Source organism: uncultured Butyricimonas sp. (genome assembly GCF_959596855.1).
In the GTDB taxonomy this organism is placed as follows: Bacteria; Bacteroidota; Bacteroidia; order Bacteroidales; family Marinifilaceae; genus Butyricimonas; species Butyricimonas muris.
On the sequence record NZ_CAUFYA010000010.1, the window covers coordinates 57,672 to 115,342 of the forward strand.

Consider the following 57,671-nt stretch of genomic DNA (forward strand, 5'->3'; position numbering starts at 1 on the left):
CAGAGCTTCATTCTCCCCTATACATATATAATGAGATTTTGCACCCGAATTCGGATTATCATCCGCAATAGTATTCAACATCCATTTATATGACAAATCAGAATTATCCCCATTATCCCGCGTTACTTTCGGTTGAATACTCAAACGACCATTTTGCACGACTTTAAATGTTTCCGGTATTCCTGTAGTATCTATCACGATATCCGGAATCGGATGATCGGCATTCGTGCTTTTATCATCAAAACACGCTGTAAAGAAACTCACATTCCAAAGAATCAACAGCATATATAATAAATATCTTTTCATATCCATCTATTTTTCAGATTAATATATAGGTACAATTTCCTCACCTTTATATGCACCATCATCATGGCGATACACGTCGTCATGCGTTCGATTATATTCCCGAACCCAATCTGCAAATTTTTTCCCATACACCCATCCTTCGTATTGATCTAACCGGTAACCCGTTTCCGGATCGGGATCATAATACCAGAATTCCGTCAAACCCGTAGACGCTATAATAGCCCGATAAACATTAGAAGAATATTTCGATGTAAAGAAATAACGCATCGCATTCCACGTTTCAGGTTGTACTAAATCCGTGGTCCAAGTCAATTGGATCGTGATATAATTCAACCAGCCCCCGGCTTTAAAATACTCGTTATCTTTCACAGCTAATTTCAACTTTAACGTCGACTCCTCTATATTTAAAAATTCCGGATTACACACTTCCAGAGCGAGAGTACCAATAGTATCATTTGCCGGCACGGTCGCCTTCACGATGCGATATTGGTCGGATGTTGCTGTCGTGTTGGAATCACTCACAACCTCCACGGCGAACTCCCGTTCCACATTCACGGGATTCCCCACGAGCAATACTTTAATAAACATCGTATCCTTCTCGGCTTCCATGTTCGTCATAAACGACAACCCCTGTCGAAGTTTCATAAAATGCAAGGCATTCCCTCCCTCGTAATGCATGATATCACTGTCGGAACATCCATATATCCCCACGCACATGATAACAAACAAGACAAAATATTGTTTTATCAAATATTTCATGATTATACGTTTTTAATGTTAAAACTGTACTCTATTTCCTGATATTACCTCTTCATCGGGATAAGGCAAAACATACTCGGGATCACCCATCGGATTGGCATACCCGACAACGTTCTCCACACCCCAGCGTTTATAGAAATAGAAAAGTTGCCCCAAACTCACGAACTCTTTCCGGTACTCTTTCAGTATTTCATCTTTCACCTCCAGATAACTCAAATTTTCATCCAGATCCCGCGTAATCCCCCGTGCCTGACGTACCTCATTTAAATAACCAATAGCTTTTTTCAAATTGCCTTGTTCCGCATATACCTCGGCACATATATAATACATTTCCGGAGTGCTAATCAGAGGTATTATTTCCCCATAATTCGTTTCCCCATCACATTGATCCAACTTCAACGTAGCGTAATTATTCAAACCGGATCCCTGGGGTTGTAATAAATAAGAATAACGATAATCATCCACGCCAACATCATTTCCTTGCCCCACTTCAAAAATAGTAAATGCTACACTCTCAGTCAAAAACACTCGTTCATATGTCGCATTCGGGTTCGATGCGTCCAACCATTGCCCCATAATATCGTTCAACTTTCTCACGGCAAGATGCCAGATATGTTCCTGTGAAAACGTTCTGTCCCGATAAAGCACATTTGAATTCGTCACCCGGGAACGGCTCACCCAGTCCCAACAATCCTGTCCCGAATCATCTTCCGTCAGGAACCATTCTTCGGCAATCTCCACGGCTTTGGCATACCCCTCGTCTGTTCCTTCCCACATGTAAACACGAGCCAAAAGTGCCTTTGCCACGTAATAATCCACCCGGGGAGAATCTTCATAGCTAAAATAATTAAAGAAACCATAGTCACCCCCATTCGGACCGTTATCAAAAAAAACATCATCCCCTGTAATCCGGTAACAATTTTTCCCGTCTTCCCCGTAAAGTAACTCAATAGCTTCCAGCAAATCATTTTTCAATAACTTAAACGTTTCAGCATAAGACAACTGAGGCGTAATATCTTTACTAAATGTAGTCACGTACGGGATGGCCATCTTGGAAGACACATCTCGATTCCTCAAATTGCCGTACCCGAACATCCGCATCAAATCGAAATGGAAAAAGGCTCTCAATGTCAAGGCTTCACCTTTTACCAACTGATAATTTACCGGGTCTAACTCCGATTTATGCTCTTCCAACTTAGCTAAAATATTATTACAATTCGCTATCAAATTGTACAAACCGTTCCACGTATTTTTAACATACGGGTACACACGGGCATTCTTGTATTGATGGCTATGCAGGTATATATCATTACTTCCCGAAATCATACAATAATAATGTGCCAAATAATCCAGCATATGCCAACTCAAATGCATACCGTACAAATCCTTCGAAGTCATCCCGATATACACGCCCGTCAATGCTGCATGGAAACCCTCGTCCGAAGAAAACATATCATCCTGTGATACTTCCGTTGAGGAATCTACTTTCAACCAGTCCTCGCAAGAAATAAAGACAAGGCTGAACACTGTCAATAAAATTAATAATCTCGTTTTCATAAAGGTTACCCGTTAAAAAGTTGCTGTTAAAGAAAAACTCAACGTCCGAGCAAACGGATAGGATGTCCCCCGTTCGATCTTAATCGATGACCATTTGTAAACATCATTCATATTGGCTTGTAATCTTACTCTCTCGAACCCGATATGCTTCATCCATGCACGCGGGAAATCGTAATACACGCTCAATGCAGACAAATTCAACTCGTTATCCTTCTGCACGAAACGAGTCGTAGCTCGCGTATAATCCGATTCCTGCATATTTCCCATGATATATGTATCACCTAAATTCTTAATCCTTCGGAATTGTGTTTGATCTCCCCGTTGTTTCCATCTCCCCGATAAAACCCGTTTATCCACATTATAAGTAATATTGACATTTTCAACTCTATCTACCAGCGTTTGATTATAAAGTTCTCCACCACCGAGAAAAGTGAACACAACACTCAAACCAATCCCCTTATACTCACCGTTCAAACCGAAATTACCGTTATATTTAGAATCTGCGACTCCGGCAGCAACCATGTCTTCAGCTTTCCATTGTTTTGTCATCTGTCCGTCCCGGTTCAAATAAATTTCGTAACCGTCTGACGGATCAATACCCAAAGAAGGTACAGCCCAGATCGTATTCATGTGCATCCCATCATAATACATCACCACCGGTGCAACCTGATCCTTCTTTGCAGCCAATGCCATCTGATTCTCGTTGAACGTCTTCATCGCATCCGACAACTTCTTCAATTTATTATTATTCGTGGTTATATTACCATTCACGTTCAAAAAGAAATTCCTGCGATTGATAACATTAACACCCAATGAAATCTCCACACCCCGGTTCTGCACCAACCCAAGGTTCTCGCTGACAGAAGTAAATCCGGTTGAGGCAGGGATCGTGATCTGTGATACTAGATTTTCCGTGTTGGAAGTATACCAATCAAAAGTCAGCGTAACACCCTTTATTCTCAAATCAAGCCCCACGTTATAATCTTTTTTCAACTCCCATTGAAGCGCCGGATTCTCCATATTACTCAAATAAGCCCCACTCCAATAGTAATTGTAATTTTCCTTCATATAATATTTATAAGTTGCCACCGCCTTATTGGACTGGAAATTCTGGTTACCCGTGTAACCGATAGAACCTCTTACTTTAAATTGCTCCAGAAAACCCCAATCCCGAACAAACTTCTCGTTATGCAGGTTCCAGCCTAACCCGACACTCCAGAAAGTAGCCCAAGGATTATCAGTCCCGAACACAGACGCCGCACTTCCACGCAAAGTGGCATCCAATAAAAATCGATCGTCATAAGTATAGGCAAAAACTCCCAACACCCCGACATTCCTGTTTTTAGAACTACTACCGGAAGGTTTACCGTCTTCTTTATACATCATCCCGAAGATATACTCGTCCATACTGTCTGTCTTGTATCCCTGCGCCTCGTTTATAATCTCCATATACTCACTCTCCGAAATATTCCATCCCGCGTTGGCAAACAAAGTATGCTTTCCCCATGTTCTCGAAAAATTCAAATAAATATCACTCGATACCGAGTTGCTTTTTCCCGTGTTCAGGGTATAAGCACCCCTCTTGTAATACACGTCCCGACTATAATTGTTTTGACTGGTATGATTGTAAGGATAATACTCGTCCGCATCACTTCGTTTTGTCGTAAAACTTACACGTCCCGTCGCTTTCAGCCATTCAACAATCGTCCACTCGATATAGAAATTATTCGTGAAACTCAAATAAGAAGTCCGATCTTTCGTATTCGTCTTAGCATTATACAAAGGTGACTTTTCCGAATAAGTACCCCGTGCATAATATTCCATCGGTTCACCCTTTTCATCATATGCCGGGGAATAAGGATTAGCCTTCGCGTACTCACTGAAAGTACCGTAAGGTGAATCCTGTGTTTTATTTCGGATAATGGTGGCTATATCCCGGAACAAAAAATTCGATTTACGATAAGATATTTGTGCCGTTCCCGAGAAAGTATTGCGATAGGATTCTTTCATGACACCTTCCACATTACTATACGCCACGTTGAAAAGCGTTTTCATCTCCTTATTCCCCATTTCAAACGTGAGCGCATGCTTCTGTCCAACCCCGACACGCAAAGGTTTAGACAACCAATACTCGTCCAAACCGTCCATAACGAGTTTCAATCGTTCGTAATACTTGCTCATCCCGTTATACGTATCACTGTATACACTCCCTTCAAGCCTCTCGGCTTCCAGTTTCTCTGCCGCATTACACAAATTATAACTGGTCAGATCGGGCATTTCCAAATCCAGATTCCCCGTGTAAGTTACCCGCACACCTTCCACTCCGAGCCCTACCGTTTCAATAACCACCACTCCATTAGCGGCTTTTGAACCGTAAATTGCTTTAGAAGCAGCATCTTTCAATATCGTAATACTCTCGACACGGTTCATATCCAAATCAAACACGGTTTCCACTGTTGTTTCAAAACCATCCAAAATAAACAAAGGCTGATTGGGCTGCGACTGATAATTCCCTTTCAGATTAATATCACTCCCTTCTGCCGGAAAAGATGAAGTTCCTCGCAACCTCATATCCGGCAAAGTATTCGGGTCGGAGCCCATTGTTCTATTGTCCAGAATTTTAAGAGAGGGGTCCAAGTTTTTCAAACTTTGAAATATATTGGTATTCCCTACCCGTTTCAACTCATCTTTTCGGAATGTTTTTGCCGCCCCGGTAAAACTTTCTGCTTTCCGGGTAAAGATTCCGGTCACCACTACCTCTTCCATACTTTTTACATCCTCGACCATCACGATCCGAATCTCCGACTTACCCGTATATTGATGTTCCTGTGTCTGCATCCCGACAAACGAAAAAACAAGTACCGGATGTTCCATCTTCGGGATCTCGAAGTTAAATTTTCCATCCTTATCAGAAACAACGCCCAAAGCAGTTCCTTTCAAAACAATTGTTACCCCCGGCAAAGGAACGCTATCCCGGTCAACCACCTTTCCTTTGACCACAAGTTTCTCTATCTCCGGGGCTTTCTCCTGTTTACGTTTAACGATCACTGTATTCTGTTGTATTTCATACTCCAGTCCCGTGCCTTTCAAACAAATATCAAGAGCCTCTCGCACCGTTTTGTCCTTGATTTCTACATCAATTTTACCCGCTTGATCCAAATCTCTCGTGTTATACACGAACACCAGCTTCGACTGTTTCTCGATTGCCCAAATGACATCCTTTACCGACACATCTTTCATCGAAAGATTAATCAACGGCTCATCCGTCATTGCTTGTGCAACTCGACCTCCTGATAGGAATAAGCAAACTGCTACTTGCACACCAAGCAACAAATTTTTCACTTTTGTCACCCATAAATGAGTACACCTACGTTTTTTTTTCATACTTTTGAAATTAATTTAAGTTTAAGTTATGCCTCCGGCAAGAGGCTTATCAACTAGCGAAGGATAGTCGCATATTCTTCGCTATTTTTATGTAATTCAACTTATTTACTTACTACAATTTTCCTACCTTTGATTCTAAAATGTACCGTCCCGGTACGCTCAAAGAATCCCAGCAAAAGTTCAATCGTTTCATGCCGATCAAAATTACACCCGAAAAGATAGTCTTTCACCTCTTCATCTTCATACACCACGTCAACATCATACCAACGGGCAATAAAATCCATGATCTCCTTCAAGGGACGATCCCGGAATCGAAGACATCCTTCCTTCCAGGCTATGGCATAAGAGACATCTACTTCTGCCACTGTCATCTTTCCGTTTTGCTTGTCAAGCACCGCTTGTTCACCCGGCTTCAACACAAAACTATTTTCATCTTTCAAATTAATTACTTTCACAGCTCCTTTAATCAAAGTCGCTTGGACCTCTGCATTTTCCGGATAACTAGATATATTAAATTCCGTACCCAACACGGCTACATCCATACCGGAAGCCCTTACAACAAAAGGCATTTTCTCGTTCCGGACTACCTGAAAATATCCCTCACCTTCCAATTCAACATGTCTTGTATCCCCATTAAATCTTACTGGGAACCTTAACTTGGAACCCGCATTCAAGCATACTAAAGTTCCATCCGAAAGAGTCAGCACGAACTCACCTCCGTGGGGTACGACAAGCTCATTGTACAAATCTGCCTTGCCAACCGTATCTATATTTTCAGCCATACCCGTATTTTTATAAACAATACTCTCCCCGTGTAAACCAATCAACGTACCGTCCAACTCTTTTAAGGTATCACGTGAACGAGTAGCTAAATCCACGATAGTACCGTCTGCCATATGCAACATGGCTTTAGGAGTACCCGGCTGGATTTCCACCCGCATAGCATTAATATCTAGGCACTCCCTTGTATGTTGCATAAAAAAGTAAATCACCGGAGATACTACAAGGATAAAAATACAAGCATATCTCAAGAAATCAATCCACAAATATCGCTTACGCTCTCGGGCTCGTTTCCGAGAAAGAGCCCTCCACCCGGCTTGCACATCTATCAATTTTAATTCCTGTCGTTTACGAACTACAAATTCGTCACTAGTTACCAAACGGAACCACTCTTGATTCTCTTCTGCAAGACTCAACCATTCATCCAAATATACCTGTTCGGTGACAGTCAAATCTCCCATTAGATATTTACTAACCAACTCGGCTATATCAAAGAAATCGTCATTCATATTGTATTCCAGTTATACGTTTTTCTGTAATTTTCAACTAGAACACAAAAAGCCTATTTTAGGGAGTGTTGGACTTTAAATATTTAATCTTTATTAACATTCACTCGAGAGAAATAAAATAACAGGCAATAGATAATAATACTCTTTTAAACTGACTCTCAACTTCTTGTAAGCTTCTTTTTTATAAGCATGCACGGTACCTTCGGTTATTTGCATCTTTTCAGCAATCTCCGCATTTTTCAACCCGTCCAAGGAATAATTAATAACCGTCCGCATTTGCATTGGTAGAGCATCTATTGCCCGATTAAAAACACGATGCACCTCTTCCTCCATCACCCGGTTTTGGAAGTCTTGTTCCGAATCCCGAATCAACTCATCCGAAAGACGAAAACGCAAATTTCTGTTCCGAAGTAAATTAAAACAAGCATGGCGTACCACCACGTACAGAAAAGACTTAATTCTTCGAAAATCATCGAAATCAGTATGCCGATACCAATACTTCAAGAATGCTTCTTGTACAACATCAGCCGCCTCCTCCCGATCTCCCAAGTAATGAGTTGCAAACAAACATAAGGAAGCATAAAACTCTTCAAATAATACTTGAAAAGCCTGCTCATCTCCCCGTTGTAGACGTTCTAACAATGAGCCATTATTATTGTTTGCCTTCTCCATAATACAAATGACCTATAAAGTAAAAACAAAAATATGTATTAAAAATCAGAAAACAAACAAAATTCACATATCATTCATCTTTTTTCAATACAAGATATTTTTCGGGTAATCCAAAAGGAATTCTAAAGTAATACAACCTCGTTCCAATTATAAACCACATATAATACACTTATACGATAAAGAAGCTGAAACAGGATTACTTTAGAATTACACCGAAATTACCCGAAAAACATCCTCTATTCCCTATTCATCCCCTCCAGTTCCATGGAGAAAAAGAACGGGAAATACTCGTGATTCGCCCCGACATGCCATGCATTCACGATTTTTCCACTTTTATCAATCAGGATATACCGGGGAATACCCGTGATACAATAATCCCCCGTGAAATTATCCTTTCCTTTATTAATAATCAGATGCGGCATAATCCCGGAATACTTTTTCTCTCGCAGAAAATTCTTCCAACGGGCTTTTGCTTCCACCCCGTCGTCGGAAATAGTCAGAAATACAATATCATCCCGATTCTTGTATTGCTTTTCGAGTTCTATAAACGCGGGCAATCCTGCCACGCATCCCCCGCACCAAGTCGCCCAGACATCAATAAACACAGCTTTTCCCTTGAAATCCGAAAGTTTTATCATTTTCCCGTTCTCGTCTTCCATTTCGAAATCCGGAGCCATAGCCCCCACGCGCACGGGATAATACCTCTCCTTCAATTCCAACGCCGTCTGACGGGTTGACTCGGTCTTGGAACAAATTTCTATATCCTCCATCAGACCTTTCACCTCATCCGTGTAGCCGTGTCGCTTCAACTCGGAAACCAAAGCGGACAACACGTATGGATTGCGTACCTCTTCACTCTTGATATTATACAAAACATAAGTAGCACGTGCCAATTCCGACAATTCCGGCATAAAAACACGGAAATACCCGTTCAACAAATTGGTTCTCTCCACGTCTGTCAACACCTCCAATACCGGAGAATCCAAATCCAGCCCTTTCACTCGTTCCGCGACTTCATTTTGTAATACCTTATCTTTCATCTCAACAGCTTGCGCGCCCAGACTCCACAATATCCCGTTATAACAAAGCAACTCCGCCTTCTGCTTGGCATCCTTACCTGAAAGAGAATCCATAGCCTGCCGCACCTCCCTTTCCGCATCATTCACCTTCCGGACAAGTTCATCTTTACCCAATCCACCGGGGATACGGTTATAAACGGCGTGTATCTTTTCAAACAAAACGTCGTCCTTCGATTTCTGCTGTTGGGCATAACTACCAAAAGCACTACACAAGATGATACAAACCAGTAAAATATTTCTTGTCTTCATAACCTACTATTTTTGCAACAATTCGACAATCTTCTCCCGTAAACTGTTCCGACGGATATTCTTTGCCACGATATTCCCGTCTTTATCCAACAACACGATAAAAGGAATGGCCTGTATCCCGAACAATTTCCGTATCTCTGACTTCGACCACCCGTTGTCATCCCTCACGCTAATCCACGGTATCTGCTCTTCTTCACAAGCTTTTTTCCATTTTTCCACGGAATCATCCAAAGAAATACTCATGATACGCACCCCTTGGTCTTTAAATTCAGCGTACTGCTCCCGCAGGTTTTTCATCTCCTGCCGACACGGTCCGCACCAAGATGCCCAAAAATCCAATATCAGAATATTTCCTTTCTGGGAGTCTAAAGATACCTTATTCCCGAACTCATCCGTTGCCGTGAAGTTAGGACAAGGAACCCCCAAAGCCGAAACCGCCAATTCATCCGTGTGTTTCTTCAACAAACGCCCGTAATAGGACGATTTATTCCTTTCCGAGAGCAAGTCGTACAACGCCTTTCCCTTCTCGTGGCTCTCCCCTTTTACATTATCCGCGATATAAGCGGAAAACATATTGTCCGGGTATTTCTCTACAAACTCTCTCGTCAAACGGTATTGAATTTCTTCCGCTTTCAACGCTTCCGTCATCTTCTCGTCCGCCAACTTTTGTTGCCCCGCGTCCAAAGCCTCCTTGTACTCGTTTATCAGTGCGTTTCTCACGGTATAGAATTGTTCTTGAGCAATCTTATCGTATTCCTCGTTTAAATCATTGGCAGGAGAACCTTTCACGCTACGATTTCCCAACTTTGAATAATCGCCTGTCACTTCCATATTCTTTCCATCCATGAAAAAATAGAACTGCCTGCGATTCACCTTCAATATATACGACCCCGGTTCGTCCAACTCACCCTTGATTTCAAACTTCCCGCCGTCAATCTCTGCCGTATACAGAATCTTTGCACTATCCCCGGGGGCTATCAAAAAAGCCTTCCCGTATTTCATCCCGTCCAGATCTCCTTTCAGGGTAAAAGCGTAACGTGATGATCGTGTACATCCGACACAACAAACCACTAAAAAAGCAATGAATAATCTCATATCTTGTTCATTTAATATATCTCCGTAATCATTCTTCTCCCAGTTCCAACATCATCTTCTTCCCCTCAAAATTATCTCTTGACTTTCCTATCAAATCCCAGAGTCCGGTACGCCCGTTTTTCTCGATGGCATGCTCCATAATTTCAAACATCTTCGAACATTGCTCAAAATTACATTCATCCAATATATAATTCAATATATCCCCTAAAACAACACCGTCCAACATCAGGTCAAGTTGCAAAGCCCCCTCCTTATCCTCGTTCGCGTATGCGGTAACAAATTGTTCAAAAGCATGAATCATACTATCAACCTTTTTCTCCCGCCAATTCTGCCACATCTCTATCAATCGGCGACGGGTTTCCGGCACCGGGATTTTCGACCCTTTCAAAGCTGCCAGCAACGAGGAACAATCCACGGTCGGCATTCCCTTGGCGTCCCCTTCTTGAAAAAAGGTCTGAAAAAATGTCGTCTTACACACGTCATTAATCTTCTTCACGACCTCTTCCACCTGATTCGCTGCCAGAGGAATATCTTTCCAATGTTCAATAATACCCGTGAAAGACTTCGCGTTCAAACTATTTATATCCTCTATAAAATAATGCAAGTTTTCCCCCGAATAACGTTCATTCAACGGGAGCACCATCAGATAACGATCGACAGCATCATTCAACTCGTCTATCCGCCCGTCAGCCTTCAAGGCATCAATATACCCCTTTAAAAACTTCGGGTCCTGATTTCCTTTCGCGTATTCACTCTTTTGTTGTTCCGTCACCTTACTCTGGGCATTTACCCGTTGCCCGGTTGCCAGCATACACAAAAGCACGCACCAAACAGTTATTTTCATACACTAATCTCTTACGTATTTTTCCAATGTCTTATCAATCAATGCTTCAAAAGCTTTTCCGGGTGTCGGGGCATAAACCGATACGATTTTCCCTTCCTTATCAATCAGAAAATAACGGGGAATACCTGTTATGTTATAATCTTTTTGGAAAGTACACTCACCCTTGGATGCCAATAAATTAGTCACTCCCATTAACTTCAAACGAGGCAAGGCATACTTCCAACTATTGAAAGCCCCTTTATCATCTATCGATATCGTGATAAATTCAATATCATCCCGTTCTTTATACTTCTGACTCATAGCCATATATGTCGGTAACTTGGCAATACATCCCCCGCACCACGTAGCCCACACGTCAATGACTAACACCTTCCCTTTATAATCCGATAAAGAATGTTCTTTCCCTTTAAAGTCCTTCAGCGTAAATGCCGGAGCAACGTTTCCCTCTTTCAGATGCTCGTACCCCTCGTACAATTTATTGATTTCATCCTTCAAATCCCCTTCCGGCATATTCTTCTCGAACAACGGACGGAGCTCGTCCAATCCCTTCGTGTACCCGTTATACCTGAAAACAGACCTCAAACAAGACAAATAAGCCAATGACAACTCCGGGTTATTCAATTCAAGTATCTGACGATACCTCCGGTAATCATAGTCATTTCCTATCGTTTCTACCGTGGTATTAAACCACATACTTCCCCAAGCCTCTTCTGCCGGGGCTCCTTCCATGACTGCCTTCAAGCCGTAATAATCCTCCACGACAAACTCTAAACCGGAACATTTCACGAATTCCTTGGATGACAAGTCAACGCCTTTCAATACTTTTTTAATCACGGAAGTCTTTAGCCGGGCATCTTTCCCCTCGTCATACAAATCAGCCACCCGACGAATAGCTTGAGCCCCGTTCTCCTGTACTGCCTCCATGGAAGCGCCATTTGCTTTTATATATCTTGCTATTTGTTCCCGTTCAGCCAGAATCGCTTTAGCAGCCTCTTTTTCCGGCACCTTGAAATCTTCCCATCTCTTCGTCACGTATTCTTTCAACGTTTCGGCCTGCTGTGCCATCCCGCTCAAAGACACGAACAACAAGAATACAATTCCTATTAATCTCATAATCTATCAATTAATTCTACTTCTTCAACAACTGGTTCTCGATAATCTCCACGTACTTTTCCGGAGTCGCCCCTACGTCTATAATCGGTTTTCCCCCGACAGGAATAAAGAACAATGTAGGCAACGCCACAACATTAAACATACCGCACAACTCCTTCTCTTTATCGGCATTCACCTTCAGAAATATCACTTGGTCTTTATACTTTTCCGCCATTTTTTCCAACTCCGGAATCAAGCGCATACACGGTCCGCACCAAGTTGCCCAGAAATCAATCACGACAGGTTTATCTCCCTTGAACACAAACTCCTTGCTCTTCCGGTAATCGTAAACATGCTCCAAAAAATACTCCCGTGTTATCGGGTTCAATTTACCGGCTTCCACCTTTACTTCATTGCTTCCCGTCACTTCATCTTTCACCTCTGCCAAATCAAACGGTTGGAAATACACTTTCTGTTTCCCGTAATCAATGGAAACCAACCCTTGCTTCAAGATACCGTTTCCAAGTACGGACCGAGGCAAAGACTCGTTCTCGACAACAGCCACATCCGTGAAATCGCTTTTCACGAAACGACACTTCCCGGCAATCTTACTCGAGGCTGCCACGTCAGTACCGGCATACCCGACGCTTTTCTTCATTCCATTCCCGTCCTTCCCGCTGAATCCGGCAAAATCAGCCGAGTTCAAAACAATCATTCCATCACTCCACGTATCCAGCAACAAAGAGTAAGATACCCCATCCAATTCCACGGGACAAACTATCCCAGAACCCGTGACCACTTCTATATTAGAACGATGGTCCAATTTCATATAAGCAGGACGATAAGGATTACTCATCGTGATTTTCTTTCTTCTCGAATCTATCGTCAACACGACATTCCGAAACAACGTTCCCCCGACAATACCAGCGACACCCAATTTTCGCAAATATGGTTCATCCTTCAACACAAATGCCGCAACCCCGTTAGCGAACACGCTATTCCCAAAGGAAATAGTTTCTATATTTACCGATTTCTCCACCGGCACCCGTTTGTATTGAAATGTATCGTAACGGAAATCTCCCTTCACGTTCGCATCGATATTCAATTTTTCCACGTATTCCGGCAATATTGCATTATGCCCCGCCAAATCCAGAACGAAATCAGCCATCACCCCGTTCACCACCATTTCCAAAATAATCTTTCCGTCCACCTCTCGGTAATCCTTTACCTCCACGGACGTATTCTTCGATTGGGCCCATATCGTTATACTCAACAAACTCAACCCCAATATCATCATTAATTTTCTCATAATCATAAATCGTAAATCCAAAATCATAAATAAAATCACTCCCTCCTAATCTCTATCTTTTCCTTCTTTCCGTCCCGCAACACAATAATATAAGCAGTATCCTCCACGATAGCATTCATCAAGCCATCAATCACCGGCTGACTCATCGGGAATCCCGTGATATCCGTACCGTTAATATCAATCACTTGCTCACCCAAAGCCACCACATCTTTCATGCTATCCCATATCGTGGTAATCTCGAAACGCTCGTTAGCGGGCAAAATACCCACGTTCCATGTTTTAGGCGCACCGCCCATATCCGAAGCTCCTGAATCGAAAGGGAAAAAATACAAGCGATTCCGCATATAATCAATCACCACTTTCCCGTATTTCAACAAATCAACCCCAACAAGGGTAGAGTTACGTTCTGAAATCACGCTCCCGACATTCGTGAATTTCTTCCCTAAAACAATCATTTCTTTCACGTTGACTTTCTCTATCTCCACCGGGTCGCACAATCCTTCCAATCCTATTCCATTAATTCCGCAACCTCGTGCCACTCTTTCCCCATTTCCATTCTCTTCTATCTCTTTAAAAACAGCAGCATTCAACAACAAAAAGCCGTCCGCACCCGTATCAAACAACACTTCTTTTTCTACTTCCCCTAGCTCCATTTTCACGATTGAATGATGAGTCGTCCCTCCATACATTTCCACCCCATCCGTGATTTTCAAACGCTCGGGACGATACGGGTAATTGATCACCATAATTTGCTCCCTCGCATCAAACGTCACCACCGACTGGGCAAACGCATCTCCTCCAAGGATTCCGGCTACCCCCAACGCCTGAAACAATCCGCCCACGGGGAAAACCATGGTTTTCATCTTTGACAACTTATAATTCGGGCTCAACTGCACGTCTTTCACTTCCGCCACCTGATACAATTGTTTCATCCCGTTCAAATCGGAAATAGGATTCGAGGCTCCCGTGGCAACACCTTCCATCTTCTGCACGTTCTCCCAATCCGTTCCGGTCTGCCCTCCCGTGTCCACGATATATTTCACTGCCACCCCGTTCACCGTCACCGGAATAATGATCTTATTCTGCACGAACTCGTAATGTATCGTGTCACACACACGTTTCGTCGATTGTGCCCATGTAGTCATCCCCAACAGACACATCCCGGCTATTATCGCCAATTTCCTCATAATCATAAATCCAAAATCATAAATCGTAAATCATAAATAGCAAATCCCCTCATTCTTTTTGATACACTATCACCTTCTCCCCATTTTTAGTGAGAATTGTCAATTTCGTCTTTTTCTTCGCTTTCAATTCCGGTATTCCCATGATAATACTCTCGCAAAAATCATATTTCCCCGTGGGTTTGCCATTTATCTTTAGCACTTTATCACCGGGTTCTACCACTCCTTTCATATCCGTCCATACCGTAGCAACCACTAAATCTCCATCCTTCACTTGCAAATTCACGTTATAATGCTTACTTGCCATGTCAAACTCTTGCTCGTAAGGCTCAAAATACCAGCGTTTACGAGAATAATCAATCGTTACCTTACCGTATTCCAACAACTTCACCCCCAACAACGTGTAAGGCGGCGTTGAAGTCTCCGCCGTCACATTCTTGAATTTAGTCGCTCCCACCGACAAAAGCGGCAACTCCACTCGATACGTAACCTTTGACTCTGTCATCCCCCCGACACCTATAGAGCCTCCCCCGACTCCTTCACTCTTCACCTCAAAAGCACTTTTAGCACTTAGCTCCTCGTAGTCCGTGTCCTTCAAGGACAAAAAACTAGGACACCCCGTGTCAAATAAGGCAACCAAACTATTTCCCGCCCCGGCTTGCAACGTGATAATCGGCATATATCCTTTCCCCGAAAACGGAAGCATTTTACGCAAAGAAACGGTCGATGCTTGCTCGGCAGAAGTTACCGTTATCGTTTTAGTTTTACCATCAATCTCGACAATCAGATTTTTAAGCAAATCACTCCCAATCAATCCGTCCGCGTGGAAGCATTCGAAAGGAGAAGGTGTTGATAACTTCATTGCCGGAACTCCGGAGAAATTAATTCGCTCATCCGGGGTCAACAGACTAGACACTAGCACCCGGGGAAGTCCCACCTCTTTTCCGTTTACATCCGTCACCTTCACCGAATCCACCACCGAAATATTCAACTCTTCACAAAGCTCCCCGGTCAAAGCCATCTGTCCCCCCGTGTCGAATATAAACGAACGCACCTTGCCATTCACACTCATATCCACAATCATCTTTCCCCCCACCATCCGGTACGGTATCACGCTTTTGACTTGTTGTGCCGAAAGCGGCACAACAATCAAACACAACAACAATCCGAGAATAATCTTAATTCCTATTCTCATAATTCATTATTTAGACACCTTATCAGCAGCCACTACTGCCTGATAAGCATTAATAATCCCACCGGAAAAGCACAAATCTCCAAACAAGAATAAATCTTGTGTCCGTTGACCATTCACGACAATAGCCTTTTCAACCTCCGCATCTTTTCTGGATGTCACGGACTCTAACAAGATATTTCGAATCTGCGTTCCGGTCAACTCCGGGTAATACGCTTTCATCAAAGCAGCGACCCCCACCGTGGTTGCGGCAGCAAACCCGATAGCGTTTCCAGTTTGATAAGTATCTCCCGTGTAGGTAGAATAAATATCTCTACCCGGGGCAAACAAATCCACCTCTTTGGCTCCATAATTCGAATCCATGGACGGATTCCCCGCTTTATCAGAAGAAGCAACTATCATCAAATTCGTTAATTCCTTTTTACCCGTCATCCAACGATTCGGGAAATAAGTTTCCTCTGCCAAATCCTGCGCCGCATCCCACACTTGAGAAACAACGAAAACACCTTTACTCTCCGCATATTCCAAAGCATCACTAACCCATTTTTTCTGTTCCTCCGGGTAAAGCGTATTCTGAACCGGCAACATGATAACATCAGCGTTGTGGTCCACGGCATAACGAATGGCCAACGCGATATCTTTCAAATAAGGTTCCCCCTCTGCCATAACCCGCAACGCCATAATCTCAGCCTCATCCATAATACCGTTTCCCCCCAAACCATTATCTCTCTTACCGGCAACAATACCGGCAACCATAGTACCGAGCGCAGCATCTGTCGTCAACAATACATTGTTCCCGTATTTATTATCATTTATATCCAGATAATTATCTCCTATGATTTCGGCACGCCCATCTGACCCGAAACGCTCTACTTTCTCCCTGTATTCTTTACCAGACAATTCAATTTGGGCACCACTTTTTATCCCTTTATAAACATCTTCCCATTTATCTGACTGATAAACACTAAAAGCATAAGCACACATCATAAACGCCACTTCAGACAAAGAATCGCGAGGTGCTTTCGGGTCATAACAAATCCCGAATTCTTCTTGGGTCAACTCTTTTCCCGGAAAACGCTCTTTCATCATCCGGTCAAACTTAGCAGCATAATCCCTTATCAAATAAGTCAATTGCCACCCGGCATAACTACCTGCCATCGGGGATTCCGGCAACACCTTATTACGGAAATAATTATATTCTTCTATATTTTCCGGGGCAGCCACCTTCGTCATCTTCTCATTAATAACCTTGTAATAATCCTTCCCATCGAATATATAATCGGCATACTTGTCTTTCAACCGTAAAAACTCCCGGTCACCTTCCCGCATCGTACTCTCCATCACTTGACCGTCTTTACCGCCCAAGAAATTCCAACCGTTGATATCCCCTACCAAACCGTTTTTATCGTTATCCTTTCCATTAGCCTTTTCTTTCGGGTTAAACCAAATCGCCTGCTTCAAATCTTCATGTTCCACGTCCATTCCCGTCCCAATCAAAGCAACCACCGGTCTTTTCTTGATTTTCTTCCCTTTCAAGAAATCGTACGCCTTGTTTATTTCCGCACCGTACACCCCGTCCTTTTCAAACGAACAATTATACCAATCCAGATCAGCCTGCTTCTTTTCACCCTGATCATTCTGTTTCACCAACTGTGCATCAGCAACACTGATACATGCACTTGCCATTAATAACAGAAAATACTTTTTCATCTCTTACAGTTTTACTTTTTTACAATACAATATCAATACGACTCGTTCTCACCAATCGTTAATCCAAAATCAAAACCTCAAATCTTAAATCTAAAATTTAAAATCGTAAATCATAAATCTAAAATCCCCTCCTTCTGGCTTTCAGAATCTCCTCTTTCACCCGCTCTCCCCTCAAATCCTTTGCCAGCAAACGTCCTTCCTTGTCAATCAAAACAATGAACGGGATACTATAAAAACCATACGCCCGTTGAATCGTGTTCGGCTTGTTACCGATAACAAAACCTTCTTCATCCCACAACGTCACCCAAGGCAATTTCTCCTCTTCCAATGCCTTTCTCCAATTCTTCTCTTTCGAGTCCAACGATATACTGATAAATTCCAAATCATCCCCCTTCAACTCGTTGTATATCGGTACCAATTTCTTCATCTCCCCACGACACGGTCCGCACCATGAAGCCCAAAAGTCCACAAGAACCAATTTTCCGCGAAAATCACTCAAACTCACTTTTTTCCCGTTAGCATCCTGAAATGTGAAATCGTACGCTGGGGCTCCTATCGAATAATGATACAAACTATCCGCCCGATGCTTCAACCACTTCCCGGAAGCCGTTTCCAACGCTCTCCCCGCCATACAGTCCAACAACAACTTATTCGGCTCATAAGTTGACATATCCGCGATATACGCCAAGGCACTATACATATTCCCCTCCAACTTCCCTTTCACACCCATATCTATCGTCTTATCTTGCGCGAACTGCTCCTTCGGCAACCACTTCAACAATTCATAATACTTGTCAATCCCCGTGAAATCCAACGAACTATTCCCCACATTCTGACAATCGTAAAATCCTTTTATCGTCACCTCAGTATTCGTCAAATAAATCGGCTGACTTGTTTCCCCGAAACAAATCAGGTAAACATCCGGCACTATTCTACAGGCAGGCAAAGAAAATGGAATATTATTTTCAACTGTCGTCTTTTGCAAAATCTCTCCTTCAATATTTTCCAATCTTACCTCCACGGATTTCAACACTCTAATCCTACCCGATATTTCCAATTTATCCTGAGCAGATAAAGTAAAAGTACTCACCAGTAACAATATCCCCAACAACACGACACTATTATATGCAATTCTCATATAATTTCAATTTACGAGAGAGCGGGAGTCCCCGCACTCTCTATTTTATTTTCAACGTTCAACATCATTTCCTATCGCCTGTATATCAAAATGATACTTAGACTTAAAAAATTCTGTCATAATAGTATACTTCTCACGAATCTTACCATTCACGTCTATCGATTCATTTAATACGCCTCCCTCTGCTTCCAATTCTTCAATTGAATTTCCGATGGCTAATTTTATATAGTCAAACCAATCTTCATTTGGACTGGTTCGGCTACTATGCTCCAAAAATCCGTTTTCATAAATTGCATCTTCTGCAATTCCATCCATATAAGTAGATATTAGGAAAAAATCTTGAGGCTTTTCCAATACATTCAAAATCGTTTCAAAATAAGCGGTACATACATCTATTTTAAATTGATTTCGCTCTTCCGCTGTCATTGTCAGAATTTTTGAGTTCCCACAACTTACAGCAAGATGATAATAACCGACATAAACATTAAATGGTGCACGTTCGTCAGGCGTAGGGTCATATCCCAAATGTGTTGGAAGGCGTTCAATAACACTACATAATAGTATTTTTTGAGGTAATAAATAAAAAAACGTATCTGACAAGTAATTTAAAAACTTCTCATTTAACAACTCCAATTGCTCTCCGACATATTGTTCATCTGCCGGTACAGCATTCCATTTTAAACCTTGTGTATACTCATCATAAACCGTATCTCTAGTGATATCCCAAGCAACATTACTTGTAGGCGACCAACCAAAATCTTTAGATGTGAATTTATACAATATTAATGAACTATATTGTCTATAAAACTTAACAATATCATCATCATAGTCATGATTCCCTTGCGGCAAAGTATATTTTCCATAAATTAATTCCGGTTCTTGTGTAGGAGCCAATTCCCCTTCATCCCAACAACTTGCCAACAAGCAACATCCTAAAAACAACCATAATATATTCTTCATAACTTCCATGTATTTTTATTCAACATTACTATATTATTGTGGATTTTGTATTAAAGCAGGATTTTTCTCCAATACTTTTTTAGGAATCGGTAAGGTATAACGATTACTACCCCGCGTTAATTTACTCGTTTGAACCTGCCCTTCAGTAATCGTGTATTCATGTACAAATTCCGGCATCCCGCAACGGCGCAAATCAAACCAACGATGATCCTCAAAAGCTAACTCCCTACGACGTTCTTCCAAACAAAATCCTAACAAATCTACAACCTCCGTAACATCCTCGTATGGCTGTATATAACGATGTTGACGCAAATAGTTCAAATCTTGTAAAGCACTCGCTTTTAATTGCACATCCCCATTCTCCAAAAACAATCGTATGTTAGCTTCTGCACGGTTCAAATAAGCCTCCGCTGTTCGCATTCCTCTTGACGAACATGAATGGTCATTCCACCAATCTGCTTTCTGTCCTCCTAAAATTCCTGTAACAGCAGTCATGGTTTCCCAGTTAAATTCTACCCAAACACGATAAAAGGCTATTTTCCTTAAATCATTTGCATCATAACTATCCAAAAAATCCTTGTCCACGTTAAAAACCGGTAAGGAACCCGGGTAAGTCCAAGTATCCGGAGCTGAAAAAAATGCTTCATCAATTTTATCATCTCCATATCCCCAAATTAATTCCGGACTATTATAAGCCAATACACCTCCATTTCCTTGATCAAATGACGCTGTCCCAAAAAACTCATTTATTTCTGCATAATCCGCCAACCTACGCAACTGCGGTTTTCTTCTTATCACAACCGAAGCATACTCAGCCGCTTTCTCCCAATTGCCCATATAAAGATATACTCGCGATAACAAATTATACACAAACAAAGGAGTTACTTTAAAAATAACATTATCTTGCCCATATTTATCCAACAAATCAACCGCTTCCAACAAATCTGTTTCAATCTGTCCATATACCTTGGCCAAAGGTTCTCGGGCAGGGAAATCATCTTTTACTTCAGCACTTAATATCAATGGAACCCCTAAAGCCTTATTCACGTCTATTCCCTCTTTTGTGTACGGTTCTGCAAAAGTGTTTACCAATAAAAAATAATAAAAACCTCGCAACGCTAAAGCCTGTCCCCGTTGATTCAACTTCACGCTTTCTTCGCCAAAAACTTTGTCATGCATACCAAGAATCACATTACATCCTTTTATTTTAGAATATAATAACTCCCAAGTATCAATACCAAAAGCACCCGCTTCTGTCATTTTCTCAAACATATCCGGATCCCAAGAATACACGGGTATACCCTGTTGTACAAGATTTTGCATTCGAACATCCGGTGTATAATTACTCTGAACATTATCTGTTAACAACTCCAAATAGGGAAACAAACAATCTTGTCTCAAATATCCTTCTCCTAACAATAATTGCTCCAAATCATCAGTTGTACTTGGTCGCACTTCATCCAAGCTAGATTCCTCCAAGAAATCTCCACAACCACTCATTCCTATAACAAGAATGCTTAATATCAAATAATTAAAAAACCTTTTCATACCATCCATTAATTATAAACTAATATTAATACCTAATGAAAACGTGCGAGATATAGGCTGCGAACCGGTTGCCACCTCTGGATCCATTCCCTTGAATTCCTTACTAACAATTATAAACGGATTACTTACAGACGCACTAAAAGATAAATTCTTCAAATACATTTTTTTCACTAATTTTCCCGGAAGTGTATAATTCAATGACAAACCGTTACAACGCAAAAATGAAGCATTCACCACGCGTGCGTCCGAATAATTATACATCTCTGCCGAATATCCCGAACTGCCATTCGGAAGCTTATAATACGCTACTTCACTTGAAGGCAAAGATGGTAAATTCGTGATTTTTTCATCTCCCGGCTTTCTCCATCTTTTAGTCATCTCTTGTGGAAGATTATAATAGGCACTTGGTGTAGTTTGTATAATGGCATCATCAAATACTTTATACAAGAATTTTTTACCCCCGATTTGCAAATTAAACGAAGTTGATAAAGATAAACTCTTATACCGGAAAGACATGGAAACACCTCCTGAAAAATCGGGTTCTAACGTACCCATATATTTCATAAAAGCCGTGGCGTCAAGTAACGCTTCCGGACACTCCTCCAATGTAGGAAGTTCAAACATTGCCGAACCTGTTTCCGGATTCAAACCTTTAAATTCGAATGCCCAAAACGAAGAAACCGCATAGCCTTCTTTATTTATACTTCCACCGGCTGCCATCTTCCAACTTTGATTTTCGGTCATTTCTGATTTCACCTTATTAAAATTCTTTGACGTATTCACGGACATACTCCATACAAAATCATTCGTACGTACAGGAGTAAAACTAGCTGAAATTTCCAAACCTCGATTGGTCATATTTCCCCCATTAATCGGCATTGTAGTCACTCCATAAGCATAAGGTACCGATTTCTCCACAATCATATCTTCAGTTTGCTTGTAATAATACTCTAATGTCCACGTTACCTTATTTTGAAATAACCCGAAATCTGTTCCTAAATTAATAGTCTTCGTTTTTTCCCAACGCAAATTTCCGTATGGCAAAGACTTAATAAACATCATATATTCACCCGTACGAAAAGCATCAATCGCATCACCACCACTACCCATGCGTGCAATCAAATCCGGTCCATAATTTTCAGCCACATTCCCTTGCCAACCATAACTAATTCTAAAATTCAAATCGCTGACCACTCGTTGATTCTGCATCCACGGTTCATTATTCACATTCCAACGCCCTCCAACAGACCACACTGGTAAAAAACGATTTCGTGTATCTTGCCCGAATCGGTTGGAAGCATCTGACCGCACACTTGCTGTTAAAATATATCTTTCTCCAAATCCATAAGTAAAACTACCATAAAATCCCAGAAAATTAGCCTCTCTATCCGTTACAAAGGTCCGATGCTTTTCAAGAATACTATTAGCTATATCTTTATCATTTGCACTTTTTATTATTGTAGGAGGCGACATTACAGTCTTACCACGCCCCGGCAAATACCCGTAAACAGTAGTAGAAATCCCATCATATTTATTACTACGAACCTCTTGCCCTACCATCAAACTAAAACGATGTTTCTCCGCAAGCACGTAATTGTAAGATAAAGAATTTCTCCACGTGTAATTGTAATTACGGTTTTCTGTTGTATTCAATTCTCCTCCATGAGGCAATGTGGAACGTTTATACAATGTAGAGGAAGGAAGTTGAGTTCCAAACTCATACCCTCTTATATGCGTAATATAATTACTTTTCTCGTCAGCAAAAGATTCTCCCATTGAATTAGAAGTATTAAATCCGAATGAACTCTCGAATTGCAATCCCTCTAAGATATCCCAACGAAATGTTGCAGCCACCCCCATATTACGAGTCGTATTTTCATTTCCAGTCATTGAAAGTTCATGTAGAATATTATACATCATCTTATTACCAACTTCCGGGTAAAAAAACAATTTATTCTCTTCCGTAAAACACGGAATCACTCGACTCGTCTTAGATGCATAATTATAAGGATCTACTTGATAATAACCTTTCGTATCAGCAGTAGAACCATTCAAGCGTAAACTCAAATTAACTCTTTTACCCAACTTAGTACTAACACTTAATGCCGCACTGTAATTCGTGCTCTCGTTTCCAATAGACGTACCTTTATTTGTTGTTGCATTAATCGAGCCATAATAACTAATCTTATCTGTCCCTCCCGAAATACTCAAACTATGGTTCATACTCACACTATTACGAAACAGTATATCAAACCAATCCGTATTCGTTGTTTCCAACCGCTTTACTTCATCATTAAACTCATCATAAGAAATCTCCTTAGACAAATAGCGTTTCAAAGCCCCCTCGTATCCCACTGGTTCTAAATCAAGGCGAGAAGTCAATCCTCTCTCATAAACTTCCCGTGACACATCAACTCTCTCCTTTGAATTCATCAAATTCATCTTTTTATAGGTCAAACGAGGCGTAATAGAAAAATTCCCACTATAATTGACAGACATTCTACCTGTTTCTCCTCGTTTCGTCTTAATCAAAATCACACCATTAGCAGCCTTTACACCATACATCACTGTTGCAGAAGCATCTTTTAACACGGTAATATCTTCAATATCATTCGGGTTTAACCAGGCAATCGCATTCCCCACAAAATCCCTAACCATATCGAAATTATCTTGCGATATATTACCTAAACCGTCTAATTCTGTCGTTTTAAAAGGAAGTGGATCTTCCTGAATAATTCCATCCACTACCCAAACCGGCTCTTGGTTCCCCAATAAAGTTGAAGTACCTCTCACGCGTACTTTCTGCCGTTTCCCGACCAAACCACTCGTGTTCATAACCAACATTCCCGGTAATTTCCCTTGTAACATTTGTTCTATAGAATTTGTTCCGTTATAAAACAAATCTTCTCTCTTCACTGTATTAGTAGAACCCACCATATCAGATTTACGGATCCGCTGATACCCGGTAACAACCACCTCATCCATCGCTTTCGTATCCTCCTCCATCAATACCATCATCATCTTCTGTCCGGTATACTTCACTTCCCGCGTCTTCATCCCTAAAAAGGAAAAAATCAGCACAGGAGAATCCATCTCCGGGATAGTTATGGTAAACTCTCCCGCCATATTCGTGATCACACCGGTAGTAGTACCTTTCAGTATGACAGTCGCCCCGGCAACACCTGTACTGTCTGCCATAAACGCACGCCCCTTAATCGTGATCATCTTCTTTTCATCTTTAGCCTGCGCTACCGTGATTACAACCACCTTGTCATCAATCTTGAAAGACAACCCGAGCGGACTCAATAAATCCTCCAGTAATTGACTGAAATCTTTATTCGTGGCTTCCACGTTCACTTTTCCACACTTGCCTACCAAATCCAACTTGTACAGGAACGTGTAATCCGTCATCTTCTCCAAGTTGGAAAAGACCTCCTGCACCGTAGCGTCTTTCATATTTAAAGACACCCTTGTCTGCGAAAAGCTGTTTGCCGAGAGGTGCAAAGACCCGATCAGCAATAAAATCATCAAGATTCTCATACACAAAAAGAATTTAGTTTTCCTGTATTGCCATATTATTGGCAACAAGTCCCAATTTTTTTTCATAGATTTGTATCACATTTAAATTAAACATTTATTCTACTCGTTGCCCAACGAGTGAGTAATCGCAAACGGGATTGCCCAATCCCGTTTGTTATTTGTCATAAACCATTAAAACTCTTCCTTTTAAGTCAAACCGAACCTCTCCCGAGATTTCGAACTTCCTCAACACGTCTTCGATAGAAGAATACATCGGCAATTTACCACTGTACACCACGCTTCTCGCTCCCTGATTCACGTAAAACACCTCCACGTCATACCACCTCGACACGATACGCAGGATTTCCTCTAAAGGCAGATCCTTAAACAAGAAGAAACCATCCTTCCAAGCAATAAATTCAGCCACATCTACCGGGTTAACACTCAATGTACCAACGCCCTTGTTATAGTAAGCCTGTTCGCCCGGAACAATCACTTTGTCCGGTTGCCCATCGCGAACAATAGCAACACTACCCTCAACCAACGTCGTGTATACACCCGGCTCGTCAACGTAAGATTTCACGTTAAAAGATGTGCCCAACACCTTTACCGCCATCTCGTTGACCTGCACTATAAAAGGTTTATTCTCATTTCTAGCCACTTCAAAATAAGCCTCACCTTTCAAAATTACCTGCCGTTTTTCTTTACTAAAACGAGAGGGGAACTCCAACTCCGTCCCCGAATTCAAATATACCTTCGTTCCATCTGCCAGAATTAATGAATAAGTACCACCATAAGGAACTAATATCTTATTCCTTCCAACCTCGAGAAGATTATCACCCACGGTATCGACCTGCTCTTCAACCCGAAGAGTACCGTCACTGTTTTCAAAAGCCACGTTAGCCCTATCATTACGAATCGTCGAGGTCAATGTATCCAACACAAATCTAGCCCCGGAAGCCATTTCAAAAGTAACCTTCGCTTTCCCGGGTTCCACTCTTGCCACAACAGGTACGCTCGCTGCCTTCTCCGGAACACGATTCAACAAAAACAAAGCTGTCATTCCGGCAACAACCACGACAGAAGCCGCTGCCACCCACGGTATAAATAAACGCCGTCCTTTTCCACGCTTCCGGTTTATTTCTTTCAACGCTTTTTCCGTGTCAAAAGTCCGGATTACCCTCAACTCCTCCTTGATACGCTCCTTGTCCCCCAGCTCCCGCACTAATTCATTCAATCCCTCTGTTTCCTCTAGCACATTCTCCACCTCTTCCCTCTCTCGTCCTGAAAGTTCTCCCCGGCTATACCGTAATAATTCCTTTGCAAACTTAAATGGATTCTTCATCTCTTTCTTCAAATTTGCCCTAATACAAATAACTCGAAAAAAAGGATTACGTGAAACCCGTTTTTTTTCTTGAAAAAGTAATCTTTTTTTATAAACAACTATTTTTCAAGAAAAAAAACTCAAGAAAAAAAAAAAATCTATATATTCAAGAAAAGCAACAATACCGGATACAACCCTTTCAATTTCTCCCGCAATTGAATCTTTGCCTTATTCTTCTGGGATTTTACCGTGTTCACGCTGATAGACAATTGCTCGGCAACCTCCTCGTTACTAAAACCCTCCACATATGCCAACTTAAAAACACGTCCACACTCGTTCGGTAATTCACTAATGGCAGCCATAATCTCACCATAGACCTCAGCCCGAACCACACTACAAAAAAAATCATTTTCGTCGGGAAGGGTATTTTTTTGTATATTATTCAGGATTTCAGACCGAATGCCCGAGAGTTTTATTTGATTCAGACATGCATTCCGAACCGCTTTATAAAGGTAATGTTTCAAGTGCTCCTCGTCATCAAAACTCTCTGTCGCGTCAAGCAATTTAACAAAAACTTCTTGTACAACATCTTCCGCCTCTTCCTGCCCCTTTAAATAATTATACGCAAAATAACAAAGTGTTTGATAATAAACACGAAAGCATTTATCAAACACCTCTTTTTGACGTATATTTATTTTCTTATCACCCAACATTATATATAAATAAACGATCGTTTAAAAACACCCATAAAATTAGTGTATTATGAATGCATTACCATATTTCAAAAAATGTAATTACTTAGATATAAGAATTATACACATTCCTCCCATCTTAGGGGCAACACAATTAATAAACGATCCTTTATTCATATCTTGCAACACAAAGATATTATATTTTTCCGAATACCTATTACTCTCGTGATTATCAATTTCTACACATTTGACCTTACGACCTTGTGGACTTTCAGACTTTATAGACGAGAGGGTGTGTTGAAACACACCCTCAAAAATCCTCTTTCCTGTTCGTTATTCCTTTTCCAGTAACTTCTCTATCTTCTTGATTAACTCATTAAAAGACTTCTCCGAGTAACCGATCTCGATAGCTACAATCTTTCCCTTCTTGTCAACAAGAAAATTGCGCGGGATTGATGCCGTGGCAAACTTCTCGAAAATCTTACGTTCCGGATCTAATCCCATGGGAAAAGTATACCCGTTCTTCTCCCGGAATTTAGCTACCTGTTCCTTCGTTTCCTCCCGTGAAATCGCTAAAAACACGAAATCCTTCCCTTTAAACTTGTCTATAATTTCTTTCTGAACCCGTTTCAACTCTTCCTGACAAGGCGGACACCAAGTCGCCCAAAAATTAATCAACACGATCTTCCCTTTCAAATCCTTGATATCGATTTTCTTCCCGTCAAACATCTCAACCACGAACTCCGGAACATCATCCCCTACTTTCACCAACGTCTCTTTTGCTTGTGCTTTCAATCCCGTCAAACTCCCCAACGTCAGCAAGTAAACTGCTAATAATAGAATTTTTTTCATAAGCATCCCTTTTTGATTTCATACAAAGATAACATTTTTTTCTGAAATAGCAGGCGGGGGGTGTTTTGACACCCCCCGCCTACTATTCGATTCAATTTATACCTAGTTAATCAACTGATTCAATTTCTTTGCTTTCTCCAACAACATCTGGTTAGATGACTGCTCTGCAACAGAAGTCGCAATCTGGGCATATTTCTTGGCCACGTCACCGAATCCGCATTTGTTAGAAATCAGCACATAATTATAAAGCGCATCAAAATCTTTTTTGGATTCTACGGTCTTGCCTGCCCACAATTGGATAACCTTCAAACGGGAAACATCATTCATGATCTCCAACGCACCATCGGTGATCTCCTTGATCATTTTCCGGTTTTCCGGGAAATAACGGAACAACTTACGAGCCTTGTAGAAATAGTCCTCAGACTTCCGTTCCGCGCGCAACTGCTTGATGTAAAAATAATCCGAAACCACATCGTAATGCTCGTACCCTGTATTTCTCAGGAAATCCAAGTACTTGTTATACTCCGTCCGGTTCGAGTTATAATACCGCTCCAAGTGTCCCACGAACACGTTATCCAATTTCTGGAACACATCGTCTTTAGAAAAACGCTGTATGAACTTGGATTGATTGTTAAACACGTATTTAATTTGTGGCGCATTCACGTCATCCACAAAATCACGGATAATCGACCAGTTGTAATCCTTCAGATAATCAGCTTCCTGCTGCGTCTGAAAATACTTGTTCACGACATCACCACTAGGTTTGCCTTGACTCTTCAACTCCTTCAACAACTTGATGGTGGTCTGTGGGTCCGCAGGATTCGCTTCGAACCTCTTCACTAAATTATCCAATGAATCCATCTCCTTCTCGTGAGCTTCCACTCCAACAAGATTGAATAATAATACTCCTACGATTAATACAATTTTCAACATACTGCTTGATACATTAATTTCAACTTACACCCTTATAACACCTAAAAGGGCAAAAAGGGTGACTCAAAACTCGATTTTAACTTAATATTTAACATGAATTAATTATTTTACTTACAAAACGAAACTAAACACCCTTCTTAAATAAAAATCTATAACTTTCAGACCAATTTTCATTCATTTAGAGAAAATAGTAACGTAAACATTGTTAAATACGAGGAAAGTACCTATGAAGTTGCAGCTTTTTACATGAATTTTATTTAATAAAACTCGAATAATATGCCTAAAATCCAAGAGGGCGTGTCGCAACACGCCCTCTTGTCCATAAGGTCTAAAAGTCCATAATATCGTAAAGTCAAATGTACCGGTTGTTAGTATAAATCAATTATTCTATTTCCTTTGCCTGCGCAAAAGCAAAATCATCCCTAACAACAACAAAACAGAAGGAAGAATCCATTTCACGAACACTTTCACCCATGTTCCCGAAGATATTCCCAAAAAGATTTTATTGTCAATCGGGTTCGGGTGTCGTATATCTACCGGCAATTCCTCATCGGACAACCAACAAAATGCCCCTTGAATCAACGAAAAATTCGAAGCCCGTATACCTCTCCGGACTGCAGAAAGCTCGCCCATACTAATGCAATCGGCATCCCCCAGCACCAACACCCGTTGATTTCGCCCGTTACATTCCCTTTCAAGAGCCATCGCCGTTACCATCCGGGCTTCCCTCTCTCCTGCCGAGGGATTCAACTTCACGGTTCCATTCACGAAATCCGTCGTTTCCACCTCATTCCAACAACCGGAATCCCGAGATACCAACAAAGGAATCATCCTGAATCCCTTGTCTGCCACCGAATCAATTCCCATAGCCCCCGGCATGGTAAAAATCGAACGCCGCCAACCGGCACTCACCCTGCTTAATCTCGCTCCCGCCAACGTCGAACGAACCACCAGCAAATCGGCAGGAAACTCTTCCATCGGTTGCACCAATGTCCCCGGAACATACCGAATCCCGAACTTTTCCAACACAGGAGCTAAATACTCATCGTTCTTCGGTTCTCCGGCTATAATCAAATTATTTCCCCGGTCAATATAATCCGACAACTGCCCTAGTTCCCAATCCTCAAACGCTTCCAACGGATCTGCTATCACCAGAATATCAATATCCTGCAAATTATCCTTTTCCGGTTCCAATTCGGACTCCACCACATCAAACCCTTGATTTAACAACGAATGCCTGAAATATCTGCCATAAGCGAACAAAGAATAATCCCGATTCTTATTTCTCGTGATAGAACGTTCCCCATGCCCTTTCAAAAAACCGACCTTAGGCAACTTCATAACCATACGTTTCAACGTTGCAGAAACCTCCGTTTCCGAAGGATGCTTCTGCATATCGGTAAATATCCTCAAGCGGGCGGTCTGACCGTTATCCCTTTCCAATATACGAACAAAATGATTCCCTTCCTCAGAGAGATCCACACGCTCACGGATCTGCTCCGGGGACAAATAATCATCCAAATTCAAATTGGCAGCCTTCACCACCTTTTTCGCTTTCTCCTCGGCACTCAAACCGGGATACATCTGCTCCAATTTCGGATTATCCACCTCATCATAATAAAAAACATACTTCATCTTAATATCCGGCTTAAAGCGCACGTATTTCTCGAAGAAAGCCATATCACTCAAAACACCCTTTCGGGAAAAAGAATAAACATTATCCAAGAGATTCACGTAAGTCGTGATCGTCATTCCCCCGTCCAGTCGTTTCACGATATCCTGACTAGCCTCGGAAATTGTATTCGCCTTCGTGTAAGTCCCGTCATAATACACTTTCAACACCGGACGAGAAGTCACGTAACCGGCAAGCATCGCCACCGCGAACACTCCCCCGTAACGCATCATCTTGGACAAACCGGAATAACGGGCACGCCCCAGCTGGATCTTCAAAAAACAGAATGAAAGAAACATCGCGATCACGATAACAAAATACAACACGTCCTCGCTACAAACCATGCCCTGCAAAAACGTGTTCACTCTCCCGCCCAAAGAAAGCCAGTACGTGATATCCCGCACGAATTCAATATCTTGCCCGACCCTTCCGACCAGATTCAACAACGCGAACACGACAAAAGTCCCCAAAGCGGCAACAATCTGGTACGAAGTCAACGAAGACATGAAAAGCCCGATAGCCGCGTAAGCTCCCAGCAAAAAATACAACCCCAACATCCCGATCAGCACCGGTCGCCAGTCAAAATTTTCAATCGTCACCCAACCGATGGCAACATACACCCCGATAACGAGCATCAAACAGAACCCGTATATCATAATGCCGACATACTTTCCAAGCACAATCTGCCAACTGGTAATCGGGGCAGAGAAAAGTAATTTCACCGACCCCCGGCTAAACTCCTGACTCAACAACCCCATCGTCAACAAAGGAATATAAAGATACAAAGAACTTGACACCCCGCGCAACAAACCACCCATTCCCCCGTAATACACCCTCGCCGTCAAATTCATTAAATTCCGTCCCAACTCTTGGAACCGTCCTAACGACCCCATCATCTCCCCGAAATTAATACCCATCTGCAACATGAATATTATCAATATAAACCACGCGATCGGAGAATAAAAAAGGTTAGCTAACTCTAATTTCGCTATCTTATATATTGTTTTCATCATTCCACGTTTTATAATTCACGAATCTCTTTATTTGACAATTTTGCGAACACGGCATCCAAAGAACTCTTCTCGAAACGAATCTCTTCCAACTCCCAACCATTCTTCACACTGCACTTCACCACATCCTTTGACACATCCCGCCCACCGTCAAACCACAGGCGATAATTCTTCTCGTTCACTTTTTTCACCTTGGTGATTCCCTCCACGGCCAACAATTCATCTTCCAGCGGAGGGCGTTCAAAACATGCCAACAACGTGTTAGGTTTGATATAATTGTCAAAATCATCCACCGTACCGGAGAAAACAACACGCCCGCACTCGATCATCTTTATATCCCGACATGTAGCCTGCACTTCCGACAAAATATGAGTGGAAAGCAAAACCGTACGATCCGAGGCAATCTCTCGAATCAAATTACGAACCTCCACGATCTGATTCGGGTCCAAACCATTAGTCGGTTCATCCAATATCACGAACTTAGGGTCATGCACGATAGCTTGGGCTATTCCCACGCGTTGCTGGTATCCCCCGGATAAATTCCGTATCAAACGATCCTTGAAATGCGTGATACCGCAACGTGCCATTGCCCGGTTCACCGCCGACTGAATATCTTTTTTAGCGACAAACCTCAAGTCCGCACAAAACCGTAAATACTCCTCGACATTCAAATCCGGATAAATCGGCGGCTTTTGGGGTAAAAAACCGATATTCCTTTTTGCTTCCACGGGATGTTCTCTCAAATTAACCCCATCAATAAACACCTCCCCGCGAGTCTGATTCAACACCCCGCAAATAATATTCATGGTCGTTGACTTACCCGCACCGTTAGATCCCAACAATCCCACGATTCCTCCCGCTTCAATCTCAAAATTAATATCTTCTATCGCCCACTGCACCGTGTAACGATGAGATAAATGTTCCACTCTTACAATTGGATTTTTCATACAATTCATTTACATACAACATAATATATTCTAGGGGTAAGGCGGTGTGTACAAACACACCTCCTTACCATCATCAAAATGCACCACACAAAAACTTATTTCCTAAGCCCCATCTCCACGGCAATACTTTTTATAATATCATATTTCTCGAGACATCCTTTAAACCCTGCGTTCCTTTCCGCGAACCCCTCGTCATCACCCATCAACACCTCTATCAGATAACTGCACACATCATCCTTATACTCCGGTGTATACCTTTTACTCTGCCACCAGCGCAAGAAACCGGCCTCCCTCGGGTCTGTCGCCGCCCCATTCGATCCGGCATTATAATTCGGAATATTACTCTTGAACTTCGTGATAATATCCGAATACACGTCTTTTTTCTTGCACAGCACGAAACTCACTTGAAAAAACGCATCCACCTCCTTGGAATAATTCAACTGGATCCTATCATACACTTCCTCCGCGACAACTTCCCAAGCCAAACGCTCCCGCTCCTCCTCGGACATTTCGTCCACTTCTGCCACCCGACCGATAACCGTCGTATTCATCCCCTTACGAGCCCCCACGACATCCGTATAAAACTCCTTTTGACGCAACTGATCCACCAAAAGATAACACGCCGAGCGATATCCTTTCGGGAGCTTGGGATACACCTCATCCCGAAACAACTCCACCCCCTTCTTCAATTTTTCCCGGTCCGTCGACTTCGTGAATGTCCACAATTTAGACATACCCTCTATCATGTAATTCGGGTTCAATATCTGGTAAAGCGTGTACTCTCCCCCCCATTCATTCACCTCCGTACGACTCCGAATCGTGTCCTTGTAAAAAAGAGGAATCCCCGTAGATTTATAAACCTCGTAAATCAAATGGTCTAACTCGTCGTCGCTATCCTCCACCACATACCACTCCATATCTTTATAAGAAACATGAGTATCCTTATCATCCCGGTTACAAGCCATCAGCCCGCAACACAGCATCCATACAAATAAAATCTTTTTCATCTCTCTCTTTTTTAATATTCAACCAAAGGCGCACCATCCCTCTCGTTAGCGACCAACGTACCGTCATTAAAAGTAATCGCGTACTCCGGTATCGGCCATACCCAATTCCCGCTATTCTCGGAATAAGGAGCCAACCTGTAATAACCGATACGTGCCGATTGATTCACATACTCGTGTATAATCTCCTTCTCTTCCGGGAAAGTCGGGTGAATAGCGTAACGCCGCAAATCAAACCAACGGTGCCCCTCCCCACACAACTCCAAACGGCGTTCCAGCCGCACGAAATCCACCAAATCCTTCTGATTCGAGGGAATAACATCCATTGTCCCCTCCACCAAACGTTTTTCTCTCAACGCCCTCAACACCTCTACCGCCTCCTCCGTGCGTCCCAACATAATCAATGCCTCCGCCTTATTCAAATACACCTCCGGCAACCGAAGCAAAAACTCGCTCGAAACCATCGTCGAAACAACCGGCGTTAAAGGCGAATACTTCATCCAAATCCACCCGATATTCCTCACGTTATTAAACCAATGAGAATACCTCAAATCGACATCCGCATCATACCTCCCCAGCAAATCCTGTGTCAGCATATAAGTAGCTACTTGAGATTGTCCCATGAATATCGGGTTTCGGGCACTACACTTTCCCTGCGTGAATATCGTTTCCGGGGAATCCAAAAAAATAAAATCCTTCTTGGGCTCATGCTCGTTAATATCATACAAATCGTACCGTTTACTCTTCAAAACGGAATCGCACATCGCCACACAATTCTCCCAATTCTCCTCTCCCGCCATGTACAGGTACACCCGGCTCAACATAGCACGTGCCGCGTCCACGTTCGCCCTTCTCTTCGTTGTTTGCGTCGTTCCCTCCAGATAAACGGCAGCACTCTTCAAATCGGAAACAATCGAAGCGTACACCTCAGCCAGCGAAGCCCGCACGTAATGCTTATCCTCGACATACTCCGTCAACTTCAACGGCACACCGGGTTCACTCGCCGCCGTCTTGGCGGAATACGGCTTCGCGTACAAATTCACCAGATAAAAATAATCCATCCCCCTCAAGAAATAAGCTTCACCCTTCACTTTTCTATACGCCTCGCCTTCCGACGCGAAATCCTCCGCTTTAGTCATCACCACGTTAATCGCCGCCAGATATTTATAAAACGTCGACCACACCCCGTCCTTCTGCTCCACCCCGGCACTAGACACGAAAGGATTAGCCAACCAATAATGGAACCCCCAATATCCCGGCGTCGTGGGTTTTCTCACGTACTCCGTGTCATCATCCATCACGTGCAACATAGGCAAAAAATCCGACGTGTTTGAAATATAACCGCTTCCCACCAAAAGCTCATTCAAATCATCCACGGTCTGTATATAAGTCAAATCCTGCGAGTACTCTTCCAAAAAACCGCTACAAGCGGAAAAAAGACCACCCAAGCAACACAGCCACAAAACATAAATCATCTTTCTCATAACCATACTCGATTAAAAAGTTACATTCAAACTAAACGAATACGTGGGACGCACGGACTGCGCGATTTTCGTCGAACTACCCGTTTGCGTGGAAGGATCCTGCCCTTTCAACGCCTTAGCCCCCCAAGTGTACAGGTTTGTACCCGACAAACTCACGTAAGCACTTTTCAAAAACAACCGGTTACACCATCTCGTCGGCACATTATAACGCAACGACACCGATTGTATTTTAAGATAATTCCCGCTCACGACACGAATATCCGAGTAATCATACATTTGCCAGATATTCGTCCCGAACGAATACGTTTCTTTACGCCACCAACCGTTAGACAAAGACTTCACGAACTCATCATCCGATATAATCCCCGGCACATTCGTGTACGCCTCATCCCCCGGGCTCTTCCAACGCCTTAAAAACTCCCGGCGAACGTTCTCCATCGGCTGTGGAGCCAACGTTCCGTTCTCCTTGGCAATATTCGGGTACATTCTCAACAAACGCACCTTGGAACCTATACTATAACTCAAATTCAACGCCAACGCAAATCCTCTATAAGAAAATGTATTACGAACTCCTCCCTGCAACTTCGGCACACGGCAACCGGAATAATCCATCACTTCCAGGAACACCTGCTCCTTCGTCATCTCAGCGTAACGACTCTTGTTCGTGATCACCTCGCCATCTTCTCCCAGCACTTCCTCTCCATTCACCGTGTAATTAACCTCTGTGCCACTGAACATCGGGCGGCCATCCGCCGGGTCCAAACCCGCGAAACGGTAAGAGAAGAAACTATTCAACGGTCGACCGGCAACTTCTACCCTTCCATTCAAATAATCCGTGTAAGTAATATTATCCTCGTCGCGCAAACTCTGCTTCTTGCCGTTATTTATAGCTTTGTTAAGCAACTTATTAATCACCTGACCGAACTGGGGATCAAAACTCCAACGAAAACCGTTTTTCGAACCACCGCCAAACGTGTTCACCGGGATAAAATTCAACGCAAGCTCCATCCCCCGATTCGTCAACGTACCCTTGTTCACCACGTAAGCATCTATTCCGTTAACCTCCGAAACCTTCTTGCTCAAAAAAGCATCCCTCGTCTTCTTGTAATAATAAGAAACAGAACCCCGGATCTTATTTTTCAAAAAAGCAAAATCCAAAGTCGTATTCACGCTGGAAATTTTCTCCCACTTCAACAAAGGATTGGGATACTTGTAAATCGTAGAAGCGTACTCGTTAAAATACTTGTCATGCGTTCCCCGCTTTATTACAGTTTCCACCGTTTCCGAATCCAGCATATTTCCCTGATAACCGAACGAAGCCCTCAAAGCCAACGTGTTCACCCAATTGGCACGCTCCATAAACGCCTCCTTCAAATTAAGCCTCCCGGAAACCGACCATATCGGCAAAAACTTATCATTCGCGCGGGAACCAAACTTGTTCGAGGCATCCACGCGGGTATTAAAATTCAAAGTATAGTAATCCTTGTAACTATACGACAACGTGAAATACCCCGAAATCATATTCGTCAACTGATCAGTACGAATCCCCTTCGCCTCTGCCGTTTGCAACCACTCCGCGTACTTCACGTACTTTTTCAAATCAATCTCCGCCATCTGCAACCCGCGTTCCTTCAAAAAACCGCGATAAGTCTGTTCCAGCCCCTTGTACTTGTTAGAAGACATTTCCCCACCTACAGCCGCCACGATCATGTGATTCCGGGCAACATCCAAATACTTGTTAAAATTCAACTGTCCCCTCAAAGTATAGGCATTCCTTCTCGTGTTCTTCTCCTGCAATTCCCCACCCACGGGCAATCTATTATAATTAAGATTCTCCGAGCCATCCGGCATATTCGACCTCAACTTCCTGCAATAATAAGTATCCTCCCCGTGCCAGATATCCTGTTCCGTGTTATTCACCGAATAAGAAAGCGTCAAGGCAAACTTCAACGGGTCCATGATACGGTACCCCAACGTTCCGGTAAAAGTCATCCCGTGAGAATCAATATCCTGCGTGCTGTTTTCCACCTCCTTCAAGATATTAAACAATTGATAATACCCCGTATTATCGCTTCCCTCCCGCGCGTAATACCAGTAATCACCCGATTCCGTGTAGGCAGGAAGAGCCCTCGTGGTATTATAAGCGTATTCCGTGACACCCACATCCGAAGGCGTGTATCTCTTCTCTCCCACGTTCCCTTTCATATCAAAATGCAAATCGAAACGATTGTAATTCACATCCACCTTCAAGCTGACCGAGTACAACTTATTCTTCTCCCTCCGCTCGGCACCCTTCATATCGCTATACCCCACGGAAGCGTAATACTTCGTCTTGTCCGTTCCGCCCGACAAACTCAGCGTGTGCTTATGCGAGAATGAATTCTGCATCAACAGATCGAACCAATCCGTGTTCACTCGCTCGTAATACCCCACGTCTTGCTGGAACTTCTCGAAAGAAATCTCCCCCCTGTAATACTTCCTGATCGCTTCCTCGTACCCGATCCAAGTCTTAATTGTCGGGTAAACCGTCTGCTTGGCAATCAACTCACGCGAGAAATCAATCCGTTCCTCGCTATTCATCACGTTCACAGCACGGTCCGTGTAATAAGGGCGACGGGTATACGTGCCGGAAAACGAATAAGACACCGAGGGCGGACCCGCCTTCCCCTTCTTCGTCGTGATCACGATCACGCCATTCCCCGCACGGGCACCGTATATAGCCGTTGCCGAAGCATCCTTCAGCACGTCGATTTGCTCGATGTCCTCCGGATTCAAGCCGGATATGGCATTCCCCAACAGATTCACGAAATCCAAATCATTAATCTGCGAGGGATCCACGTTCACCGGATTCTCTTGCACGATCCCGTCAATCACCCACAACGGCTCCTGCGACCCCAACACGGTGGAAGTCCCCCTGACGCGCAAACGCGGTGCGGCACCAATCTGTCCCGTGTTCTGCATAAAAACCATCCCCGGCACGTACCCCTCCAGCATCTGGTCTATCGTCTGCAACCCCGGAGTAATAATATCTGCGGCCTTAATCGTGGTAACAGCACTGGTGTTCTTTCTCGGGTCAATCGACTGGTAACCCGTTTGCACCAACACCTCCTCCAACTCAGCGACACACTCCTTCATCACCACATTGATCGTGTCATTGCCCGCGTACTTGACCTCCAAAGTTTCCATACCGATAAAAGAAAACACGATAACCGGCTTCTCCACCCACGGGAAAACCAACTTATACTTCCCATCCTTATCCGTGGCAGTACCCAAACTAATCCCCTTCACCGCCACCGTCACGCCCGGCAACGGTTTTCCATTCTCGTCCTTCACGCTTCCGCTCAAACTCCGGTTCCTCACCTCATCCCTCTTCTCCTTTTTCTTGATAACAATCGACTTCATTTCAAACTTGTACTCGAACTGTGTCCCGGCAAACAACTTCGCCATCACCTCCTCCACCGTCACATCCCTCATCTGAAGTGTCACCGTACCAAGCTCTTTCAACTGCAACGCCCCGTACACGAAATCCAACCCCGTCTGCTTGTTAATGGATTTAAACACTTCCTGTACACCGACATCTCTCACGTCGATCGTCACCTTCTGGTGTTGCGCCATAACTCCCGTCGTAAACAACAAAAATAACAGCAATACACACCCTCTCGCGACATAAATTCCCGATTCTTCAAATTTTTTCATAACTTTGCAATTAGTTTGACATTTTGATGCAAACGCATCAATCTATTACCGGTAGTTAGCCCAATAACTACCGGTTTTATTTTTATCACGTACCCACGGTCACGACATTTCCATTCAACTGAAAGCGCACGACAGCCGTTTCCCCGATCAAATGCAACACGTTACTCACCTCCGTGTAACGGGTAATCACCCCCGTGAACGTCTGCTTCTTCACCCGTTCGTCAGCATAAAGAACTTTTATGCCATACCAGTTACTCAAACGCTTCATAATCTCCTCGATAGGCTCATCCTCAAACACGAATTTACCCTCCTTCCACGCCGTGTACACGTACGGGTCAACCTTCCTCACTTTTACAGACCGCGACACCTCGAAAAACTCCGCCATATCATTCGGGCTCAACACCACCTCTTTGCCCGACTCCATAACCCGTATTCCCACCTTACCGTCAACCAACACGGTTCGTACCACGTCCGTCCCGTAATTATTCACGTTAAACCGTGTGCCGTAAACCGTCACCTCCACCCCGTTCGCCACCACCACGAACGGACGCTCCGGATCATGCGCCACCTCGAAATAAGCTTCCCCGCTCAAATGCACCTCACGACAATCCTCCTTGAATATCTCCGGGTAACGCAGTCGTGTCAACGCGTTCAACCACACCCGGGACCCGTCGGACAACACCACTTGATACTCACCCCCGACCGGAGTCGTCAACGTATTATACCGCTCCTCACTCGCGCACTCCCCCTCGCCCAACTCGTAAGCGATACTCTCTCCCGAACCGACAACACGCACTTGACCAGCCAATTGAATATCCACATCCCGATTCGGAGGCAAGGCTATCGTATCCCCGCCCGCGATAGTCAATATCGCTTGACGGGTACCCGGATACACCGGTTCCTCGTTCAAAAGCACCCGCGTATCCTCCCGCGCAAACTCGTACCACGACAAATAAACAGCTATCAAAACAGGAATAACTATAACGGCAGCATACTTGTACCACCCCTCTTTCCAAACCAAACGCCTCTCTTTTCTCACGGGCTGTTGACGCATGAAATTCCGAAAACGCTCCAACTCCACCCGTTTCCGTTCCGGGGTAACACTCGGACCATTCACCAGATTCCAGACCTTCCGCAACTGTCGGAAATACGCCCTATTGCCGGACTCCTTCACCCACTCCGCCACACGGCGAATCTCCCCGGGAGAAGCCTTCCCGTCAAGCACTCGCCATATCAATTCATCCATCTCGTTTGCCATAGTATTTTCCTTTATACATATATGACAACTCTGAAAAGGATAACCCCTACGCCCGAATCAAAAATTTGTAACAAAAATAACACAAAGTAACCATTCCAAATCCTTCCGCAAACGGGACAAAGCTTTAGTCATCTGTGCTTCAACCGTTTTCACGGAAACATTCAACTTCTCCGCGATCTCCTTATTAGACAATTCCTCCATTTTACTCAAGACAAATACCTCCCGGCAACGCTCAGGCAACCGTTCTACAGCCTCTTCAAGCACCTTTCTTATATCCTGTTCCAGCAATTCCACCTCTACCTCCGGTCGCTGGACAACCTCCTCGAAATAAAAATCCAACATCTCACGGTCGATATAATTACGGACAACCTTTTGATGTTTAATCGCATTCAAACAACTATTATACACGGACTTATACAAATACGACTTAATCGACAATCGCACATCCAACACCTTCCTATCCTCGTAAAGTTTACAAAACGTGCTCTGCACCAAATCATTTGCCAACTCCACCTCCTTCACGATACGCCCGGCATAATTCACCAAACCGTCATAATAATTATCGAAAAGATACACGAATGCCCTTTCCTCACCACTCCGCAAGGACTTCACCAACACATCACTATCTTGAAAATCATCCATCTTACGACATCTTTACGAGCCACCACATCCTGTTCAACTCCGGCACACGCCCAACGTCCCCGACGCCTTCTTCCCGTCCGCACTCACGGCAAAACCGTACACCACCAACTTCCCCGCGTCCCAATCTTTCGGCAACTCCCACGCCATATCCCCACTCACACCCCTCGTCCCCAACTCCACCTTCCTACACCTCCGCAAGCCACTTTCATATACCACCCCGTACAAACGGTCATCCTTGAACATGTAAGGCATCAACGGTTGCTTCACCCAATGAAACATCACCCGCCGCATATCCCCGTCAACCTCCGCCTGTATCGACGGCAACGCCAACTCCCCGGCAGAAAGCGAAAGGGACAACAAATCGAACGTCACGTTCAAATCATCATCAACCTCCACTTTTTTGATATTCTCTTTCAAGAAACCATTCAAACACACCTTCCTTGACGAAGTACAAAACCCCAAGGGCAACACCCCCACAATCCCCCGCCTAAGCCGGGCAACCTCTTTCATCCGCAAACGCTGCTTTAACTGAGCCAAAGACTTCGCATCCCGCACGACAAAAGTCTTTGCCCTTGCCACCTGCTTGTCACCCAATTTATACGCAGTCACGTTTCCCACGGACCCTGACAAATCTCGAAAAATAGTCGAATCGAATATAGCCATAACCGTTTCTTTTTAAGATTTACTAATACTAAAATACCGGCACGGGGAATAACGCCTCTCCGTTTCCGAAGCGAAAAAACAATATAAATGTACCGTTTTCCACGTACCCTCGGGCAAATTCACGACTCCCGCACCGTCACCCCTGCACGACCTATCCATCTCCAACACCACCGGACTATACGGTTCATCGTCAAAGATCGCAGCTACCAGCAACCGATCTGTCGCCTGTGCCGTCACCGAACCGGAATTATCTATCCAACTAAACAAAGCGTACGTTTCGTCCCCCTCGATCATTTTCATCTCGAAAGGCAATTGCAAACTCCCTGCCGTCAATTCCAATCTCGAGTAATCAATATAGTGCTCTTTCCCGAACACGTTCATATTAGCGTGCAAAAACCAATGATAACCGGAACGCCGCTCTTCCTCGCGAGCGGCAACATCAAGCACATCTTTCAACATACCATCCCGCATCGCACGATACATCGTCTGTGCCCCCGGCAACTTCGCCCGCTGCATCGTCTGCCCGTCCGTACGAGGGTTAGACACATTCTCCGCCAATTTCCGCATATACGTCTTCTTCCCCACCCGATAAATCACGTAGCCATCAAGTTTCCCTGACGCTCCACTCAATAAAGAATCATTTAATGTAGCCATACCTTCCTTGTTTTACTTACACCATACATACCTACTTATCGGTCAAATCATAAGAAAATCCTATCATTCACCGTTATCTATAACAAATATCCGATAGGACAAATATATAATAAAATCCATCTAAATGCAAATAAAATACAATAAATATTTTATTAAAATAGACTTTAAATGGGAGTAGAATGGGAAGTGAATAGGAGCGGATACCTAGAAAATAACTATAATATTACAGTAATATACCCTATTGAAGTATGTCTTTTATATTATTTTATACAATAAACTATAATTACCGGAAACCACACCCAGTAATCGATATTTATGCATATCTATCACCACAAACTTCCATTTCTTTTACAAATGGAATCCCCACCCTACCGTTATTTTCTACCTATCGGCAACTCTTTTCACGATATACCATATCTATAACATGCCTATAACGTTCTTCTTGGCTATCTTCGCCGGAGCCTTAATCTTCTGGCACACAAGAATTCAGCTAGGATTCGGTCATGTTATCGCTCTACACGTGTTATGGAATCTGGTAACTTCCCTTCGCCTTTGGATAAGTTAATTTCGCGAAGGTTGTTTTCGATAGCCTTTATTCTCCATAATACATTGAAAAAAAACATCACGAACCTTGCAACCGATACTCCGACGGGGTACACCCCACCCGCTTTTTGAAAACACGCACGAAATGCTGCGGGTATTGGAATCCCAGTTCGTAAGCGATCTGGCTGATCGTTTTAGCTGGGTTAAGCACTTTATCTTTGGCGACACCTATCAATTTCAACTGGATATATTCCTGTGCCGATTTCCCCGTTTCCTTTTTAATCAAATCCCCGAAGTAATTGGGTGACAAGCATATTTTATCTGCAAAATATTTCACGGAAGGCAATCCTTCCGTCTGTACCTGATTTTGGAAATACTCGTTTATCAGATTCTCGAACCTCGTGAGCGTATCCTTGTTCACGCTCTCGCGAGTGATAAACTGCCGCTCGTAGAAACGGGTACAGTAATCAAGCAATAACTCGATATTCGTGACAATAAGCCGTTTACTATGCTTATCAATCGAGTGCTCCAATTCCATCAATATCTTGTTCAGACAGTCGAGCACGATTCCCCTCTCCCGCTCCGAAAGGTGCAAAGCCTCGTTCGACTCGTAAGAGAAAAAAGAGTAATTCTTGATATCCCGCGCCAATGACGTACCCCGAATCAAATCGGGATGAAACACCAATCCCCGCCCCTTCGGCTGATAGACCTCGCCCGTGTCCTCGAAACCGACCACCTGTCCCGGGGCGATACAAACTACCGTCCCTTCTTGGTAATCGTAATAATTACGCCCGTAACGCATATCCCCGCACTTGACTTCCTTCAAGAAGAGAGCGTAAAGACCAAAATTCATCCGGCAATACCTTCTCTCTTTTGATTTCGAAAGATCGACAACACTCACGAGAGGGTGCAACGTTTCCTGATTGTACAGCTTATTGTACTGGTCTATTGTTTCAATATTCAATATCTCGTCCATGGGTTCTATTATTATATGTCTGATACAAAGTTAAAAATTTTCTTTATGAATTTATTCCCGACCTGTAAAATGGGTACAAACATCCGTAATCCATATACCATCCTATCACACGAGGTGAAATATCTTTGTAATAAAGAAATCGGATAGAATTAAACTGAAATTTTAACCTAAAACAAAATACACATGAGAAAGAATTTCGTTTTAATAATGGTTTGCATGGTCATGACATTTACAAATTCATGCAAGAATGGCACTTACAGTAAAAATAATAATCAAAACAAATTAACGATGGAAGCATCTACAAAGAAAACGGAGCCGGTGCTAGGTTTAGGCACACCCGTTACGGCAAATTTCACCGGGGAAGCTTGGTTGCAATACCTATCCGGTCAACCGGAGTACGAATGTAACGTGTACAATGTCACTTTTGCCCCGGGAACACGCAATTACTGGCATTCGCACACGATAGGTCAGATTTTGCTTTGCACGGAAGGCATCGGTTACTACCAAGAAAAAGGTAAACCGGCACGACGCTTACAACCCGGCGACGTGGTGAATATCCCCGCCAACACGATTCACTGGCATGGAGCCGCCCCGGACAGCCGCTTCACGCATATCGGAATTACGCCCAGAGTCAGCGAGAACAACACGGAATGGATGGGCGAAGTGACTGACGAGGAATACTCGGAAACGATTTCGACTTTCGCACAAGAAACGCCTAAAAATGAAAAAGATACGGATAGAATCGAGTTATGCAAAAAGAATTATACCACCTTGTTTGGCGGAGAAGCATTAACCGGACAAGGTTCGGATCCGGAAATGATGGATATTCTCCAGAAGTTCATCTTCGGGGATATTTTCCGCACCGACAATCTGGACATGAAAACACGCGAGATGATCACCTGCATTACATTAACCGCGATGCAGACGTTGCCACAACTGAAAGCCCACGCTGGGGCAGCCTTGAATGCGGGAGTAACTCCCGTTGAATTGCGGGAATTAGTTTACTTGTGCGCCCCGTTTATCGGTTTCCCGAAAACACTGAACGCACTTGGCACGCTCAACGAGGTATTCAAAGAACGTGGTATCGCCCTACCGTTGGAATCCCAAGAAACCGTGAAAGAGGAAGAACGATTCGAGAAAGGGAAAGAAATCCAACACGCGCTCTACGGCGAAAAAATGAAAGAAGCGTTGAAAACTCTCCCCGCCGGAATGAATGACACTCTTCCCCGCCTCCTCACGGAAATGTGTTTCGGCGACTTTTACACCCGGAGCGGACTGGATATTAAAACTCGTGAATTATTATCCCTCTGCATCTTGGCAACCCTCGGTGCAGAACGGCAAATCGAATCGCACGCGCAAGGCAACCTTAAAGCGGGAAACAACAAGGAAACCCTCATCGCTGCCATGATTCAATGCCTGCCATATATCGGTTTTCCTCTGACTTTGAATGCGATACATATTATTAAGGATATAGAATAAGTAAATACAACTTAATAAATCCCATTACTTTTTCGGGAAGTAATGGGATTTTTATTTAAAATCGAATAAACACTGATACAGTTTACATAGATTATTTCAATTCCAAAGCCCGTCTTATCTTAAACAACAAATAATCATAGTGTTGACGAGTAGCCCCGGAACTAGATTGTATTCTCGTTTTCAATAACTGTTGAATATCCAACAACATTTTGTAATAAATATGGGCAACAGGATAATTATTCTGTTGAATCATGGGTATCGGACTGAAACCACTTTGCTGCATTTTTGCCCTGTCACGAACCATTTGTTCCAAAACAGTCTTACAGTAACGTGCGGCTAAATTATTTCTTTCAGGAGTAACTAACGCAACCTGACCGACTGGTTCGAAAGATGATACGGAAGCATCTACCGCAGAAGTTTGTATAACGCTTGTCAAAAAAGCTCTTTGCACATCCATTTCATTCCTAGTCAGTTTTTGGTTCTTTAAAGTTTTTCCCCAGACCCATTGATAAAGATCACTGATATATTCCCGAATCGAATAAGCCTCTTTAGATTTTTCCGTACACAAGGCAACCGGTTTAATTCGAGCAAACAAACTGGACACGACCAACTGTCGCATTAAATCTCCCCGACTGTCTTGAATTTCTAATTCATTCATCAATATATTATCGTCAAGCCAAGAGAATTCATTTGTCAATTGAAGTAAACATTTTACCGCAGCACGCTGTTTCTCGCGAGGAATAACTTCGTAAGAAGGCTTATCATCACCATTTCTCACATCCCGGAGATAAATACCACCGATAATATTAGCCACATCCTGTATTCTACCTGTTAGCAGACCGTCCAGATACTGGGACAGTTCTGCCCGCATCTGTAAGTTCTCGTCATTTTCCGCATACCATTCATTCAAGTGTTGAACAGCTATTTTCGCATTCTTCAGCAAATACCCCAACGCTTTTACTTGATCATCCCCCAAATCTCCTCGCGCCACGGAAGGATCATAAACAGGATATCCTATCTGCTTGCTACCGAATCGACAGTAAGGTTGTTGTTGGCTCTCTTTAATCCATCGGTCAAGTGTCGTGAGTTCCTCTTGGAAATCTTGTACCCCGTAGATAGGCTCATACAGCCATTTTATGGCAAAAAAATCATATACTCCTAAACCTTTAGGCTCCAAAAGAACGCCTTTTTGCACATCTTCCGGCTGAGCGATATAATTATAAACCAGATCATCCATTATCGAAGGACTCAACCCGTATTCCTTTGTAAACGAAGCCGAACGCAATGAATCCACCGGATACGCGTAGGATGCACCCAAGTTCTCCGCCAACCCCAAACATTTTCCAACAGCTTGCATCACATGCATCTTCATCATATTACCGACTTCCGAATCAGGCAAACAGACATGCCTCACGGAGGAATCCACCGTCATGGTTGCCACCATACGATTTTTTATCATCGCATAAATCAAATTCTGGTGTATATAGATCGACGCATTCAAAATTTCCCCGCTTCTCGGATCTTCATGTAATGAAGTCTGTATATTCGTCATCCATAATACTGACGGGGAAAAACGTATCGTGGAAAACTGAATGTCATTAGCATCAAAAGTCGTATCCTTCACGGGAAAATCCTTCACTCGAACAACATTTTTAAACCCGATTCTTTCAAAAGCCTGATTCCAAGCCTCAACACCAGCCCTGACATAAGGTTTCCAAAATTCAGGCATCAGAGAGTCCAAGTAAAAAACAATCGGCTGACGGGGTTCCACTATCTTCCCCTGTTTATAATCGCTTTCACTCACTGGTTCTATTCTCCAACGCTTGGCAAGGTAAATTTGCTTTGCCCCGTCCTTCGAATCCGAAAAATTCATTTTCCTTTCGGGTAACACACCTATTCTGGGATCTGCCAAACGAGGACGCATCATATTTTCCGGCAATAGGGTCAGCATCTTGTTCACAGTTACCGTTACGGGTACATCTTTATCTTTCAAAAACGCCCCGAATATTAAACGGTCGACATTATAACTCAATTCACATTTTACATTTATGTTCCATGCCTTAGCATCAATATCTTTCAAAAACGAACGTTCCGCCCTGTAATTATGAATTCTGGATACAAAACCGAACAATGAATTTCCAGAAAAACCGGAAAACGGATTGGTATTGTAAGAACTTTCCAGAAAGAGAGGTGTCATATCTATTAAATAGGATGAATCTGTCGGATTTATCGCTTCTATTTTAAAACTTGTGTACACACCACCACAATTTGATTTTTGCAGCAAATCTGTCAAGTTCCGATTATCACCCGTGTCAAAGGGAAGATTTCTAATCATATTTGCCTGTATCACTGAATCCTGCTTGATAAACCGGAAAACAATTCCCGCACCGGCAAATTGCCCGACAACACCTTCTCCATTATCACTGGTATTTTCAATGGAAGAAGCAAACAACATATCTTTTCCTAAATAAACAGAGGGGAACTCCACGTACACTTTTCCATTTATCCGGTGTACTTTCATCCATCCTTCTTTGGTCACTTTTTTCTTACCTTCAAAAAACTTCTGATAAGGGGTTTTTATTTCCGTTTTTTGTCGGTCTTCTTCTTTCTTTTGTTTCGCGGCAACAGGCATACCCCATCCGCACAACAAGAAAACAAGTATATTAAAATATAGAATCTTTTTCATATCTCATTTCACATTTTCAGGACTTACTATTTCAACGCTTTTTCAATCTTATACAAGAGTAAACGATAGTGCTCACGAGTATCTGAAGACCCAGTGGTCGCCTTCTCTTTCAATAAACGTTGTATGTCTTTCAATAAAGAGAAATAAAAATGCTCCATAGGCTTACCTTTCCGTTGCGCCGCTACAAAGAAACCGAATCCGGCTTTTTCCCGAGGTGTCATATTATCTGTACAAATCGGAACAACCTGCTCCACTTGATTCGTGAAACGCCCTAGAATAGAGGGAGGCAATATTCCGAAATACGAACGACTTCTTTCCTTGATTACCTCCGGTATAGCAACCTGACATTGATTCGCGGTAAAAGCTAAAGCACCCATTGATTCTTCGTTCAGTCCCTTCTGTACACCTGCATTTCCAAACACATGAGTCAAGAATTTAATCTGCCACGATTTTTCGGTTTCTGTTAATGTTTTTCCTTTTCGGGTTGATTCCCAGACGAAACGAGAAAAATCTTCCATAAATTCTTCTTCCGTGTAAGGATTACTTTTTGTTTTTTCGGCACATAGATTTAAAGCAAAAGGACAGTTCATCAATGATTCAAACAATTCATCTTCAATTAAATTCGACATATTCCCCGATAACGCAAACCCCTCTTTAAACTGCTCGCCATTCAGCCATGAAAGATCTTTCATCTCCTGCAACAAGAAGTGCAATGCTTGTTTTTGCCTCTCTTTGGGTACAGGCTGGTAACTCGGGCGTTTGTCACTTGCATAGCGTTCATTCAAATAGATACCCCCGATATTACTTAACACGTGATTCACGTACCGCAAGTATTGGTATAAAACCTCATTATACATTCTTGCCCGGAAAGAGTAATCAAAGTCTTTCTTTCCTACCCATTCATTGAGATGCTCCAACACGTATTTCAAATTTCTCACCCCGTATTCTGCCGATTTCACGGCATTATCTCCCAAGTCCTCTTCCATGGAACTGGGATCAATGTGCACATCAAGCTGCTGTTTTCCATACCGATAAATAGGATCTCCGGACTTTTCACTGATCCAAGCCGACAAGACCGGTACTTCTTCTTCCGGAGTCCGCATATCCAAAAAAGGAGTATACAACCATTTAATTGAAAAATAATCATAGATTCCCAATTCCGGGGGAGTCAAGCGTACCCCTCGTTCTTTATCTCCCAGTTGGGCGATATAATTATTGCGCGCATAATCCATAATAGAATACGTTGTTCCATACTTTTGGGTGAAAGCCGGGGAACGTAAAGAATCTGTCGGGATAGCTGAAGAACCAGCCATATTATGCATTAAGGACAAACAATGACCGACTTCATGACTCACCACGTAACGAATACATTCTCCTAGCATATCATCCCCAAATTTTATCTTCCTCACCTCCGGATCTGCCGGAGAAGTTTGTAAAAAACGCCAGTCTTGCACCAACTGTATGAGGTTATGATATAAATAGACAGAAGCATTTAATATTTCTCCACTCCTCGGATCTGTCCAAGAAGGTCCCATAGCGTTCGCTACTTGAGAAGGAGAATAACGAACACAAGAATATTTCAGATTATCAGGATCAAACTCCAGATCATCCGTGGGAAAATCTCTCGTAACAACAGCATTCTTGAAACCTATTTTTTCAAAAGCCAGATTCCATTTTTCAATTCCTTCTTTAATGTAAGGTTTCCAACTTGCCGGAAACGCATTATCTATGTAGAAGATAATAGGTTTACGAGGCTCGACTAATTCACCATTACGAAATTTTTCCTCGTCTTTAGGTTCCAACCGCCAACGATTGGCATAATAAATTCTTTTTACCCCATTCCCCTCGTTACGGAATAAAGTTTTCGTTGTCACGAATATATTGATTCTAGGATCCGCCAGTCTAGGTTTCATCGGTTCATCCGGCAACAAAATCAAACTACGATTCATCAGTGCCGTGAAAGGTTGCTTATAGATATAATAATATCGCTCATCCCTGACATTCACGGTATACACCATAGAAGACTGCACACTAATATTATCAGAAAAAGCCTTGATTGTTGCAATTCGAGAATCTCCGGCTTTAAATTCTTTCTCTATCCAAGCTCTACCATACCCGGTGATAGGACTATATGGATTAAAAGGTCCCATATTATCGATATCATCCAAGAAAAAACTTGTAACGTCTATCACAATTGCCGTACTATCCGGAGTATAGGCTTTTACTTCGAAATTCCTCAAAATAGCAGGAACTTTGCTTTCCCGAATCCTCTCGATTATATTTTCATCCCGGGAAACAAAATCAGACGTAACCAAACGCAGGCTAACCATCGAATCTGCCTTCGTGAACACTACATGTAGAGGGTCATACGGCTTTTCTCCCACGATAGAAAAACGATTATCCGTAATCTCACTTACCGTCGAGCCAAGCAGCATCTCACGCCCCAACAAACTCAATGGTAATTCGAAATATACCTTTCCATCCATTTTATGAATCGTAAGCATTCCTTTTACCGATTCACAAGCTTTATCTTTAAATAATTCTTCATATTTAGAGTCTTTCTTCTCTAACTTCACCTCCTGACTCGCTTTTTTCTTATCTTTTTTACGAGCATCCACTGTAGTGGCAATACATAACATTGCCAGCAAAACAAAAATGATTTTAAATCTCATAGCAGTGATCTTGAAACAATTACATATATGTAAAAAAAAACGTGTTCTCTAATATCAGGACAGGTTGTCTTCCCTGTCCTGATAACACCTATCTCATTTTTTATAAAATTCTACTTACACAAACAATCCACGACTTTCCCCGCCACCTTCGTATGATATATCGGTTCCGGAATTTGTCCGCTCATAAATACATCTTCCGACACATCCAACAAATAAAACTCGCCATTATCCAAACCTATACCCACCGCAGAGTCTTTATTTATATAATCCGATTCGATACAAGTGATATTCCCGGAAAAATCAGTTTTGTAAGGATATGCTATATTCGTGTTCAAATCATAATAATACAAGGCTGAACCCGTAGCGATAAATAAATAAGGTCTGGATCTCAAACGATGAAATTTTGTATTTTCATTTACCTTGTCACTTGCGGTAAATTCACTCATGGATAAAGCCGTGCATACATCATCGCCAGTGTCATAAGAAAAAGAGTAAGCAAAAATTTTCCCCTCCTCGTTTTTCAATAAAGCGAACACTCCCGTTTCATAATAACTGGTGTTGAACAACTGGGAATATAAATTCTCGTAGCCTGTCAGCTTGTTCGGTGTAGGAATATTAGGAGGCAATACAACCGGAGGATTCAATACACTGGGCGTACCCGCGTAATAATAAGCTGCCGCATAAATCGTCATAAAACGTTGGGTTGCCCGATCATATATGATAATATTATACATAGTCTGGATCGGATGATCAGTCAAAACATATTGAATATCCAATATTCGATTGTTATACTTCATCGGTATATCCACAAACATACTATAATTCAGTTTATCATTATTATAAGTTCGGGTGTACATATCCCCTTTGTCACCTACAACAACAGCAGCATTAGCCGAGAATCCCATAGTAACAGGTTTCAAGCCATCGGGTTCCTCGCCGGAAGCGAATTCCGATGCAAGTGTTTTTGTTTTCTCCAAATTCTTCGGATTCAAGGAAACCGAACCCTCCGGACCATATTGTAGCACACGCAATTCCTTATTTTCATTCCAAGACATTCCCTTTGTATTCAAGAATAAGCGATAAGGTTGTGTACCCAAATCTTCACCATAAAGCGTCGTGTACAATTTCTGGTCTGTGAGATACTCGTCATTCCTCAAGCGTATCATATTGAGTCGAGATTTCCCTCCATCATCGGATAAAACTATCCATCCCTTCTCGTAAGGACTTTGATAGGAAACAGAAACCGACTGATACCATTTCTTACCCGTGGTTGTATCCGTTGCTATCACAATTCCGGACACACTACCCGTTTCACCTTGAAACACATAATTCATGTTCCGCTCCGTACACACAACACCATACTTCTCAAAACAATACTCAAATTTATAAATTGTCGTATCAACCTCATTATTGGCATATTTAATTATCGGAACAAATATTGCAGGCTCACCGTAAAACGGTGTTACCGTATAAGATTTAAATGATATTGTGATATCGTTAACGCCCAATTCCTTGTAATCGTAATTGCCTTTGTCATCATAACAAGATGAAAAACCGAAAACGGCAATTAATATTCCATAAAGTAATTTATTTATTCTCATCGTTTTCTCATTTTAGATTAACCTCTGACAGGAACACTCATTAATGAACCGTCAACCTCCGTGACAGGTCCTAACGGAGAAGATGCCCGTTCTTCCAAATGATATTTCAATTTCAAAGCCCAAGTACGAATTAACCCTTCGTCCACCTTACTCAAATCGGGTTGTGCCGCTGTCATCAATTCCCGAAATTTCTTATCGGAATACCCCCCTAAATAATAAGTCTCGACATCAGGAGTCCACCACGAAGGTTTTGCAACATTATCATTTATCTTCAAATGCATCCGACGATAATAACGATCTCCCAGTTTAAAATTTTCGTTTTCAGCCAGTTCCAAACATATGGTAACCGTCTTCTGCTGCAATTCCGGGAAATTTTTAAGTTTCACGTAGAAAGTATCCAAATGGCTCATCGCCTGAAACTCGGGTTGAGGCAAATCATAAAATTTAGTGTCAGCTGTTGTCCCTTCTTTATTCACAGAAAGAGAAATAGCCTCTTTCTCCAGCAGAGGATCTCCTGTAAACCGAACCGCAACAGGTAAGTCGTATTCCTGCAAATTTCCCAAAAGGAAAAACGAAATCATAAGTGTATCCGCCTCTTTATTCACAAAAGAAATATATCCATCTGATTGATACAAATCAATATTGTCTGTTGAACATCCGATCATCCCCAACAAACACAATGCTAAATATAAATATCTTTTCATAATTTCTTAATTAATAGATTTTCTGACTATCCGGGATTCCAAATACAAATACCTTATTGCTGGGATTAACTGCCGCACCGACACTCAAAATAGATTTGTTCAATCGTTTATACATGAAGAACAACTGCCCCTCCCCTATAAATTCCCGGCGAGCGTCATTAATCAAAATATCCTGTAAATCACTAATTCCCAAAGCAGAGCTCACTATACGCTTGCACCCTCTAGCCCTTCTCAATTCCTGTAATAATTCAAAAGCTTTTGCTTGATCTTTTTCATACAAGCACTCGATCAAAATATAATATATTTCGCTCATTCGCAAGTTGGGCAATACACGTCCTTCCCCGGAATCTATCGAGAATGAATTCACTCTTCTGTATTTTAGAGAGGTATAGGTCGTCTCCCAGTCCTCCTTCTTCTCCAATAGATAATTTTTACGATAATCATCTCCGTCATTTTCAAAAATTTCATCCACACCTTGAATCATCATCGGGTCGCCCCAATATACCGTATAATCAGCATAATTATCCAGCAAGTCAAAATTATAGAAAGCAAACAAACAATCAGACAAATGCTTCTTACATCGATATGTCAAATCATCTGTAAAGTCATAGGGAGCATTATATTTAAACCATTTTTTACCAAACACGAACTTATTATAAAATTCCCACGCGTATTGATAAGCACGTTCCTTATCTCCCTTATAAAGGTACACGCGGGCCAACATTCCCAAAACTGCACAATAATTCATCCGCATTCCCCGGTAATTCATAAAAGTACCACCTTGAGCGGGCCAGAAATTACCATTAAAACGAGCATCAAAACTAGACATGGCCGACTTGTTAAACGAAGTATCGCATAAAGCAAGATAGTCTTTTGCCAATAACAAATCTTTGATGACCTCCTCCAACGCAGCCGTCACGCCGAGATTCGTTTTAATCTCCGAAGGCCATTCTGCCTGATACGGAATTAGGGGAGTTTCATCCTCCGTCACCGGAGCCGGAGCGTAAAGACGAATAATATCAAAATGGAAGAAGGCTCTCAACGCTAACGCTTCCCCGGTAATCACATTTTTAGATACTGTATCCAAAGTAAATAACGAGGGAGAAGCATCACTTATCTCATTCAATAGTAAATTACAATTAGCAATTAATTTGTATAGCCCCTCCCAAACCGCAGTAACAATAGGTTTCGTATATTCGTTGTCATACGTGTATTCAGAAAAATAAGATTCCGCCTCTTGTAGTGATTCCGGATTATAAGTCTGAGAAATAGCTGTTAACATACCCCAAGTCAGATTTTTACCATACAAATCTGAAACAGAGGCTCCTTGATATATACCATTCAAGGCATTCTGAAAGCCAATTTCGTCAGAATACAATTTTTCCTTACTTATTTGACTCTTCGGTGTAATTTCCAGCCAATCATTACATGAAGCCGTCAACACGAATAATAATAATAAAACAATATTTCTTTTCATAATCAACACTTTTACGATTAAAAGCTAACATTCAATGTCAAATCATATACTCTGGCATAAGGATAGGATGTCCCTCTTTCTTGTTTTACCGTTGAAAAATGAGCCAATCCTGTCGTATTAAATTGTAACTTCAAAGTGTTTATTTTTAACTTCTTAATCCAATTGCCTTCAAATGACCATGAAACACTCAATGAATTAAAATCAAGGGTATTATATTTTTGAACAAAACGGGAAGTTGGACGAGATACTGCCGACCGGTCTGCAATATTCTTCAATGGAGTACGGTCGCCGATATGCATCCAACGATCGGAATAAACTCGTTTATCCGCATTATGTCTCCATAAATCCACACTTTCAATATGAGTAGGGTAAGTATCATTGTAGCGTTCTCCCCCGAATTCATACATGAAAGAAGCGTAAACAGATAATGATTTCCACATGAAGTTAAAACCAAATGAACCTTTAGCATCGGGCTCAGTGTTTCCTATTATCTGTTGCTCGTTTGCTTCCCAATCATAGGTAATTGTTCCGTCCTTTCTCTCGAATACTTCCTGCCCGCTAGACGGATCAATCCCCAAAGACTTCATTCCGAAAATGGAGGTTAACGAACCACCTTCTTCATATTTCATAAATGGTTTCGCGTATTTCTCGTCACTGGAATTCCATTGATTATAACCTTCGTAATGTTCATTTACTTTATCGTTATAATTACTCAATGAATTGGATATTTTCAATATCTCATTTTTATTGTGGGAAAGATTGGCAAATACTGAAAACAACATATCTTTTTTATTCAATATATCCGAACGTAACTGGAATTCAAAACCTGTATTTTTGATTTCTCCCAAATTATCAAAATATTTATTGAAACCGAATGATGACGGAATATCGATCTCCGTGATCATATCCGTGGTTTTCTCGTGATAGTAAGTTGTTTTCAAATAAAGCAAACCTTCTTTCAACGTGATTTCCGCTCCTACATTCGTGGCATTTTTCACTTCCCATCCCAGTGTGGTGTTCCCTAAAGCCATTAATTGTACGCCCATTCCCGTGATGTACCAATTCTTATCATAGATTTCATAAATATCTTTGGCCGCATAGGGTTGGAAATTTACCTTACCGGTTTGTCCGAAAGAAGCCGTAAGCTTTAACTGAGAAATCCATTCGTTATCATTTAAAAATTTATAACGATGTACATTCAAACCAACTCCCGCAGACCAAAATGGAGCCCACTTTTTATCCGCACCAAATTCAGAGGAACCGTCCAAACGACAAGATACATCACACAAGTAAATATCTTTATACGAGTAGTTCATCGTCAGAAATGCTCCAAATAAACGAGTATGATTATCCGTTTCCTGTGTTTTTCCATCTTGCTGCTGGGCATACATGATGGAATTCAAACTTCCGGAAGGGAATCCCTTGTAAGCACTTGAAGTACTGTAATACGTCGTTTCGGTTGTATTTAAGCCCAATGTCCCTGTTAAATAATGATTGCCGAAAGTTTGGTTATACATTAACAACAAATTCGTGGTCCAGTGAAAATCCTTACCGTCAGAAACAGCTAAAGAACCTTTCAACTCACCAAGATCATCCCTCACGTTTGCGAAAGTACCTGATTTCGGATCTATAAACGTCTTTGAACCTTCTACTCTTTTGGTCAACGCCAATTGGGCTTTCAATCGGAAAGCATCTGTAATATACCAATCCAACATAAAATTATTCGTGAATTCCTCATAATAATTCTTGTCGAAATTCTTTGTTTCCTTCCCCTCGAACATCGGATTCACGGGAGGATTACCACTACCATACATTGTCAAAGTCGGCAAGTAGTGTCCCGTTTCATCTTTCATCTCGTTATAGGGTAACTGTTTCACGAAATCGGCAAAACTACCAAATGGAGAATTCTTCGCATTTACCCGATCATAGGAAACATGATTACGTATCTGCATATTTTTCAAACGATAGTCAATATAAAAACCGGCTCCCACCCGATTCCGGTATGATTTCTTCATCACCCCGTTCTCGTTATCGTACCGAAGTTCTATCCCATAACGTACAGCATCATTACCACCATCCACGTACAAGCTGTGCTTGTGATTAAAACCGGTTCTCAACGGCTGACTCAGCCAATAAGTATCGACTCCTTTATTGATAGCATTCATCTTATCAATATAGTGGGCGTAAACCTCTCGAAGTGATTGCTGGTCATTCACCTCGTAATATCCGGCAGCAACCTCCGCATCCAATTTTTCCTTTGCATCAAAATAATCATAGCTGGATAAATCCGGGGTTGTGATACTACCAACTAGATTATAGCTCACATTTAACTTCCCGGCTTTCGGGGCTTTCGTTTCAACAACAATGACACCATTCGAAGCCCGGGAACCATAAATAGCTGTTGCTGCCGCATCTTTCAATATCGTGATACTATGAATACGGGTTGGGTCCATATCATAGATTTTTTCAGCACTCACGTCAAAACCATCCAAAATAAAAATAGGTAAGTTGGGGTTATTTTTTAACTTTGCTTCAGAAACATCCGAGACATCCAATTCTCGAATACCGACCCCCGATTGTCCCCGAATATAAAACTCCGGTATGGTATTGGGATCCGACCCCATCAAATTATTTTCCATAATCCGAAATGAAGGATCGAATACTTGTAAAGCCGATATCACGTTACGGTTTCCAACCTTCAATATATCTTTCCCCTCTATTCTGACTGCCGTACCCGTGTATGATTCTTTTCTAACATTAGCGTATCCCGTCACGACAACATCATCGAGGCTCTCTGCTTGTTCCATAAGCACCACCAACAAATCAGTTTTCCCTTCCAGAATATTCTGATCTGTGATATCTTTCAATTTCACCTCTTTTGGCTCCATGCCGACAAAACGGAATTCTAGTGTCAAATCTTTATTTTCAGGTAACACCAAAGTAAAACGCCCCGCCGTATCAGTAGCACACCCCACAAGTGTTCCTTTAATCAAAACAGTCACCCCGGGAAGTGGAAGCCGCTCTTTATCCAGCACACGCCCTTTAATTTTTTTCTGTTCGGTTTTCGTCGATTCAGATTTAGATTTCACATTCTGAATAACAATTGTTTGATCTACAATTTTGAACTGCAAATTCGTTCCTTTCAACACTTGTTTCAAAACATCTTGGACACTTGCATTCTTTACATCTATACTCAGATGTAATACATCAGCTACCTCGCTGTAACTATACAAACAAGTATAATTACCTTGAGATTCAACTGCCTTTAGTACTTCTATCAATGAAACATCATCCATCTTCAGATTAAACAATGTTTCCTGTGATTTCACTTCAGCTCTGATCTGGAGAACTGACAACAAGATAAATAAGATTGTAAACCTCATCATAATAGAACATTTTCGAAGACCACATCTATGGTCTTTGTAATTGAACTTTTTTTTCATACATTTGTAATTCAAATAAATACTATTTTTCCGGACATTCTCCGGGAGAATTAAACAGGTGATATTGAGAGTATTACCTGTTTTTTTTATTGGCAATCCTTTATAAAAACATCATTTCCTTTTACTTCGATATCAATTTTGTTTATTAATTTCAACATTTCAATCACTTGTTCCAAGTCACCATACCGTTTGATATTTCCGGTAAATAAAATATCCTTCACGGCTTGATCTTCATAAGAAACATTAATGTTATACCATCGGGATATTGTATTCATTATATTTTCCAAACGTTCCTTCTCGAAAACAAAACGCCCCTCTTTCCACGAACAATATAAACGAACATCAACCATTTCCACTGTAGTTTCTCCGTTCT

The 57,671-nt window shown here is 42.2% G+C and carries 40 protein-coding genes (2 of these 40 cut by a window edge); 1 reads left to right on the forward strand and 39 read right to left on the reverse strand.

Annotated features, from left to right (window positions below; all coding sequences use genetic code 11):
- From Q5866_RS06540 to Q5866_RS06695, 32 genes are all read right to left on the reverse strand, one after another.
- Window positions 1–306, reverse strand: the 5' end (the start) of a protein-coding gene (locus tag Q5866_RS06540) for a PKD-like family lipoprotein (protein WP_303179590.1). The gene continues 1,302 nt to the left of window position 1, outside the view; 306 of the gene's 1,608 nt are visible here — the first part of the coding sequence; its start codon is at window positions 304–306; the stop codon falls past the left edge of the window.
- An 18-nt stretch (window positions 307–324) separates the two neighbouring features.
- On the reverse strand, window positions 325–1,065 hold the full coding sequence (locus Q5866_RS06545; protein WP_303179592.1) for a DUF4843 domain-containing protein: 741 nt from the start codon (window positions 1,063–1,065) through the stop codon (window positions 325–327).
- Between the two features lie 18 nt (window positions 1,066–1,083).
- Window positions 1,084–2,622 (reverse strand): RagB/SusD family nutrient uptake outer membrane protein, encoded by a 1,539-nt coding sequence (locus Q5866_RS06550; RefSeq protein ID WP_303179594.1) that lies wholly within the window; start codon window positions 2,620–2,622, stop codon window positions 1,084–1,086.
- A gap of 12 nt (window positions 2,623–2,634) precedes the next feature.
- Window positions 2,635–6,006 (reverse strand): SusC/RagA family TonB-linked outer membrane protein, encoded by a 3,372-nt coding sequence (locus tag Q5866_RS06555; RefSeq protein ID WP_303179596.1) that lies wholly within the window; start codon window positions 6,004–6,006, stop codon window positions 2,635–2,637.
- Between the two features lie 101 nt (window positions 6,007–6,107).
- On the reverse strand, window positions 6,108–7,295 hold the full coding sequence (locus tag Q5866_RS06560; protein ID WP_303179598.1) for a FecR family protein: 1,188 nt from the start codon (window positions 7,293–7,295) through the stop codon (window positions 6,108–6,110).
- Window positions 7,296–7,388: 93 nt separating this feature from the next.
- Window positions 7,389–7,967 (reverse strand): RNA polymerase sigma factor, encoded by a 579-nt coding sequence (locus Q5866_RS06565; RefSeq protein ID WP_303179600.1) that lies wholly within the window; start codon window positions 7,965–7,967, stop codon window positions 7,389–7,391.
- 236 nt (window positions 7,968–8,203) lie between these two features.
- Complete coding sequence (locus Q5866_RS06570; protein WP_303179601.1) at window positions 8,204–9,295, reverse strand: TlpA disulfide reductase family protein; 1,092 nt, start codon at window positions 9,293–9,295, stop codon at window positions 8,204–8,206.
- Window positions 9,296–9,301: 6 nt separating this feature from the next.
- Complete coding sequence (locus tag Q5866_RS06575; protein WP_303179603.1) at window positions 9,302–10,390, reverse strand: TlpA disulfide reductase family protein; 1,089 nt, start codon at window positions 10,388–10,390, stop codon at window positions 9,302–9,304.
- A gap of 28 nt (window positions 10,391–10,418) precedes the next feature.
- Entirely contained in the window at window positions 10,419–11,234 is an 816-nt protein-coding gene (locus Q5866_RS06580; RefSeq protein ID WP_303179605.1) for a hypothetical protein, read from the reverse strand.
- Window positions 11,235–11,237: 3 nt separating this feature from the next.
- Window positions 11,238–12,347 carry a TlpA disulfide reductase family protein gene (locus Q5866_RS06585; protein ID WP_303179607.1) on the reverse strand — a complete coding sequence of 370 codons (1,110 nt, stop codon included), beginning with the start codon at window positions 12,345–12,347 and terminating at the stop codon, window positions 11,238–11,240.
- Window positions 12,348–12,363: 16 nt separating this feature from the next.
- Entirely contained in the window at window positions 12,364–13,635 is a 1,272-nt protein-coding gene (locus Q5866_RS06590) for a thioredoxin domain-containing protein (RefSeq protein ID WP_303179609.1), read from the reverse strand.
- Window positions 13,636–13,670: 35 nt separating this feature from the next.
- Window positions 13,671–14,828, reverse strand: coding sequence for a hypothetical protein (locus Q5866_RS06595; protein WP_303179611.1), 1,158 nt, complete (start codon window positions 14,826–14,828; stop codon window positions 13,671–13,673).
- A gap of 43 nt (window positions 14,829–14,871) precedes the next feature.
- On the reverse strand, window positions 14,872–16,014 hold the full coding sequence (locus tag Q5866_RS06600) for a hypothetical protein (protein WP_303179612.1): 1,143 nt from the start codon (window positions 16,012–16,014) through the stop codon (window positions 14,872–14,874).
- Between the two features lie 6 nt (window positions 16,015–16,020).
- Window positions 16,021–17,721, reverse strand: a complete 1,701-nt coding sequence (locus Q5866_RS06605; RefSeq protein ID WP_303179614.1) for a S8 family serine peptidase — start codon at window positions 17,719–17,721, stop codon at window positions 16,021–16,023.
- 118 nt (window positions 17,722–17,839) lie between these two features.
- Window positions 17,840–18,859 (reverse strand): TlpA disulfide reductase family protein, encoded by a 1,020-nt coding sequence (locus Q5866_RS06610; RefSeq protein WP_303179615.1) that lies wholly within the window; start codon window positions 18,857–18,859, stop codon window positions 17,840–17,842.
- Between the two features lie 51 nt (window positions 18,860–18,910).
- Window positions 18,911–19,819, reverse strand: a complete 909-nt coding sequence (locus Q5866_RS06615; RefSeq protein WP_303179617.1) for a hypothetical protein — start codon at window positions 19,817–19,819, stop codon at window positions 18,911–18,913.
- A gap of 33 nt (window positions 19,820–19,852) precedes the next feature.
- Window positions 19,853–21,367, reverse strand: coding sequence for a RagB/SusD family nutrient uptake outer membrane protein (locus Q5866_RS06620; protein WP_303179619.1), 1,515 nt, complete (start codon window positions 21,365–21,367; stop codon window positions 19,853–19,855).
- A 12-nt stretch (window positions 21,368–21,379) separates the two neighbouring features.
- Entirely contained in the window at window positions 21,380–24,907 is a 3,528-nt protein-coding gene (locus tag Q5866_RS06625; protein WP_303179621.1) for a SusC/RagA family TonB-linked outer membrane protein, read from the reverse strand.
- Between the two features lie 154 nt (window positions 24,908–25,061).
- Complete coding sequence (locus tag Q5866_RS06630) at window positions 25,062–26,231, reverse strand: FecR family protein (RefSeq protein ID WP_303179623.1); 1,170 nt, start codon at window positions 26,229–26,231, stop codon at window positions 25,062–25,064.
- A 137-nt stretch (window positions 26,232–26,368) separates the two neighbouring features.
- Window positions 26,369–26,923 carry an RNA polymerase sigma factor gene (locus Q5866_RS06635; RefSeq protein WP_303179625.1) on the reverse strand — a complete coding sequence of 185 codons (555 nt, stop codon included), beginning with the start codon at window positions 26,921–26,923 and terminating at the stop codon, window positions 26,369–26,371.
- Window positions 26,924–27,235: 312 nt separating this feature from the next.
- The gene (locus Q5866_RS06640) at window positions 27,236–27,760 is read right to left on the reverse strand and encodes a TlpA disulfide reductase family protein (protein ID WP_186977694.1); all 525 of its coding nucleotides are present in this window, start codon (window positions 27,758–27,760) and stop codon (window positions 27,236–27,238) included.
- Window positions 27,761–27,856: 96 nt separating this feature from the next.
- Window positions 27,857–28,687: a hypothetical protein gene (locus tag Q5866_RS06645; RefSeq protein WP_099290318.1), complete on the reverse strand. Its 831-nt coding sequence runs from the start codon at window positions 28,685–28,687 to the stop codon at window positions 27,857–27,859.
- 387 nt (window positions 28,688–29,074) lie between these two features.
- Window positions 29,075–31,369, reverse strand: a complete 2,295-nt coding sequence (locus Q5866_RS06650; protein ID WP_303179628.1) for a Gldg family protein — start codon at window positions 31,367–31,369, stop codon at window positions 29,075–29,077.
- Window positions 31,370–31,380: 11 nt separating this feature from the next.
- Window positions 31,381–32,316 (reverse strand): ABC transporter ATP-binding protein, encoded by a 936-nt coding sequence (locus Q5866_RS06655; protein WP_176554891.1) that lies wholly within the window; start codon window positions 32,314–32,316, stop codon window positions 31,381–31,383.
- A gap of 95 nt (window positions 32,317–32,411) precedes the next feature.
- Entirely contained in the window at window positions 32,412–33,323 is a 912-nt protein-coding gene (locus Q5866_RS06660; protein ID WP_303179631.1) for a hypothetical protein, read from the reverse strand.
- A gap of 11 nt (window positions 33,324–33,334) precedes the next feature.
- Window positions 33,335–34,804: a RagB/SusD family nutrient uptake outer membrane protein gene (locus Q5866_RS06665; protein ID WP_303179633.1), complete on the reverse strand. Its 1,470-nt coding sequence runs from the start codon at window positions 34,802–34,804 to the stop codon at window positions 33,335–33,337.
- 12 nt (window positions 34,805–34,816) lie between these two features.
- On the reverse strand, window positions 34,817–38,500 hold the full coding sequence (locus Q5866_RS06670; protein ID WP_099290313.1) for a SusC/RagA family TonB-linked outer membrane protein: 3,684 nt from the start codon (window positions 38,498–38,500) through the stop codon (window positions 34,817–34,819).
- A gap of 85 nt (window positions 38,501–38,585) precedes the next feature.
- A complete protein-coding gene (locus Q5866_RS06675; protein ID WP_186977703.1) occupies window positions 38,586–39,758 on the reverse strand; it encodes a FecR family protein in 1,173 nt (390 codons plus the stop codon).
- A gap of 57 nt (window positions 39,759–39,815) precedes the next feature.
- Window positions 39,816–40,400, reverse strand: a complete 585-nt coding sequence (locus tag Q5866_RS06680) for an RNA polymerase sigma-70 factor (protein ID WP_186977705.1) — start codon at window positions 40,398–40,400, stop codon at window positions 39,816–39,818.
- 33 nt (window positions 40,401–40,433) lie between these two features.
- Window positions 40,434–41,063: a hypothetical protein gene (locus tag Q5866_RS06685; RefSeq protein ID WP_292266908.1), complete on the reverse strand. Its 630-nt coding sequence runs from the start codon at window positions 41,061–41,063 to the stop codon at window positions 40,434–40,436.
- Window positions 41,064–41,075: 12 nt separating this feature from the next.
- On the reverse strand, window positions 41,076–41,717 hold the full coding sequence (locus Q5866_RS06690; protein WP_186977707.1) for a DUF6266 family protein: 642 nt from the start codon (window positions 41,715–41,717) through the stop codon (window positions 41,076–41,078).
- Window positions 41,718–42,339: 622 nt separating this feature from the next.
- Window positions 42,340–43,236, reverse strand: a complete 897-nt coding sequence (locus Q5866_RS06695) for an AraC family transcriptional regulator (protein ID WP_186977709.1) — start codon at window positions 43,234–43,236, stop codon at window positions 42,340–42,342.
- A gap of 183 nt (window positions 43,237–43,419) precedes the next feature.
- Between Q5866_RS06695 and Q5866_RS06700 the strand changes: the two genes are divergently transcribed.
- Window positions 43,420–44,715, forward strand: coding sequence for a carboxymuconolactone decarboxylase family protein (locus Q5866_RS06700; RefSeq protein ID WP_292266914.1), 1,296 nt, complete (start codon window positions 43,420–43,422; stop codon window positions 44,713–44,715).
- A gap of 91 nt (window positions 44,716–44,806) precedes the next feature.
- Here Q5866_RS06700 and Q5866_RS06705 read toward each other — a convergent pair whose 3' ends face one another.
- The 7 genes from Q5866_RS06705 to Q5866_RS06735 all read right to left on the reverse strand — a co-directional run.
- The gene (locus tag Q5866_RS06705; RefSeq protein ID WP_292266917.1) at window positions 44,807–47,401 is read right to left on the reverse strand and encodes a zinc-dependent metalloprotease; all 2,595 of its coding nucleotides are present in this window, start codon (window positions 47,399–47,401) and stop codon (window positions 44,807–44,809) included.
- A gap of 26 nt (window positions 47,402–47,427) precedes the next feature.
- Window positions 47,428–50,073, reverse strand: coding sequence for a zinc-dependent metalloprotease (locus tag Q5866_RS06710; protein WP_292266921.1), 2,646 nt, complete (start codon window positions 50,071–50,073; stop codon window positions 47,428–47,430).
- Between the two features lie 110 nt (window positions 50,074–50,183).
- Window positions 50,184–51,674, reverse strand: coding sequence for a PKD-like family lipoprotein (locus Q5866_RS06715; protein ID WP_292266923.1), 1,491 nt, complete (start codon window positions 51,672–51,674; stop codon window positions 50,184–50,186).
- A 17-nt stretch (window positions 51,675–51,691) separates the two neighbouring features.
- On the reverse strand, window positions 51,692–52,378 hold the full coding sequence (locus Q5866_RS06720; protein ID WP_292266926.1) for a DUF4843 domain-containing protein: 687 nt from the start codon (window positions 52,376–52,378) through the stop codon (window positions 51,692–51,694).
- A 10-nt stretch (window positions 52,379–52,388) separates the two neighbouring features.
- A complete protein-coding gene (locus Q5866_RS06725) occupies window positions 52,389–53,855 on the reverse strand; it encodes a RagB/SusD family nutrient uptake outer membrane protein (protein WP_292266929.1) in 1,467 nt (488 codons plus the stop codon).
- A gap of 17 nt (window positions 53,856–53,872) precedes the next feature.
- Window positions 53,873–57,241 (reverse strand): SusC/RagA family TonB-linked outer membrane protein, encoded by a 3,369-nt coding sequence (locus tag Q5866_RS06730; RefSeq protein ID WP_292266931.1) that lies wholly within the window; start codon window positions 57,239–57,241, stop codon window positions 53,873–53,875.
- A gap of 143 nt (window positions 57,242–57,384) precedes the next feature.
- On the reverse strand, window positions 57,385–57,671 hold the final stretch of the coding sequence (locus Q5866_RS06735) for a FecR family protein (RefSeq protein WP_292266933.1). It continues 871 nt past the right edge of the window; only the last 287 of its 1,158 coding nucleotides appear in the window; the start codon falls outside the window, past its right edge — the gene reads right to left on this strand; it ends in the stop codon at window positions 57,385–57,387.

Coding starts and splice junctions, on each gene's coding strand:
- Q5866_RS06545 (WP_303179592.1), bottom strand. CDS start 1,065: ATGAAATATTTGATAAAACAATATTTTGTCTTGTTTGTTATCATGTGC.
- Q5866_RS06550 (WP_303179594.1), bottom strand. CDS start 2,622: ATGAAAACGAGATTATTAATTTTATTGACAGTGTTCAGCCTTGTCTTT.
- Q5866_RS06555 (WP_303179596.1), bottom strand. CDS start 6,006: ATGAAAAAAAAACGTAGGTGTACTCATTTATGGGTGACAAAAGTGAAA.
- Q5866_RS06560 (WP_303179598.1), bottom strand. CDS start 7,295: ATGAATGACGATTTCTTTGATATAGCCGAGTTGGTTAGTAAATATCTA.
- Q5866_RS06565 (WP_303179600.1), bottom strand. CDS start 7,967: ATGGAGAAGGCAAACAATAATAATGGCTCATTGTTAGAACGTCTACAA.
- Q5866_RS06570 (WP_303179601.1), bottom strand. CDS start 9,295: ATGAAGACAAGAAATATTTTACTGGTTTGTATCATCTTGTGTAGTGCT.
- Q5866_RS06575 (WP_303179603.1), bottom strand. CDS start 10,390: ATGAGATTATTCATTGCTTTTTTAGTGGTTTGTTGTGTCGGATGTACA.
- Q5866_RS06580 (WP_303179605.1), bottom strand. CDS start 11,234: ATGAAAATAACTGTTTGGTGCGTGCTTTTGTGTATGCTGGCAACCGGG.
- Q5866_RS06585 (WP_303179607.1), bottom strand. CDS start 12,347: ATGAGATTAATAGGAATTGTATTCTTGTTGTTCGTGTCTTTGAGCGGG.
- Q5866_RS06590 (WP_303179609.1), bottom strand. CDS start 13,635: ATGAGAAAATTAATGATGATATTGGGGTTGAGTTTGTTGAGTATAACG.
- Q5866_RS06595 (WP_303179611.1), bottom strand. CDS start 14,828: ATGATTATGAGGAAATTGGCGATAATAGCCGGGATGTGTCTGTTGGGG.
- Q5866_RS06600 (WP_303179612.1), bottom strand. CDS start 16,014: ATGAGAATAGGAATTAAGATTATTCTCGGATTGTTGTTGTGTTTGATT.
- Q5866_RS06605 (WP_303179614.1), bottom strand. CDS start 17,721: ATGAAAAAGTATTTTCTGTTATTAATGGCAAGTGCATGTATCAGTGTT.
- Q5866_RS06610 (WP_303179615.1), bottom strand. CDS start 18,859: ATGAGAATTGCATATAATAGTGTCGTGTTGTTGGGGATATTGTTACTG.
- Q5866_RS06615 (WP_303179617.1), bottom strand. CDS start 19,819: ATGAAGAATATATTATGGTTGTTTTTAGGATGTTGCTTGTTGGCAAGT.
- Q5866_RS06620 (WP_303179619.1), bottom strand. CDS start 21,367: ATGAAAAGGTTTTTTAATTATTTGATATTAAGCATTCTTGTTATAGGA.
- Q5866_RS06625 (WP_303179621.1), bottom strand. CDS start 24,907: ATGAGAATCTTGATGATTTTATTGCTGATCGGGTCTTTGCACCTCTCG.
- Q5866_RS06630 (WP_303179623.1), bottom strand. CDS start 26,231: ATGAAGAATCCATTTAAGTTTGCAAAGGAATTATTACGGTATAGCCGG.
- Q5866_RS06635 (WP_303179625.1), bottom strand. CDS start 26,923: ATGTTGGGTGATAAGAAAATAAATATACGTCAAAAAGAGGTGTTTGAT.
- Q5866_RS06640 (WP_186977694.1), bottom strand. CDS start 27,760: ATGCTTATGAAAAAAATTCTATTATTAGCAGTTTACTTGCTGACGTTG.
- Q5866_RS06645 (WP_099290318.1), bottom strand. CDS start 28,687: ATGTTGAAAATTGTATTAATCGTAGGAGTATTATTATTCAATCTTGTT.
- Q5866_RS06650 (WP_303179628.1), bottom strand. CDS start 31,369: ATGAAAACAATATATAAGATAGCGAAATTAGAGTTAGCTAACCTTTTT.
- Q5866_RS06655 (WP_176554891.1), bottom strand. CDS start 32,316: ATGAAAAATCCAATTGTAAGAGTGGAACATTTATCTCATCGTTACACG.
- Q5866_RS06660 (WP_303179631.1), bottom strand. CDS start 33,323: ATGAAAAAGATTTTATTTGTATGGATGCTGTGTTGCGGGCTGATGGCT.
- Q5866_RS06665 (WP_303179633.1), bottom strand. CDS start 34,804: ATGAGAAAGATGATTTATGTTTTGTGGCTGTGTTGCTTGGGTGGTCTT.
- Q5866_RS06670 (WP_099290313.1), bottom strand. CDS start 38,500: ATGAAAAAATTTGAAGAATCGGGAATTTATGTCGCGAGAGGGTGTGTA.
- Q5866_RS06675 (WP_186977703.1), bottom strand. CDS start 39,758: ATGGCAAACGAGATGGATGAATTGATATGGCGAGTGCTTGACGGGAAG.
- Q5866_RS06680 (WP_186977705.1), bottom strand. CDS start 40,400: ATGGATGATTTTCAAGATAGTGATGTGTTGGTGAAGTCCTTGCGGAGT.
- Q5866_RS06685 (WP_292266908.1), bottom strand. CDS start 41,063: ATGGCTATATTCGATTCGACTATTTTTCGAGATTTGTCAGGGTCCGTG.
- Q5866_RS06690 (WP_186977707.1), bottom strand. CDS start 41,717: ATGGCTACATTAAATGATTCTTTATTGAGTGGAGCGTCAGGGAAACTT.
- Q5866_RS06695 (WP_186977709.1), bottom strand. CDS start 43,236: ATGGACGAGATATTGAATATTGAAACAATAGACCAGTACAATAAGCTG.
- Q5866_RS06700 (WP_292266914.1), top strand. CDS start 43,420: ATGAGAAAGAATTTCGTTTTAATAATGGTTTGCATGGTCATGACATTT.
- Q5866_RS06705 (WP_292266917.1), bottom strand. CDS start 47,401: ATGAAAAAGATTCTATATTTTAATATACTTGTTTTCTTGTTGTGCGGA.
- Q5866_RS06710 (WP_292266921.1), bottom strand. CDS start 50,073: ATGAGATTTAAAATCATTTTTGTTTTGCTGGCAATGTTATGTATTGCC.
- Q5866_RS06715 (WP_292266923.1), bottom strand. CDS start 51,674: ATGAGAATAAATAAATTACTTTATGGAATATTAATTGCCGTTTTCGGT.
- Q5866_RS06720 (WP_292266926.1), bottom strand. CDS start 52,378: ATGAAAAGATATTTATATTTAGCATTGTGTTTGTTGGGGATGATCGGA.
- Q5866_RS06725 (WP_292266929.1), bottom strand. CDS start 53,855: ATGAAAAGAAATATTGTTTTATTATTATTATTCGTGTTGACGGCTTCA.
- Q5866_RS06730 (WP_292266931.1), bottom strand. CDS start 57,241: ATGATGAGGTTTACAATCTTATTTATCTTGTTGTCAGTTCTCCAGATC.